The following is a 55,388-nucleotide window of genomic DNA, read 5'->3' as shown; positions in this document are numbered from 1 at the left end:
CCGCCCTCGTCGACCGCCCAGAGCCGGTGCGGGGTCGAGGCAAGGAAGGCGTAGAGGCCGCGGTCGGCCGAGGGGTACACGATCAGCCCGTTGCTGAAGACCGGCCCGGTGCCGACGATGACCGGCCAGATGTACTTGGCGTGCTTGGAGAACGCGATCGCCTCGGGCTCGCCGGCCAGGTCCTCGTACAGACGGGCGACGGGGTTGAGGAAGCCCCACCAGCGCGAGACCAGCTGGGGGTACTTCGCGAGCTGGGTCTCGCGCTCGGTGCGGATCAGCGTGAGCCGGTCGGCGAGGGCGGGGACGGCTTCGAGGTCCGCGAGCGGGACAGCGCCGAGATCGAGCACCTGGCGCGAGGCGGACGAGCGGTGGCGAGTGACCAGGTCCTCCCCGCTCAGGTAGTCCCTGATCCACGTGCCGATCCGCGGGTCCGCGGCACGCAGGTCGTCGGCCTCGGCGGTCGTGAGCACCAGCGAGCGACCGAGCACGATCGTGGCCTGGTGCCCGTGCGGCAGCCAGTCGGGCGCCGGAGTGGTGCCGCGCGCGGACGCGGCGACCCGGCCGAGGTGGGGACCGATCCGCTGGACGACGACGCCGTCCAGCACCGCGCTAGAGCCCGACACCCCTCGTCGCAGCCACAGCAGCGCGATCCGTACGCCGGCCGCGCTCGGCCACGGCCGGGAGGTCTCGGCCCGGAAGATCTCGAAACCCTGATCGATTGCACGGCCGGGCCCGAAGCGGGCGCTGTCACCCTCGGAGACGGCGTCCGGGAGCACGAGCCCGACGACCCCGCGGGACAGGCGCGTCGCGCGGGCCAGGAAGAACACGACCAGGTCGGAACGGCCGGACTCGCCGTCCAGCAGCGTGGCGGCGTACCGGTCGCGGACAACCTGGCCGACCGCTCCGCGGATGTTCTTCACCCCGAGGAAGGGCGGGTTCCCGATCACCGCGTCAAAGCCTCCGGCGCCCATCACCTCCGGCGCGAGCACCGTCCAGTCGACAGCCACCCGACCGGCGACGGGTTCGTCGAGCAGCGAGTCTCCCGCGACGACCCGGCCCTCGAGCACGTTCCACGGCAGGTCCTGGTCGCCGGCGAGCAGCCACAGCGAGAGCCGGCAGACCTCGGCCGTCGTCGCATCGACGTCCGCGCCGTACAGGCAGGTCGTGATCACCTGGCGCAGGCTCGGGCCGCCGTCGACCAGTCCGGTCAGGTACTCCGCGGCCGAGAGCAGGAAGATCCCCGAACCGGTGGCGATGTCGAGGATCCGCAGGTCGAGCAAGTCCTCGGCACGCAGGCCCTCGACCAGCGGCGCCAGAGCGTGCTCGACGACCTCGTCGGCCAAAGCCCGTGGCGTGTAGTGGGCGCCGGCGTTCCTGCGGTCCTCGTCCTGCAGCAGGGCCTCGTAGGCGTGGCCGAGCTGCTCGACCTCGACGCCGTCGAACCTGCTCACCCGGGCGCGCAGCGAGGCCAGCAGGTCAGCAGGGACGGCGCGCCCGACGGCGAGCGCACCGACCGGCAGCACCAGCCCGCGCGCGGCGGCGAGCCGCTCCCCGTGCTCGCGCATCACGACGCGTACGGCGTCGCGGTAGGCAGCGGCTTCGCTCACGACGCTCGACCCTAGCGGCACCGCCGGACTGGTCCGGACGCTGACGTGCGTCGGCACACTCCCCTAGCCTCAGCGCGTGAGCTCCGAGACCCCCGTGCCCCAGCCCCCGTCAGCGCCGCAGTCACCCGACCCGTCCACCGGCCCCTCCTCCTTGGCGTTGCCGACCCCGGCCGCCGTCGGACGCGCGCTGCGCGCTCCCCTGGTCGGTCTCGGGATCACCTTCCTGGTCGCGATCGTGATGGTGGTGCTGATCGCCGTCGCCGCGGGCCTGGACTCCGACGGCGACAGCGGCGTGGACTCGAGCACCATCCACGCGATCGGCGTGCTGCTGGCGATGCCGCTGCAGCTGGTGGCGATGGCCCTGTTCGGCAACCTGCACATCAACGACGACGGGGGCGTCAGCGGTGCCCTTCTGGCGCCTCCCCTCGGCCTGACCGCGGTCTTCCTGTACGTGACGGCACGCGTCGGCCGCACCGCCGCGCCCGCCGCCGACGAGGGCAGCCGGGCCATCCTGGCCGGCGCCGTCGGCCTGCTCGTCGCGGTCGTGATCACCCCCGTCACCTGGGCCGCCGCGATGCGCGACGACGGCACGGTCATGCACGCCGCCTCGGTCAGCCTGTTCTTAGGCGCCTGGTTTCTGACCGGCGCGGCGGTGTACCTCGGCAGCCGCCTGGGCGCCGGCGTACCCCGCCCGGCATGGATCGCGACCGAGTACGCCGAGGCCGCCCGGCTCTGGGTGCAGCAGGTCGTCCTGTGGATCGCCGTCGCACTGCCGATCCTCTGCGTCGCGGCGATCCTCAACGAAGGTGTCTGGCTGGCCCTGCTGGCCCCGCTGTGGGTGATCACCCTGGGCCTGGACACCTACGCGGTGGGCCACCTCGGCGGCATCAGCGTCTTCACCGAGACCGCCCAGGCCTGGGACTTCGACCCGATCTGGGCGGTCCTCATGCTGGTCGGGGCCGTCCTGCTGACCGTGCTCGGAGCGGTCGCCTGGCACCAGCGCCGCGACCAGGCGCCCGCGTGGTTGGACAACCCGACGTCCTGGACCGTGCTGCCCACGATCTTCTTCGGTGGCGCCGTGGTCGTGCTGCTGCTCCCGTCGATCACCCTCGGCGGCGGCTTCGAGGGCATGGGCGCCTCGTTCACCGTCCGTCCCTCGCCCCTGACCCTGGCCGTACTGCCGGTCTTCGGCTTCGTGGTCGAGGTGCTCAGCCGGTTCGTCGCGCCGGGCCTGCTCGCCTCGGCGCCGGCACTCGCCCGGCTGCGCGGCACGCCGCTGCCGGCGCAGACGGTCGTCGGCACCCCGACCGCGGCCGAGGGCGCCCCCGCCGCCCCCCGTCCTCCGCTCACCGACGCCGAGAAGGCGCAGTGGAAGCGGCTGGCCATCATCGGCGGCGTCGTCGTGGTCCTGCTCGGCGCGGGCTCGGCGACCATCTCCGGGATCAACTCCGCGAAGTACAGCGCCGAGGCGACCGCGGAGAAGTACCTGGACGCACTCCAGGACGGCGACGCCGAGAAGGCCCTGGGCCTGGCCGACGTCGAGGACGGGAACACCGACCTGCTGACCGACGAGATCTACGGTGCGGCCGAGAAGACCTTCACCTCCTACGAGATCGAGGACACCTCCGACGGCTTCGGCGGCGTGACCCGCGTGGAGGTCGAGCTCAGAGGGCTCGAGGGCGGCAAGGCCGAGGTCGAGCTGGAGCTGCGCAAGGACGGCAAGACCGGGGTCTTCTTCGACAAGTGGGAGGTCACCGACGGCGGTCTGGCGACCCGGGTCAGCTTCGACCTGCCCGAGGGCGCCGACAGCGTCGCGGTCAACGGGACCGAGGTCGAGATCGGCTCCGGCGAGGACGTCTACCTCTTCCCGGGCACCTACGACATCAACCCGTACGGCGACAACAAGTGGCTGAGCACCGACGGCGCCAAGACCGTCGTCGAGGCCGGGTCCTACTCCGGGTACGCGGAGATCCCCGAGGCCACCGCGTCCGACGCCTTCCGCGAGGAGGTCGACCGCCAGCTGTCCGCCTACCTGGACACCTGCATGGCCGCCACCACCATCGACCCCGACGGCTGCCCGAACAGCGGGTACAACTCCGACGCCGTCAACGTGCGCTGGACGCTGACCACCCCTCCGACCGTCGACTACGACTCCTTCGACGGCGAGTTCCCTGCGCAGCTGTCCACCGACAGCGGCCAGGCCTCGGCGACGTTCGAGTACGACGCCAACTACGGCTTCGGGCCGAAGGACATGGTCACCGAGACCTACGAGGACACCCTCTACCTCTCCGTCACGGTCGAGGAGGTCGACGGCGGGCTGAAGGTCACGGTCGACGAGTAGCCCCCTAGGCTTCGGGCGTGAGCACCGAAGAGCTGCAGGTCAACCGTCGTGACGGCGTCGTCGAGGTCGTGTTCAACCGCCCCGAGCGGCGCAACGCCTTCACCAGCGCCATGTACGCCGCGCTGCGCGACCTCTGCGACGAGCTCGCCGAGGACACGAGCACCCGGGTGCTGGTGCTGCGCGGCGCCGGCGGCAAGGCGTTCGCGGCCGGCAACGAGATCTCGGACTTCCTGGACCGCGACGCGGTCGGCTACGAGGAAAGCATCCGGCAGCTGCTGGTCGCGCTCTTCGAGCTTCCGCAGGTCACCATCGCCGCGGTCGAGGGTGCCTGCGTCGGCGGTGGCCTGGCCGTCGCGACCCACTGCGACCTGCGGATCTGCACGCCGGAGTCCCGATTCGGCTACCCGATCGCCCGCACGCTCGGCAACGCCCTCGCGGCTCCGGTCGTCTACCGCTGCGCCTCGGTCTTCGGGGAGTCGCTGACCCGGGAGATGCTGCTGACCTCGCGCCTGACCACCGCCGAGCGCGCGTACGCCGTCGGCGCGGTGATGTCGGTCGTCGAGGACCTCGACGCCGAGCTCGACACCGTGGTGGCGGGCCTGCTGGCCGCCTCGGGCGTCACGATGCGGGCCACCAAAGCGCAGCTCTTCGCGCGCGCCGAGGTGCTCGAGGCACCGCCGGCCTTCGACGCCGCGATGCTCGGCGAGATCTACACCGGGGACGACTTCAAGGAAGGCGTCCGGGCGTTCCTGGCCAAGGAGAAGCCAGCCTTCCGCTAGGCGCTGGTCGAGCTCCGCCGGTGGTTGAGCCTGTCGAAACCCTCGGTAACAGGCTGTTACCGACGTGTGGAGAACCCGTTCCGTGCTGTGACCGGGACGGGTCTTTGACGTTGCCGGGCTGTGGTCCTGGCCTCCGTAGCGTTCTGGTTGTCGCTGAAAGAGCGGCCCAAGACCGGATCGCAGCTGTCCTGCTGCGGCACACACAGTAGGAGAACTCCCATGAAGCGCACCAAGGTCCTCGTCCCGCTCGCCACCCTCCTCGCCGCCGGCGCCATCGCCGTGGGCTCGGGTGCGACGTTCAACTCCACCACCGGCAACACCATCAGCGCCGTCACCGCCGGCACGCTGACCCACACCAACTCGAAGGCCGACGCGGCCATCTTCAACCTGACCAACATGAAGCCGGGCGACGTGCTCAACGGCACCCTGACGCTGACCAACACCGGCTCCCTGCCGGCCGCGTTCTCGCTGATGGAGACCTCCTCCAGCAACGGCTTCGCCGGCAGCAACCTGACCCTCGACATCGTCGACACCACCACGGGCACCAACGTCTTCTCCGGCACCTTCGGTGCGCTGGCCGACGACGCCAAGCTCGAGCTCGGCACCTGGGCCTCCAACGCGGCGCACACGTTCAAGTTCACCGTGAAGCTCAACCAGGACACCCCGAACACCGACCAGGGCAAGACCGCCGGCGCGACGTACCGCTGGTCCTCGGTCCAGCTCGCGGGCGACACGTTCAACCAGTGATCCCAGCGGGAGGGGCGCGCACAGGGGAGGCGCCCCTCCCGTTGCACCACTTTCCCCTGACCTGATCCACCCCGCAGCACCCACCTTCCACCGATGAGGAGCCAGCGATGAGCCAGCACCGCGCACCCGGGAACCAGGCCGACAAAGCCCCTCTCCCCCGCCGCGTCCTCCGGTGGGTCGCCACGCTGGCACTCGTCGTCGTGATGCTCGGATGCGTCGCCTGGATGGCCCCCGCGCTGTTCGGATACGACCGCTACGTCATCACCGGCGGCTCGATGACCGGGACCTACGACAAGGGCTCGATCGTCTTCGAGAAGAAGGTCCCCGTCTCCGAGCTCGAGGTCGGAGACGTCATCACCTACCTGCCGCCCGCCGACTCCGGCGTCCCGACCCTGGTCACGCACCGGATCCTCAAGATGGAGCCCGCCGAGGGCGGCGGCACCCTGTTCACCACCAAGGGCGACGCGAACGCGAAGCCCGACCCGTGGCACTTCCTGCTCCTGGACCAGAAGCAGCCTGTCGTGGAGTACGGCGTCCCGCACGCCGGATGGATCTTCATTGCCCTGGCCGACCGGAAGGTGCGGATGCTCGTCATCGGCCTTCCCGCAGCACTGATCGCACTCGGTGCGCTGGGCCAGCTTGTTGGGGGGATCCGCGGGCGCCGGCTTTGGGAGGAGCCGACGCCCGCGTCCCCCAGCCACCGTTCCGAGCCCGTCCTGGTGGTCCCGCCGCAGCGGACCCCCGACGAGGCCCCCGACCGCCTGCTCGTCTGAGCCGGCCCACGATCCGCCGCCCTGCGCCTGCCTCCCGGCGACGCAGGGCGGCGCTTCACCATCCGGCCTGAAAGTGCACCTGTTTGCGCTGACCCGGGCTCGCTGTTACCGAGTTGTGGGGTTCGGGGGCCTGTTTGTTGCCGGGCCGTGGTGCACGAATTCGTAGCGTTGAACCCATCAGAGCAAGACCCGCCAGAGCCCGAGGAGGAACCCGATGTCGCGTCACCGCCGCTCCACCGCCTCCCGCTTGGTCGCGGGCGTCCGTGGCCAGAGCCGCTGGACCACGCTGCTCGCCCTCCTCGCCGTCTCGGCTCTGACCGCCTTCGGCATGCCGGCCCTCTCCGGCGCGACCTTCACCGCGATCTCGAAGAACTCCGCCTCGGTCACCGCCGCCAACGACTGGACGCCGCCGACCGTGTCGGTGCGCAACCCGGGCGCAGCGGTCAGCGGCAACGCCACGATCACCGCGGACGCCACCGACGGCCAGAGCGGCATCGCCAACGTCGTCGTCCAGTACCTGGCTCCCGGCGCCTCGTCGTGGACCACGCTGTGCACGGCGACCAGCTCGCCGTACGCGTGCCCCTGGAACACCGCGGCCGGCGCCGACGGCACCTACTCGCTGCGGGCGATCGCCACCGACAACGCGGGCTACTCGACGACCTCGGACGTGGTCAGCACCGCCGTCGCGAACAAGCTGTTCATCGTCCTGGGCGACCCGGGCGACATCCTGCGCGGCACGGTCCCGCTGACCGCGACGCTCTACAACAACGGGATCCTCCCGTACGTCGTCACCATCCAGTACGCCGTCGCCGGCACCACCACCTGGAAGACCTTCTGCACCACCCTGCTGCCGCCGTACACCTGCTCCTGGAACACCACGGGCAACGGCTTCACCCAGGGCGAGAGCTACGACCTCCGCGCCTACGCCACCCTCGGCACCAGCACGGTCACCTCGGCGATCATCGACGACGTGCTGATCGACAACGTCGCCCCGACCGTGACGATGACGGACCCCGGTACGCCGCTGCGCGGCACCACGACCTTCGCCGCCACGGCGACCGACGCGGACGCCGGCGTGAGCAGCGTGCAGCTGCAGTACCAGCGCTCGGGCACCTCGACCTGGACGACCTTCTGCACGATCGCGGTCGACCCGTACAGCTGCCGCTACGCGACCAACCAGCTCACCGACGGCACCTACGCCTTCCGGGCGGTCGCCACCGACGGGGCGGGCAACACCACGACCTCGGCAACCGTCTCCAACCGCGTGGTGGACAACACCGTCACCACGGTGGCTGTGGAGGACCCGGGCGCGTTCCTGTCCGGCACCGTCGCGATCAACGCCTCGGGCAGCTCCTCGGCCGGCATCGCCTCGATCCGGATCGACCGGGCCCCGAGCGGTACGACGACCTGGACGACCCTGTGCACCGACACCACGTCGCCGTACAGCTGCTCGTTCAACACCACGACGGTGGCCGACGGCACCTACGACTTCCGTGCGGTGCTGACCGACAACCAGGCCCGCACGACGACCTCGGCCACGCTGAGCGGCCGCCGTGTCGACAACAGCCCGCTGCGCGGGTACGACGTGCAGGGGGTCAACGGTGGCGCGAGCGTCGGCAAGTTCACCGCCGGCGACACCCTCAAGCTCACCTACACCGACGAGGTGAACCTGGGCTCGATCACCTCCGGCTGGACCGGCTCCTCGCTCCCGGTGACCCTGAGGCTGCGCGACGGCAACCTGCTCGGCCTGGGCGGAACCAACGACACCGTCGACGTGCTCCGCAACGGGTCGGCCGTCAACCTCGGCAGCATCAACACCAAGGGCAACTTCGCCAAGAACCAGAAGACGATCTCCTTCAACGCGACCATGGTGGCCACCACCACCGCGATCAACGGGGAGACCGCGACGGTCGTGACGATCACCCTCGGTTCTGTGGCCAGCGGCTCGGGTCTGCGCACCCAGTCGGCCGCCGCGGCGATGGTCTGGACGCCGTCGGCCACCGCGACCGACCTCCAGGGGCGGGCCTGCTCGACCACGCCGACCACCGAGCTCGGCGCCCTCGACCGGGACTTCTGATGGCCAGGAGCCGGCTGTCGCGCGCGGCCGCCGGGCTGGCCGGTGCGCTCGCCACACTGATGAGTGTCGAGTTGGTCAGCGGGTCGCGGATCGAGGCCTACGAGGTCGTGCTCGTCGGCGCCGTCGTGGTCGGCCTGGTGGGTGTCACGATCCGGCTCTGGCAGCGCAACTCCTTCGAGTCCCGGTTGGCCGCGTCCCTGCTGGCCCTGGTCGCCCTGACAGGCCAGGTGCTGGTCTCGGTGGTCGGCGACCCGAGCCGGGCCGATGGTGCGCACTGGCACCCGGTCGGCCTCGCGGTCTCCGTGGTCGCCGTCGCGTTGCTGGGCGTGCTCGTCTCCGACGCGCGCGCCAGGAGCGAGAGCTCGGGGGCGAGGCATCCGTATGCTCTCTGAGATGACGCACAGACTGCTCGTGGTCGAGGACGACGACGGGATCGCTGCACCCCTGGTGCGCACCCTGGAGCGCGAGGGCTACGAGGTCCACCGGGCCGCGGACGGCAGCACCGGGCTCAAGAACGCCGGCGACGGCGGCTTCGACATGGTGCTGCTCGACCTCGGCCTGCCCGACATGGACGGACTCGACGTCTGCCGCCAGCTGCGGGCCGACGGGTTCGAGGGCGGCGTGCTCATCCTGACCGCGCGCGACGGCGAGCTCGACCGGGTGGTCGGCCTGGACGTGGGCGCCGACGACTACCTCTCCAAGCCCTTCGCGCTCGCCGAGCTGCTCGCACGGACCCGTGCCCTGCTGCGTCGTACGGCCCGGCCGGAGGCGGCTGCTGCGACGCCGGCTCCGAGCGCGCCCACCGGCGGTCTGCGGGTGGACCTGCAGAGCCGACGCGTCTGGGTCGAGGACACCGAGATCTCGCTGACCTCCAAGGAGTTCGACCTGCTCGGGCTGCTGGACTCCGAGCGCGGCACCGTGCTGACCCGGGAGACTTTGATGGACAAGGTCTGGGACGAGAACTGGTTCGGCTCGACCAAGACCCTCGACGTCACCATGGGCCGGCTGCGCCAGAAGCTCGAGGAGGCCGGCGCGCCCGTCCAGATCATCACCGTGCGCGGCGTCGGCTTCCGCCTCGAAGCAGGCTGACCAGTGCGGGACCGCCTGATCGCCGCGTTCGTCGGCCTGACCGTCGTCGTCGTGGCGCTCTACGGCATCCCGCGGGCGTACTTCCTCGCGGACCTGATCCGCACCGACGCCCAGGAGCGCGTCAACCGCAGTGCCGACCTGGTCGCTGCTGCGGTGGATGCCGGTACGGCGACCACGCCGGACGCGCTCGACGCCCTGTCGACGCGGGGCGAGTGGATCGAGATCCGCACGGCCGGCGGTCAGGTGATCTCCTCGACGCACGGCCCGGCCGACGACGGCGACATCTCCGCCACGCACCCGCTGGGCGACGGCGGCACCGTCACCGTGACCCGGGAGGCGGACGAGATCGACGACGCGATCGCCGACGCATTGCTGCCACTGGTGCTCATCGGACTCGGCCTGGTGGTCGTGGCCGGGCTCGCGGGCTCCGTGATCGCGCGGCGTCTCGCCCGCCCGTTCCAGGAGCTGGCGTCCGCGGCGCGCGACCTGGGCACCGGAGCCAGGCGACCCGAGCTGCCGACGTACCGGGTGCCGGAGGCGCAGGCGATCGGTGAGGCGCTGACGGTGAGCGGCGACCGGATCGACCTGCTGCTGCGCCACGAGCGCGAGCTCGCCGTGCACGCCTCGCACGAGCTCCGGACCCCGATCACCGCGCTGCGCATCGACCTGGAGGACCTGGCGCTGTGGCCGGAGACGACTCCGGCCGTGGCCGAAGCGCTCACCCGCAGCACCGGCGAGCTCGACCGGCTCTCTGCCGCGATCGGCGACCTGCTCGACCGGGCCCGCGAGCAGCTGGCCGGTGACGAGATCGACCTCGACCTGGACGCCCTGGTCGCCGACGTCGTCGCCCGGCTCGACGGCCCCGACCTGCGGCTGACGCACGCGGCGTCGGTCCTCGCGCCGACCCGGTTGGACCCCGAGCTCCTGCGGCAGGTCGTCGAGCACCTGCGCGACGAGGCGCTGGACCACGGCGTCCGGACGCTCGAGCTGGGTGTCACCGACCGAGGCACCCACCACGAGGTCCGGCTGACCCCGGACGACGCCGCCACGGCGACCAGCGGACCGTCCTGGCGGGCAGCAGCCGAGCTCGCCGCCGCGCTCGGCGGACAGCTGACCCGCGAACCCGGCTCTGCGGTCGCTGTCCTGCGCGTTCCCAAGCGGGCGTTGTCAAAGGACGCATAACGGGCATGATGTGCCCATGGAAACCATCGGCACCTCACCTGCCGTCGTCGTCGATGCCAAGCTCGCCGAGTACGGCGTCCTCGAACAGCCCGGTGGACGGGATCTGCAGGCCCTCGTCGAGCTGGCCGCGCTGGTGTGCGCCGTGCCCACCGCCGCCATCAACCTGATCACCGGTCGGGAGCAGCGCCAGGTGGCCGCCGCCGGCATCGACCCGTCGGTGTGCGCGCGCGAGGACTCGATGTGCGCCATCGTGATCGGCGAGCCGAAGCCGGTCATCGTCCAGGACGCGAGCCTGGACGAGCGGTTCGCCACGAACCCGTTCGTCACCGGCCAGATCGCGCTCGTGAAGTTCTACGCCAGCGCTCCCCTGATCACGCCCGACGGGGTGACCATCGGGCGGCTGTGCGTGTTCGACGACCAGGCCCGCGAGCTGACCGCTGAGCAGGCCGGCGTGCTCGAGGTCCTCGCAGACCGGATGGTCGACGTGCTCGAACTGCGGCTGCGCACGCGTGAGCTGGAGCAGGCGCGCGACGAGCTGCACCGGTCCAACGAGCTGCTCACGCTCTTCGCCGGTCAGGTCAGCCACGACCTGCGCTCCCCGCTGACCGCGGTGATCGCGAACGCCGAGCTGCTCGCCACCGAGCCGGCCGTCGTCGCCGACCCGGACGCCGCCGCCCTGGCGACGGCGATCCAGAAGGCGGGCGTGCGGATGGCCGGCCTGATCGACACCATCCTGAGATACGCCCGGACCGGATCGTCGCTCGACGTCGTCGAGGTCGACCTCGAACGCCTGGTGAGCACGGTGCGCGAGGACCTCGCTCCGACCCTGGCCGCCCGCCGTGGCACGGTCACGACCGGCTCGCTCCCGGTGGTCCGCGCCGACCTGCAGCAGATCTACGTCGTGCTGCAGAACCTGATCTCGAACGCCGTGAAATTCACCCCGGTCGGTGTCGCCCCGGTCGTGCACGTCGCGGGCGAGGTGACTGACTCCGGCTGGCGCGTGACGGTCACCGACAACGGTTCCGGCATCCCCGCCGACCGCCGCGACAGCGTGTTCACCCTGTACACCCGCGGCGCCGGGAACGTGGAGGGGTTCGGCATCGGGCTCGCGACCTCACGCCGGATCGTCGAGGCCCACGGTGGCGAGATCGGCGTCGAGGACGGCCCCGACGGCGGTTCGACGTTCTGGTTCACCCTGCCCCAGGTCGGTTGAGGTGCGGCCGCGCTCGCGGCCGCCTCGAAACCCGGTGCGGTGCACGGCGCACCAATCCGCGCGGGCTCCCGCCCCGAACCACCCACATGCGCCTCCGCCTCGCACTGCTGTCCGCTGCTGCTCTGCTGACCCTTGCCGCCTGCGGGAGCGACGAGGAGCCGAGCGCGGGCTCATCGCAGACCCAGCCCCCGTCGACGGCCGCTGCGCCGACCCTCACCCCGACTCCTACGCCGACCCCTACGCCGAGCCAGCCTGCGAAGGCGAAGCCCGCGACCGCTGCCCAGATCCAGTCGACCATCGACGACGTGCAGAGCTACGCCCCCGCGATGGAGCAGGTCTACTTCGACCAGGGTTACCCGAAGGACCTCGCCGGCGCGCTCAGGACCGCGAAGCAGTTGACGTTCCTCAAGCTCTCGCAGGGCAACACGATCGCGTCGTACGTGTTCGACCCGAGCGACCAGGAGTTCCAGCTCTGCATCGAGAACACCTCGGGCGCCTGGGCCGTCTACGACACCAGCCCGATGTCGACCACCAGCTCGGGGAAGTCCGGCGGCTGCCCCTAGGCGCGCGAGAGCCCGGACCGTTCTGGCGGACCGGGCTCTCGTGGTGCCGGTTGGATGAGGTCAGCCCTGCGCGATCTCGATCTTCTGACCGGCCGGCTTCGCGTAGGCGTTCGCCACCCGCACCGTCAGGACACCGGCGTCGTACGACGCGGAGACCTGGTCGGCGCCGACCTGTCCGCCGAGGCGGAAGGTGCGCTTGAACGCGCCGTACCGGAACTCGCTGAACCGGCGGCCGGTGGCGTCCTCGCCGCGCGGGTCGCGGCGCTCGCCGTCGATGACCAGGCGTCCGTCGACGACCTCGACGTTGACGTCGGAGGCGATGTCGACACCGGGCAGCTCGAGGCGGAGGACGAGGTCCTCGCCGTCGCGCTCGGACTCGACCGCCGGGGCGTACCCGGCCTTGGACTGACCGGCCACGGCCTGCGGGCCGAAGGCACGGCTCACCAGGGCGTCGAAGGCGGCGGTGTTGCTGCGCACGCGGTACACATTCAAAGCGGGAGTCTTGCTCATGGTGGTGCTCCTTGGTCCCAGGGCCCTTGTCCGGGCCGTTCACCTGGTTCCAACGTTGAGTCGATCCGACTCAATCCTGATTCCTGTTCGCGGGCAGCGAACTCAGCCCGGGTGCGTCCAGCGACCGCGACGCTCGAGCTCGGGAAGCACGCCTTCGCCGAACCAGTACGCCTCCTCGAGGTGCGGGTAGCCCGACAGGACGAACTCGGAGATGCCGACGGCGGCGTACTCCTCGATCAGGTCGGCGATCTGCTGGTAGCTGCCCACCATCGCGGTGCCGGCGCCGCCGCGGATCAGGCCGACGCCGGCCCACAGGTTCGGGTAGACCTCGAGGCCGTCCTTGGTGCCGGCGTTGAGCTCGAGCATCCGCCGCTGCCCCTCGGACTGGCTGCTCTTGAGCCGGTCCTGAACCCGCTTGATCTGGTCCTCGGAGATCCCCGCGATCAGTCGGTCGGCCTCGGCCCACGCCGCCTCAGGGGTCTCCCGCGCGATGGTGTGCAGCCGGATCCCGAACCGGAGCGTGCGCCCGAACCGCTCGGCGTGCTCCTGCACCTTGCGGACCTTCTCCGCCACGGCGGCAGGCGGCTCGCCCCAGGTCAGATAGACGTCCACGTGCTCGGCGGCGACCTCCAGGGCGATCGGCGAAGAGCCGCCGAAGTAGATCTCCGGACGGACGGTCGGCACCGAGTTCAGCTGGGCGGCGTCGAGCTTGAGGTGCTTGCCCTCGTAGGTGACCTCCTCGCCATTCCACAAGCGGTTCACGATGTCGAGGAACTCACCGGTGCGCTCGTAGCGCGAGTCCTTGTCGAGGTAGTCCCCGTAGACGCGCTGCTCGCGGTCCTCGCCCCCGGTGACCACGTTGAGCAGCAGCCGCCCGCCGGACATGTTCTGGAAGGTGACCGCGCTCTGCGCCGCGTAGAACGGGGCCGTCAGACCGGGCCGGAACGCGACCAGGAACTTCAGCTTCTCCGAGACGGCACTGATCATCGCGGTACTGATCCACGCGTCCTCGCACCAAGCGCCTGCCGGCGTGAGCGCTGCGACGAACCCGAGCTGTTCGGCCGACCGTGCGATCTGTCCCAGGTACGGCACGGAGATCGGGCGCTGGTCGCCCGCCTCGATCGCCGCGCCGTGGCCGCCACCGACGATGTTTCGGCCGTCGCCGCCGTTGGTGGGGAGGAACCAGTGGAAGGTCAGATCGGTCATGGAGCATTTCTACATCGGATAACTAGACTTAATCGAACCGGTTCAGACTCTAGGACCGGGCGGTCTCGTGGAAGATACGGCTCGACACCTGCCCCGCTGCCACCAGGTCACCGCCCACGCTCCGCACCGCTACCTCGGACTGCGTCATCGAGCGTGACCTGTGCACCACCGTCGCCACAGCCTCGAGATCACCGAGAGCTGGTGCCAGGTAGGTCACCGAGAGGTGCGAGGTCGCGCCACCGGTAGCCCCATCAGCCGCGGTCAGCCCGGACGCCGACGCAGCCGCGCCCGCGATGTCGATCAGCGTCGAGATCACTCCGCCGTGGATGACGCCGGGGACCGTGGTGAGCTCGTCGTCGAACTTCAGCCCGACCCGGACGCAGTCCACCTCGGCGGCGACGATCTTGATGCCGAGCGCCTTGCCCACCGGCGAGGCGGCGATGACGCCCTCGATCCAGGCGCGTGCACCCGGATCGAGGGCCTGAGTCGTGGCGGTCACGCCGTCACCAGGTCGCGGTCGGCGGCGGGAGCCTCGGCGCGGAGGCCGGCGTACTGGGCGACGGTGAAGCCGGCGACCGCAGCCGCCTGGACCAACACGAAGGCGACGCCGAGTCCGGTCAGATCGGCCCAGTCGGCGACGGCGAAGACGATGCTCGCGACGACGTACACGACGTTGAGGGCGACGACCTCGCGCACCAGGCCGCGGTGCTGGTTCACCGACACGAAGGCCACGAAGGCTGCCCAGCCGAGCAGAACACCGGCCATTGCCAGCGAGAACGGCACCGGGAACCCGAGCTCGCTCTCAACCGGGTCGAACAGCACGAGCACGAGCAAGCCGAGTGCTCCCGAGGCGACGGCGTCGAGGCGGAGAGCGTTGCGAAGGTTGAGCATGAGTACCTCCAGTTGTCGTTGGTGGCACCACCTTCGGCGCAGTCCCGCGTCCCGTCGATTACCTGCCAGGTAATGGCCGCGTCTCGCTCTGCTCTACTACGTTCCCGGTATGACGGCACAGTTCAGCGACACCGACAGTCCCGAGACCTTCGGCGACCTGATCCGAACCTGGCGGCAGCGCCGGCACTTGAGCCAGCTCGAGCTGTCCTCCCAGGTCGACGTGTCCACCCGGCACCTGAGCTTTGTCGAGACCGGCCGGGCCAAGCCCAGTCGCGACATGGTGCTGCACCTGGCCGACCACCTCGACGTGCCACTGCGCGACCGCAACCAGCTGCTGCTCTCGGCAGGCTTCGCTCCGGTCTACCCCGAAGGCTCGCTGCACTCCCCGCAGATGCTCGCCATCCGCGAGGTCATCCGGCAGCTGCTCGCCGGGCACGACCCGTATCCCGCGGTGGTCGTCGACCGCTGGTGGAACCTGGTCGAGGCCAACACCGGGCTCCTGCTCATCGCCTCGCAGGTCTCGCCCGAGCTCCTGACGCCGCCGGTCAACGTGCTGCGCCTGGCGCTGCACCCCGAGGGCCTGGCGCCGAACATCTTGAACCTGGGCGAGTTCCGCGGTCACCTGATCGGGCGGCTGCGCCGGCACGTCGCACTGACTGCTGACTCGGAGCTCGCGGACCTGCTCACCGAGCTCGAGGGTTATCCGTGCGATCAGCCGCTCGAGGAGATGCACGGACCGGGCGAGGTCGTGGTGCCGCTGCGGTTGCGGATGGGTGACGTCGAGCTGACGATGCTGAGCACTGTGACGACGTTCGGGACGCCGCTGGACGTCACCGTGGCGGAACTGGTGATCGAGACGTTCTTCCCTGCTGACGAGGCGACGGCGTCCTGGTTGCGGGACGCCGTCGCCTCACTCTGAGCCTGAGCTGCTGAGTCAGCTGGCGGACTGGGCCGGCGGCGGACCGCCGCGGCCTCCACCACCGAAGCCGCCGCCACCCGGACCGTCGCCGATGACCTTGGCGTCGAACGCCTTGAGCACCGAGGTCTTGTCGGCCTCGGTCAACGTGCCGGCCTTCACCGCAGCGTCGAGCCTGGTGACCAGGTCGGCGCGCGACTCGGTGCGCCGCTCCTCACGAGCGGCCTCGAGCTTCTTCTCCTGAGCAGCGACGGCTGTCTTGACCTTCGCCTCGGAGACATTGAGCTCCTTGGCCAGCGCCGTCACGAACTTCGCCTGCCGTGCGGCACGCTCTGCCTCGGTCGGCGGGGTGGGCTTGGTGCCGTCAGCCGGCTTCTCGGGACGCAGTTCGTCACGGACTGCGTCGAGCGCCTTCTTGACGGTGGCTTCCTTCAGGCCGAGCGCCTTGGCCAGCGCTGCCGCGTCGTAGCCACCGCGCTCTCCGCGGGGACCGCCTGGGTGGGCGCTGGTGGAGCTAGTGTCCGGGGCGTCGTCGGCCGAGGCGATCGCGATGCCGCCGACCGCCAGGCCCAAGCCTGCGACCGCGCCGGCGATGCCGGTGCGGGTCAGTGTGGATCTGTCCATGTCCGTTCCTCCTGATGAGTCGTTGTCTCATCTCAAGGTGGAGCGGGAGTCTGTGGGCGGGCTGTCAGGCGCCGCGGAGGGCGCTGTTGATCGGACAAGACGCCCGCCTGCGACCTGCGAAGCGACAGTTGCGCTCCTCTGTTCAGGAGGCCCGGGCCGGCAATACGAGAAGCGTCCCATCCTCATGCTTCTCAATCTCGATGACGACGTCGCCGGTCGCGCTGCTTCCGTCGCCCGGCTCCAGGGCGCGCAACCGGTAAGAGGCATCGAGAAGGCTGTCGACCTGCTTGCGGGTCATCATCTTGTCGACGAACCTCTTCGGGGTCCTCAACTGGATTGCCGAAATCCTCCGAAGGACGCGCGTAATACGTTCCTCGAGGTCGTTGATGCGCTGCTGATCGTCGCGAAGGCTCCTCGCGAAGTTCTCGAACGCGTTGTCGGCCTCGCTCTGACCCGCCTCGACGCCTTGAAGGACGATGACACGGCGCTTCAACGCGACAGCGAGGGCGGCGATCTCGAGGTGGGCATGAAATTCTCCACCGTCGCTCGTAATGCCTGGAAGCGCGCCCTCGAGCTCGGCTGCGTCAACGTGGCCGTCCTCGAGGATGTCGTCGAGACCGGTTTCCCATTTCAGAACACGAGTATGGGCTCGCTGCGTGGCTGTGCTGATCGCGTGAACCGCCGAGTCAAGACCCAGCGATGCCCCAACCTTGCCGCGATCGAGAAGGAGGGCCGTCGCCTTGTCAATCGCGTCACGACAACCGTCGAGTTCACTGCGCTCGGCCTCAAGCCTGTCGTCGTGGAGCTTCTCGAGTAGATCGGTGATGTTCTCGATGGCCTTCTGGCGTTCATGGTCCGCGTAGGCACTGGCGCCGACCGCCACTGCCATGAGTACCAACGGAGCGGCGACGGTCATCGTTCCGGCCGCTGCGGTACCCGCTGCGGTGCCGACCGCCGTGCCAGTCGCGCCGGCCGCTGCGGCCTCTACAGGAACGAATGTCGCCTTGGCTGCAACGACGTTCTTGCCAGCGCTGTTGACCAAGTCTCCGTAGATTCCGCCAGCGACCGCTTTGGACGCCATCGGCTTCACGAAACCCCTCCCGAGCTGCGATGCCACCTTGGCCGGCACGTGCATCCGATAGAGAATCTCGCCGGACTGAGCTACCTGTGACACCGCGGGAACCTTGGACGAATTGCCCACTAGCCGCGTAAGTTCCTGGGCCAGCGGACTCAACGCATCCAAGGGAAGGCCGCTGAAGCGACCACGCTTTGTCGTCAGGGGGTGGGCCTCGAGCGTCACCATCGGAGCGGAGGCAAATGCCGCCAGCGCCGAGCGCAGCTCGGCCACTCTCTCGGCCGTCAGCGCGCCCTCGTCAGGGAAGACTGGGACCGTGGTCGCACCCTCGGTCGTAGACAGAGTCCACAAAGGCACAACAGTGCCATCGACTTCGCTCATTGATCTCCTCGCTCAGGAGTCCTCACGATATCGACAACGGCCGACAGATGGACTGCCTTCAAAGGTTGGTGAGCCAAGGACTAGATCCCCACAATCTCCGCCGAGCGCTCCCACAACCCATCGATGATCGCCTGGTCTGACGCCTGCTTGTTCTCCTTGCCGTCCACCTTGAAACGGCTGAAGTACTTCCCGTTCAGCTCCGCGTCCGGCCCCCGCTCGGCCAGCATCACCAGCGGCGCTGCGCCATCAGGAACGCTGATCGTGCCGAACCGTTTCAGCGGCGTCCGATACAGCAGGCCGATGAACCAGGAGTCGCGACCGAACGAGCTGCCGACCGGCCCTGGGTGCACCGCGACCGACACGATCCCGTCACCCGTCCACCTCTGCGCTATCCCGCGCGTGAAGACGATGTTCATCAGCTTGCCCGTCCCGTACGCCGGGAACTCGCTCGCGCGACGGTGCTCGTAGTCGAGGTCGTCCAGAACGATCTTGCCCAGCAGGTTGCCGATGCTGGCGGTGTTGATCACCAACGAGGAGCCAGCCGCAGCGAGCTTGGGGCGCAGCAGGTTGGTCAGCAGGAAAGGAACCAGGTGGTTCACCTGGAAGTTCGGCTCGTGCCCGTCCGGTGTCTTCTTCGACGGGACGAACGTGCCGCCGGCGTTGTTGAGCAGGATGTCGATCTTCTCGACACGCTCGCTGACCTCGGCCGCGAGGCGGCGTACGTCGTCGAAGCGGGCGAAGTCCGCGATCAACGGTTCGGTACCGACCGCCTCGGCGACGGGCTTGAGTTTCTCCGCGGAACGGCCGGTCACCAGGACTCTTGCACCCTTCCCGGCCAGGACCTTAGCGGCCTCTGCGCCGATCCCGTCGCTGGCCCCGGTTACCACAACGGTCTTACCCGTCAACGTCTGCTCGCTCATGGCGTGAGCGTAGTGGCGAACCTCAGGAGTTGAGTACGTGCACTCAGGCGCGGACAGGTGAACATTCCTAGCGTTGAAGCATGTTGATCCGACACCGCCTCTTCCTCCCTGCGACCTCCTGCCTGCTGGGTGTGCTCAGCCTGCTCGCGGTGCTCTGCTTTCACTTCCCGCAAGCACTGACCAGCCAGGAGATCCGTGCGCTCTACACGACCGAGTTCGCCCGGTCGCTGCTGATGATCGGCCTGGTGGGCGCGTTCGTCCTCGGCACGGCAGCCTTCCTGCGCGACCAGAACCGGCGGGTGGCGCTGACCGGGCTCGTCGCTGCCACGGCGGCGGTACTGCTCGGTGGCGCTGACGTCCAGGTCGGTGCGGTCGAGGCGACGCCGTACTCGCTGGGCGTGGACTGGTTCATCCTGTCGCTGCTGTTCTCCGCACTGGTCTTCATCCCCCTCGAGCAACACCTCGCTCCCCGTCAGACCCCGGTGCTCCGCGCCGGCTGGCGTACGGATGTCTGCTACTTCTTCCTCAGCCACGTCCTGATCCAGCTGATCCTCATCGTCGTCACGGTGTCGACCTCGGCGGTCGCCGGTGCGATCGCGGTCCCCGGCGTGAAAGATGTCGTGGCGTCGATGCCGGGCTGGGCACAGTTCCTGCTCGCGGTGTTCGTGGCGGACGTCGCCCAGGCGACCCTGCACCGCGCGTACCACCGGATCACCACGCTGTGGCGCTTCCACGCGGTGCACCACTCCAGCCGCGACCTCGACTGGCTCGCCGGATCGCGGGTGCACTTCATCGAGACCGTGATGACCCGCAGCACCGTTCTGCTCCCGCTGCTGGTGCTCGGCTTCTCGACCTCGACGGTCAACGCCTACGTTATTCTGGTCGGCCTGCAGGCAGTGGTGGCCCACGCGAACATCGGTATCCGGTTCGGCTGGCTCGAGTACGTGTTGGTGCTGCCCCGCTACCACCACTGGCACCACGCCCGGCACGTCGACTACTGGGACCGGAACTACGCGATCCACCTGCCGCTGGTCGACATGTTGATGGGCAGCTTCAAGCTGCCACGCGACGGAAGCTGGCCCGAGGAGTACGGCGTACTGAAGCTGGAGACGGTGCCCGAGGGGATCGTCGCGCAGCACCTGATGCCGTTCCGCGGGACGCGGGAGTACGAGGACTACGTGGCTTGACCTTGAAGTCGAGTTTCGGGGAAAGCAACCTGAAAATGGTCCGCAACGAGCCGGGTGGTTTCGCAACCCCAATCGAAGCGCGCGCCCATCGGCACTCCATCGTCCTCACCAGAGTCACATTCACCGTTTCCGGTCCCGCAGTCCCTATGAAGAACCAGGATCCGACGAGCAAGCGGATCGTCGATGGAGTTGAGCCGCCGCATCGCCTCAACCCAGCGAGCAACCGGCGTCGGTCCATCGTCGACCTCGTGGACGACGTCGAAATGCAACTCGTTGCTGGCTTCCTCGTCGTACTCCATGCGACTCATCTGGTGACATTACGATGCACCCGATCCGCTCGGTGGCATTTGGTGTCATTTGTGGGTTTTTGATGGCTCTTCCATGCGCGCGTTCTCGGGAAGGCAGCGCCGCAGATGTTCGTGATGGCAGCGCGCACCGTGTACGGAACGGATACGGCACTGGGTGGGGCGGTCGTCCGCAACGACACCTTCGCCAGACAAGCCGAGAGGCCCCCGCGGGCCCCACGTCAGGGCCGGTTTCGCCCCAGGTCGTCGTGCGCCTGCACCCACTCCTCAGCCACGACTGCAGAACCTAGCGACAGCTCTCCCGCCAGCACCGTCGCCGCAATGATCTCCGCGAGTTTGTAGACCCCGCCCTTGCCGTAGCACCCCATCATCTCGAGGCACTCACGCTGCGTGGCCAGACCGGTGCCACCGCCGTACGTAGCGACGATCAGCGAGGGCAGCGTGATCGAGGCGTAGAAGTCACCGTTCGGCAGCAGCTCGGAGAACCCGTACGCCGCACTCGACTCGGCGACGTTCGCCACGTCCTGGCCGGTGGCGATGAACATCGCCGTGATGCCGTTCGCGGAGTGGTTTCCGTTGTTGTTTGTCACCGACATGATCGAGCCGAGCTGACCGCGGATGCGCGCCGCCCAGAGCTTGTCGGTGCTGACGTGCATCTGCTCCTCGACGAGCTTCGCCGGCAGCGTGATCTCAGCGACGACGCGCTTGCCGCGCGTGTGCAGCATGTTCACCACCGAGGTCTTCTTGTCGGTGGCGAACTGGCCCTCGAGCAGGAAGTGCAGCTCGTGCGGGTAGTTCTGCTTGATCCAGGCGCACGCCGCGAAGGTCGCCTTGCCCGTCATGTTCTGTCCGGCAGCGTCGCCGGTCGTGTAATTGAACCGGGTGTAGAGCAACTTGGAGACCGAGAACTGCTGGATCTCGATGAGCTTGCCCGAGGTGGTCGTCGTCTGCGCTGCGGCCGCGATCTCGTCGAAGTGGTCGGTCAGCCAGGCCGAAAATGCCTTCGCCTCCCGTGCGCTCTCAAAGCTGAAGACCGGCGCGCGCTGCATCTTGTCGTCGAGGACGGTCGTCGTGATGCCGCCGGCCTCGCGGCACAGCTTCATGCCTCGGCTGTACGACGCGACCAGGGTCCCCTCGGTCGTCGCGAGCGGCACGAAGTACTCCCCCTGCGCGTGCTCACCGTTGATGAGCACCGGACCGGCAAGACCGATCGGCACCTGGGCCACGCCGAAGAAGTTCTCGACGTTGCCGGGCAGCGTGCCGGGATCGAGCGAGTAGTGCGCGACGTGCTCGGCAGCCGAGCCGGTGTGCTCGCGGATGAACTCCTGTCGGGCGGCGATGGCAGCGGCGGAGTAGTCGTCGGTCTTGTCGCGCGGGATCTTCCGGGTCATGGCCGGATGCTAGCCGCCGCGAACCTTCTTCGAGGTCAACACGGTCTGCGTCACGATGACGTACCCAACGCGGGCGTAGGTGATCCGGACGCTGACCTTCTTGCCCTTGTCCGCCTTCTTTAGCTTGTACGTCGCCGAGCGTGCGCCGCCGATCGCCTTTCCGGCCCTCAGCCACTGGTAGCTGACGGAGGCCATCGGCGCACAAGCGCGCGGAGTTGCTCGCAGCACCTTGCCGACCTTGAGCTTGCCGGTTACCCGGGCAGTGCCGCTGAGGACGAGCGTGCCCCGCGCGACGGGACCAGTCGCGGCACTGACCTTCGGGACCGAGGTCGATCCAGGACGCGAGGCGATCACCCGCACCGACAACCTGCGACCCAGATCGGCCGAGTTCACGGCGTACGTCGTCCGTGTGGCCCCGGTGATCGCCGTGCCGTTGCGCAGCCACTGGTAGGTGTAGGTGAGGTCGTTCGGGCTCCAGGTGCCGCGGGCTGCGGCGAGGACCTTCCCGACCTTGGGCTGGCCGGAGATCGACGGCAGGGCGGTGTTTTGAATCACGACGGCAGGTGCCGCCGTCACGGGCCCGGTCGCCAGGGAGGTCGCGCTCGCGGAGCTGCCGTTCTTGCTGGCCTCCACCGTCACTGTGATCGTCTTGCCGACGTCGCCGACGACCGGGACGTAGGTGTCGCTGTTGGTTCCGACGTTCGAGCCGGCAACCTTCCACTGAAAGGTGCGGGTCACATCGGTCGGGTTCCAGGTACCACCCGACGCGGTAAGCGCAACTCCCACCTGCGGCGTCCCGCTGATCGCCGGGAGACCGGTGTTCATGACAGTGCCGCCAGCAGCAACCACCGGCAGAGTCGCGCTGGTGGCGACCGTCGTGGCGACGTACCCGGTCTTGGAACCTGTGACCTGCAGCTGGATCGTCTTGCCGATGTCGCCCGAGGTCGGGGTGTAGCTCGGGCTGTTCGCACCTACGTCCGAGCCGCCCGCCTGCCACTGGTAGTCGAGCGTCACGTCACCCGGGTTCCAAATGCCCGGGGACACCGTGATCGGCGTACCGACGACCGGTGCGCCGCTCGGGTGTGACGGAGCGACCGTGTTCATCACGACGTTCGTGACCACTGCCGAGGTCGCCTCCGACGTCGCCGATGCCGAGACCCCGGCCTTGGATGCGGTCGTCGTCACGGTGACGGTCTTGCCGACGTCGCCCGCCACCGGGACGTAGGTGGAGCTGCCGGTACCGACGTTCGAGCCGGCGACCTTCCATTGATAGGCGACCGCGACATCGGCCGGGTCCCAGGTTCCCGGAGTCGCCGTCAGGGTCGCCCCGACCCGCGGGGTCCCCGTGACCGTGGGCAGTCCGGTGTTGGTGACGGCCCCGACAACAGGAGCGACAACGGCAGGCGAAACGGCGGTCACGAGAGTGGTCGCGACGTAGCCGGTCCTACTCGCCGTCACCTGGACGCGAAGAGACTTCTCCAGATCGTTGGCCGTGGGCGTGTAGGTGGCACTGTCCGTGCCGACATTCGCCCCGTCGGCCTGCCACTGGTAGTTGAACGAAACATCAGCGGGGTTCCAGGTGCCTGGGTTCACCGCGATCGGGGACCCGACAACCGGTGCACCGGCCGGGAGGGAAGGCGCGACGACGTTCGCCACGACATTCGTGACCACCGCCGACGTCGCCTGAGACGTTGCTGCTGCCGACGCGCCGTTCTTGCTCGCCGTGACAGTCACGGTCACGGTCTTTCCGAGGTCGCCCTCGACCGGGGTGTAGGTGGGACTGTCGGGGCCGACGTTGGCTCCCGCGACCTTCCACTGGTACACGACCGTGACGTCAGCCGGGTTCCACGTCCCCGCGGTCGTAGTGAGGGGCGCCCCGATCCGCGGCGTCCCAGAGATGACGGGCACCCCGGTGTTGGTGACGGGCGGAGGTGCGGTCGCCAGGATCTGGATGTTCTGACCGGCGACCTCGCCCTCGTAAGTGTCGACCACCACGTCTGTCGCGGCGTTCACGTCGGTCGTGCCGCCGAAGAACGTATCCTGCCCGATCTGCTGGGACGACGCGTTGAAAGCGCGAGCCAGCAGCCGGTAGGTGCCCTTCTCCAACGGCAGCGTGTAGGCGCCGGACGACGTCGCCGCGGAGCTGGTGGTGGGGATCCAGGTGTTCCCGTCCTTCTTGTACGCCGTCACGTCCCCGATCGGGGCGGTGGCACCGGAAGGCGTCGTGACGGTTCCTCTCACCACGGTGAGCTTGTTGAGCTGAATGTTCACGCCGGTCTTGCTGTTGGGGACAGCCATCGTGACGTTGGTCGACGCCGGGCTGTAACCGGCGAGGGTGGCGGTGACGGTGTACCCACCGTTGGACAGGCCGCGGAGCGTGTAGTTACCTCCCGCGCCGGTGGACCCGCTGCGGGAGAGACCCGCAGCATTGGTCGCCTCGATCGAGGCGCCAACGAGCGGGGTCCCTTGCGTGTCCGTCACTTTCCCGGTGAGCTCGGACCCCACGTCCAGCAGGAATTGCACGCCGGTCCTCGACGCTGCCTGCGCGACCACGACGTCCGTCGCGTTGGCGATCGACCGTGCGTTGTCGTAGTACTCGGACTGGTACTCGTGCTCGGGGATCGTCCCGACGCGGTAGGTGCCCGGGTGCAGACCGGCGAACGTGAAGACACCCCCTCCCGTGATCTCCGACATCGTGGTGTCGACGAGCCGGTAGCAAGGAATGGCACAGCCGTCGTCCTGGAACAGGTTGACCTGCGCCACGTACCCGATCCCTGTTCCCCGGGTTACGGTTCCCGAGATCGTCGAGGACTTGATCCGCTTGATGTTTGCTGTCGTCGTCCCGCCTACAGTCACCGCTACCGACCCCGCCGCAGCGACGTCGAGTGTTGTCGGGTGGTACGTCAGCAGGTCGACCGAATCGACGTCGCCTTCTGCGTAGACCCGGTAATTGCCGATCGGCACCCCGGTGAACGTATAGATCCCGGAGTCGTTGCTGAACGCGGTCTCCGAAAACCCGCCCGCCGACTCGAGAACGACCGTTGCGTTGTCAACGAGTGTGTTGCCGGACGTGCGAATCGTTCCAGTCACTGTCCCGGTGTCGATTGCGTGCGCGGACGGCGCGACCAGAGCGAGCAGCCCGACCACCAAGGCACCGCCGGAGACAAGGGTGATGAGGGGACGCCTAAGGGCGTGGAGGGAGGGGGCCACGGGCACACGATACGAAGGTTTCCGAGCAAACGCAGGCGAACCTGCAGAGGGACGCATCGCGATGCTCGGAACCCGCCCGTCACTGTTCCGGCTCAAAGCGACGCATACTGCATCGTCTCGAGGTCCCGAACCCCTGAACTACCTGAATCCACGTGCGCATGTGACACGCCGGCGCGGGCACTGCACGGAAATGAAGAAGCCGCAGGCAGCGGTACTGGAGAGCTCGCGAACGAGAGGGCTCGCTGCTGCCGCGGGCCTCGCGACGATTTCTTTTGTCCTGCTCGCACTCGCTCTGCCCGACACTGCGGCCAGTTCCGCCGGACCGAGCACGTCGGTCAACGACCCCGCGAACCCGTCCGACGAGGCACCCGCGGGCGACCCGGGCACCGGCGAGACCGACCCGTTCGCCAAGACGCCGGACCCGCGTCTGCCGACTCCGACGATTGTCGCGTCTGCGCCGGACGTGGTCGGTCCGAGCGAGGCCGCGACCATCACCGTCACGATCACCGGCGTGGCCGCCGAAGAGGAGATCGTCTCCCTGGAGACTTCTGATGAGGACGTCTGGACGTCTGTCGGGTCGGCCACCGTTGCTGACGGGGAAGCCACGCTTTCGGTCACCCAGGAGGAGCCGGCGTCGTACGCGTACCGGGTCCAGCTGTCCGGGACGACGAAGCACGAGAAGGCGACCAGCGACGTCTTCGCAATCCGCGTCGCCGCGACCCCGGTCGAAGAGCCTTCCGAGACGCCCGCCCCCACGCCCACCGAACCACCGCCTCCACCCGGCCCCGACTGCGGTGGGACCAACCCGGCGAGAGAGGACGGCAGCACCTGGATCTGCACGTACGACGACGAGTTCGACGGCAGCTCGCTGGACCGGCGCTACTGGCTCGTCCAGAAGTCAGCCACCAGCGCGTTCTTCAGCGGCACGACCACCAACCCGGCCTGCTACCTCGACGACCCCCGCACGGTCGACGTGCGCGGCGGACAGCTGGTCCTCGGCGCCGTCCTCCTCGACGAAGCGGTCAGCTGCGGTAAGAAGTCGTCGCGAATGGTCTCGGGGATGGTGTCCCACAAGGGCACGTTCTCCCAGACCTACGGTCGCTACGAGGTGCGCGCGAAGATCCCGAGCTTCGCCGGCAACGGTCTCCAGGAGACGTTCTGGCTGTGGCCCGACGACGTCCTGAAGTACGGGTACCCGCACCCGATGTCCGGCGAGATCGACTTCGGGGAGTACTACAGCAACTACGTGAACCTCAACATCCCCGTGATGCACTACGTCTTCGACTGGTACACGGTGAACTTCCAGACCAACACGAACATCTACACGGCGTGGAACTGCACGATCAACGTCGGTCAGTTCAACACGTACGTGTTGGAGTGGTCGCCGGGGCTGATGAAGATCTACGTCAACGGGAAGGTCTGCATCACCAACAACTACAAGGCGAGCAACGCCCCTGCAGGGAGTCCGTACGCGCCGTTCGACAGTCCGTTCTTCCTGGCGCTGACCCAGGCGTTCGGGACGACGGGGAACGAGTTCGACCCAGCGACCGGTCCGCGCGAGTCGGCGACGGTCGTCGACTACGTGCGGGTGTGGCGGTGAGGCTCAGCAGTAACCGAGCATCTCATTCAACGCCCGCACCTCGCTCGGATCGACGTCCAGGTTCCAGGCGTACTTCACGTTGATCGAGCGCACGGCGTACCGGCACTGGTAGCCCTTGCGTGGGCGCCAAGCCGCAGGGTCGTCGTCGGACTTGCTGGCATTGGTAGGGCCGTCGACGGCAAGCAGTCCGGTGAGCGTGTTGGCATAGGCACGACGACGCTCGTCGGTCCAGGTCCGCGCGCCGGAGACCCACGCCTCGGCCAGCGGGACTACGTGGTCGATCTGGACGGCTTGGGCCTGGCTGAGGTTCTTCATGTCGGTGAGCACGATCGTGCGACCGGCGTACGGGTCGACCCAGGTGCCAGAGAGGACGTCGTGGTCGCAGCGCCCCTGCTGCTGCGTGCGCACCGACCCGGGACGAGCATCGCGCAAGAGGACGTCGTCCCGCTGGTTGCAGCCGTTGCCGTCGATGTCGGACCACGAGGACCCGAAGGCGTCGCGGTCGTAGCCGAGGGTTCCGGACGGACGGGGCTTCACCACCAGGGCGGCGAGCTTCTTGCGGGTGTCCGGCTTCGAGGTGGGGGACTTGCTCGGGGTGGGCGCGCGGGTCGGCGTCACCTTCAGAGTCGGCGCCGAGGTGGGTGTCGGGGTGGGCGTCGGAGCTGACGTCACCACCGGCGCGCCGGGTGCCGCTGTCGGCTCGTCCACCGCGCAGCCGGCGACCACCACGAACGCGAGCGCGCAGAGCGGGAGCCGGGACCGGCCGGGGAGGGAGGGCACCCGGCGAGGTTAGTCAGCACCCCCGACCAATGCTGTCGAACCAGTCGTGTCGGGGGTTCGCGGCACTCTTCTCCCACGCACCACCGAACGACCCTCTCGGGGACCAATTGTGCGTGGCCGCAGTTTATGCGGTACCGTACTTTCTGTGACAACCGAATCCCCCGCTTCCCGAGCGCTGGCACAGGCACGAAGAGCTCTCGACAACATCGACACCGAGAACCCCACCGATGCCCTGCCCCAGCTCCGAGAAGCAGTTGAAAGACTGACCGACGCGATCGACGAGACGATGGCCGCCCTGCTCCTGGAGGAGCAGTCCAGCCTTCGCGCCGCCGGCACCCTCGCCGGCCTGTCGGAGAACGCAGTGGGACCACGGCTGGCACGGACCCAGCTACTCGGGGCGTACGCGACACCAGAAGGGCGAGTGACGGCCCGCGGCGTGGAGCGCGCGTTGTACGACAAGGAGCTCGGACGTAAGCCCGAGCCGAGCCCGCAGCAGACCGAGCAGCAACCTATGCGGTTCAAGCCGCGTCGGAGCAAACCCAGCTGATCCGGAACGTCCGGATCAGCCTCGAAGGCGAAGGAGCCGGACATGACCGACAGCAATCTCACCCACCTCTACTTCCTCCTCGACCGCTCCGGCTCGATGCAGTCGATCCGCACCGACACTCAGGGCGGCTTCGACGCCTTCATCACCGAGCAGCGGCAGTCCGAGGGGTCCTGCAAGGTCACGCTGGCCCAGTTCGACGACTCCTACGAGGAGGTGTACGCCGACCTCGACATCGCAGCGGTGCCGCCTCTCGCGCTGCACCCGCGCGGGTCGACCGCGCTGCTCGACGCCCTCGGCAAGCTGATCATCAGCGCTGGCGAGCGTCTGGCAGCGATGCCGGAGGCGCAGCGCCCGGCTACGGTCATCGTCGGCGTGATGACCGACGGGTACGAGAACGCTTCGGTCGAGTGGACCCACCCGCGCATCAAGCAGCTCATCGAGCAGCAGACCACTCAGTACGACTGGCAGTTCCTCTACCTCGGCGCCGACCAGGACGCGATCGAGGAGGGCATGAAGATGGGCTTCGACGCTCGCAAGTCGATGACCTACGACCGCGGCTCGGCCGGTGCCGCGATGGGCGCCGTCAGCCGCAGCGTGAAGTCGAAGCGGGACGCGATCCGCGTCGGGATGGCTCCGGCCGCGGCGAACCTGCTGATGGACTTCACCGACGAGGAGCGCGAGGCGGCGACCGGCAAGTGAGCGGGCGACGGGGTGCTTCCTCGGAGGCACCCCGTCTCCACAACCTCGGGAAAACCCGTTGGTCGTGTCGGGGGTCTTCCGTACCGTCGTTCCGATGAATTCGCTACAGCAGGAGGTCACCGTCACCGCTCTCGAGAACACCGCAGTACCCGCGAGCGGCGCTGTGCCGCAACCTGAGGCCGACGGCATCGTTGTCCGCGCCGAGCCGCAGCTCGACTCCGCCATGGACTCCGCGCAGGTCCACCAGTTCCTGACCCGCGCACTCCCCGTCGCCGTGAGCGTGACGGTCCCCTACTCGCTGGCGCCGTTGTCCATCGCCCCCGACAACCTGACCGTCACCCACCAGTACTCCGGGCCGCACCGGCGGTTCGCCCGCCTAGAGGAGGATGGTGTCGCCGACGTGCTCGTCACCCAGCAGGGCGGCTTCACCACCGTCAAGGTGCTGGCCCGCGACCACGCCACCGCCTCAGCGTTGTGGGACGTGGTCCGGACCCGGGTCAGCGCCCAGATGAGCGAGAGCGACGTCACCCGATGCCAGCTGTGGACGACCGCGAGCTACGGACCCTCCAGCCGCGACCACAAGGTGAGGTCGTCGCGTTGGACCGACGTACGCCGCAACTACGCCGCCGTGGCCGCGCGCCAGCTCGACGAGCTGATGGCCCTGCAGGACCCGGACGACGACGGTGGTCGCCTCGTCCTGTGGCACGGGCAGCCCGGCACCGGCAAGACCTCGGCCGTGCGCACCCTCATCACCGAGTGGCTGCCGTGGTGCGATGCCCACCTGGTCACCGACCCGGAGCGGTTCTTCACCAGCCCTGACTACCTCCTGGAGGTCGTCGAGGAGCCGGCGCGCCCCGACTTCCGCGAGCCGCTGCGCGGGCTCGACGAGCTGGCCCCGAGCCGGTGGAAGGTCATCATCTGCGAGGACGCCGACGAGTACCTTCGCTCGGACGCGCGGGAGCGCTCCGGTCCGGCTCTGGGTCGCCTGCTCAACCTGACCGACGGCATCCTCGGCGAGGGCGCCAAGACGATGGTCCTGCTGACCACCAACGACGACCTCGGGCGCATCCACACCGCCGTGCAGCGGCCCGGACGGTGCCGCGCGACCGTCGAGTTCCCGGCTTTGTCAGCGGCCGAGGCCGCCGCCTGGTGCCCGCCGGGCATCACGCCTCCGACCTCGCCGGCCACCCTGGCAGAGCTCTTCGGGCTTACCCGCGGGCGCGAGGTTTCCGAGCCGGAGCCGAGCGCGGGGCTCTACCTGTAGGTCTAACTCTCGTCCCAAAGATCGAATTTTCGTTTCGAGAACGGTGCCGCATCGACCTTTCGGCATAGGCCCCACGGCGCGTAGTCGGCCAGAGTCACTTGGGTCCACTCAGACGCACGTGCGAACTTCATCTTGTTCTGGTAGCCCGTGGTGTACGTGCCCAGGGTCAGGATCAGAAGGGCTTCCGCTTCTTTGACTAATGACTCATCGGACAAACTGGAGATTCGTTGTCGAGGAGTGGTCACGGCCCATCCGTCGTGCTTCTTGTCATCCACGACGGTGTCGGTGGAGAACCATGAGAAGCGACTCCAGTCAGCGTCCTTCTTGTCCGTGTGGTCGAGAAGCCGGTTGAAGATGCCCTCGTTCCCGCGAGCCATCCCGACGTAGACCGCACGGTAATCGTTCCAGAGAACGTAGAAACCGGCCGAAGTACGGAAGTCACATACGCGACGCGTCAGCGCGTTCCCCCCGACGTGGCCGAGGAGTTGACGCTTGCCACCCTGGCCCGGCTTCCAATCGACCTCCGCTCGATCCCAGAACGCTCCGTAAGCGCTTATGAGAAAGCCCTTCGAGTCAGCCACGAGGCACCCCTTCGAAATCGGTACTCGTTCTTCGGCAGACCATCACACAGCCTCGAAGTTCAGGACCTACGGTGATGCGCCAGCAGTTCCGCGGCCAGCTTCGGCCCCTCGGCCAGCATTCGCGACGGCTCCAGCACCCGCGAGTACGGCCCGGCCGCGAGCAGCAACAGCCCCACGCGCCGGTCGACCGGGGGCAGCAGGTCGAGGTCGAGGGTGACGGTCTCCTCGTCGTCCGCGACCAGTCGCACCTGCTCGGCGTACACGTCGGCGGCCCAACGCGCGGAGTGCGGGATTTGCACGCGCACGGTGACGGTGACCCGCTGGGCGTCGAGGCGGGCCTCCAGGTCGGCCGGCGGCTCGAAGGTCTCGTCCAGCACCTCGTGGGCGCGCAGGTTCGAGAGCAGGTACGTGCGCATCTTGCCGTCGGCGTCGAGCGGACCGGCGTCGACCTCCCAGCCGCGACGGGTCTGCACCAGGCGGTACGGCTCGACGACCCGGTCGATGATCCCCTCGTTCCAGGACCGGGAGTACTCGATCCGGACCTTGCGGCGGTCGCGGGCGGCGTCCTGGAGCGGGACCAGAGCCTGGTTCCAGCGGGCCGGCGACTCGGGCCGCGGCGCGTTGCTCTCCCCGAACATCGTCTCGGTGAGCACCTGGATCGCTCCGAGCAGGTCGGTGTTGCCCGGCTCGGCCTCGCTGAGCGCCTGGGCTGCGGTGTAGATCAGGCCGAGCTCGCGCGCATCGACGTACTCGACTCCGATCTCGCCGCGCGGCTTGTCCTCGATCAGCCGGACGATCTCGGCCTCGTTCGGGTCGACCTCGGCGCCGTCAGGACCGACGAAGTCGAGGATGGTCGGACGGTTGAGTCCGAGGAAGCCGTTGAGGTCGGCGGTGAAGAACGCGAGCAGGTCCGCTCGCAGGTCCTGAGGACGCGCACCGACCCTTTCGGCGAGGGCGGACAGCGGCAGCCCGTTCGGGTGCGCGGCCAGGATCGTGAACACCTCCGGCAGACGGCCGAAGCGCTGTGCGTACTGGGGAACTGCGGGCATGGTCACTCCCCTGCCATCTCGGCAAGCTCGCTGATGATCTCTTCGCGGATCTCGTCCGGTCCGACGACGGTCACGCGCGGGCCGAGCTCGTAGATCCGCGAGCGCAGGGCGCCGCGGTTGGTCACCGTGTAGGTGAGGTCGACGTCGTCACCGTGGACCTTCTCGTCGTTCGGTGTGCCGAGCCACCGCCGTACGTCGGGGGCGTAGTCCCCGGTCGTGCGCAGCACGACGTCGATCGGCGGGTCGACCTGCCAGCTCATCGGGTGCAGCCCTTGGTGCTCACTGGTCTCGAGGCGGACTGACGGTGTGGTCGGGTCGGCCTCGACGTCGCTCATCCGCGAGACCACGAACGACTTGATCACCTCGAGCCCGTCCTCGTGCCCACGCAGGTACCACTTGCCGTTCTGGGTGCGCACGGACTCGGGATGTACGACCCGGTCGGTCCCGTTGTAGCGGAACCGCAGCAGGCGGCCGGCACGGATCGCCTCGGTCACCGTCGTCAGCGCAGCGTCGTCAGCAACCGGTACGGCGGTGACGACCTCGGCGGGCCGCTCCGACTTCGGCAGTCCCAGCCGCTCGACCAAGTCGTCACGACTGGCCAGGAGGACCGCGCGAAGCAACGCGGCTTGCTGCTCGGTGGTCAGCCGGAGCGCCAGCCGGTTGTCGACCGTCACCATTCGGAAGACTCCCTCGAGGCCTTCGCCGGCGACGTTGTCGATCTGCCATCCGAGCTCACGGAGGTAGCGGAAGTCGCGACCGAGCTGGTCGACCGCCTCGTTGCCCTCGAAACCGGCGATCTCGATCAGGCTGGTGGTGGCCATCCCGTTGCGGCCGGCCTGGTGAAGGGCCGCGACCAGCCGCACCAGACGTTCCATGGGAAGGCGCTGCTTACCGCCGAGAGGTGGAGTCACCGGGCCAGTCTCCCGATTCCGGGCCCGCGAGGGGCAGGAAACGCCGGGGCGGTCTAGAACTTCTCGATCCGGGCGCTGGACAGGCCCCCGGAACTCCGTTTTCAAGGCCCGTATCTGTCGGGGGTTCCCTCTAAATTCGGTGCTGTCGGGAGCCCCCAAAACCCGGCAGGAAGGTGGTTCACATGCACCGTGACGCAGACCTTGCGACGAGCACCGACCAGGCTTGGAAGCGCTTCCGCGCCGACCTGGCCGAGACCATCGCCGAGCGCGAGGAGGACGTCTACGTTCTCTGGGAGCTCGACGTCCCGGAGCGCCACGCGGCCTGCTGTGGCCCGTACGTGCTTGTGACCTGGGAGCCCGACGAGGCCCCGCTGGTCCAGGTGTCGAGCAACAAGGTGCTCGACCACAAGTTCCGCCTCGACAAGGCGGCCCGCCGTGCCCTGAAGGCGGCTGGCTGGAACAAGCCCGACGCGGGACACCTCAACTACTGGCGCGAACTGGCGGACCTTGCGTACGTCGACGAGGTCGCCCACCAGCTGGTGCAGGCGCTGCGCGACGTCCTCGGCGTCGTCCACCCCGCCTTCCTGGTCGACCGGTACGCCGAGGACCTCGAGGCCTCGTTGCCGCCGTCCGAGGACGAGGATGACGAGCCCACCGAACCCGAGACCACCGAACTGCTGCCGTTGGCGGTGATGCCGCGCGACCACGAGCACCTGGTCGAGATGGTCGACCTCGCCCTCGGCTCGGAGTGTGGCAACCACCCGCCGAAGCACGACGACGACGGCGACATTCCGTTCCGCTCGGGTACTGCGGTCGTCTTCGTCCGGGTACTCGACGACGCGCCGGTGATCCGGGTCTTCGCCGAGATCGCCGTCGGGGTCACCAACCCTGACGCCGCCGCGTTCGAAGTGGCCGTCCTCAACCGCGACAACCCGATCGCCAAGTTCGTCCTGCGCGACGACCGGATCATCATGTCGTGCGAGACCGTCGCCCTCCCCTTCGTCCCCGACCTGCTGCGCGGCACCGTCAGCGGTATGTGCGACCTCGCGCCGAAGATCGACGCCGACTTGGCTCATCGCGTCGGCGGGCGTCGGTTCCTGGACCCGGTCGAGGACGACGCCGCGTGAGCGGCGACAGCCGCGAGACCGCGGCGGATCTCAACGAGCTCTGCTCGATGGGCGGTTGGGAGGACGGTGAGGACGAGATCGCCTGGGACTTGTTCACGGACACGCCCTGGCCGGCCTGGTTCCCGGCACAGGTCTCGGTCTTCGAGGACGGCGACGTCCTGATGCTAGGCATCAGCCTGCGGGCGGACGCTCCCGGACGCTGGGAGGGCATCGCCGCGATCGGTGTCGAGTACCCGACGACTCCTGAGGAGGTCGTCGCGACCTTCGCGGAGCACGCCGAGGCGACGGTCGCCCACCACCTGTCCGAGGTCAGTCTCGGCGGCGTGGTCCTCGCCGTCCCGAGCGTGTACGACGGTGAGTTCGAGGACCTCCTCGACTTCGCCGACTCCTACGACGCACGCCGGCAGGTCAGCGATGACTTCGAGATGCTCGAGGCGGTTGCCCTGGCGCCCGTCCTGGCGGCGTATCGCGTCGACGACGCGGGTGCGGTCGGTGTCGACGTCCTCCGCGCAGCCCTGTGGTGTCTCGGCCGCACCGAGCGCGCCAAGCCTGCACCCGAGGCGGTGCACGTCGTCATCGAGGACCTCTCACCGCGCGATCCTGAGCTCGCCGAGCGCAACCGGCTGTGGGACTGGATTCTCGACGCCCTGCGCGAGAAGTCCGGCAACGTGGTCCCGTGGCTTGGTCCCCCGATCGAGCCCTGGAAGGCTGCCTGACTCAGATCCCCAGACGCGCGGCGACGGTGCCGCCGCCGATCTCCCGGACCAGGTCAGGGTCCCCCACCACGATGAGCTGGTCGGTCGCACGGGACATGCCTACGTAGAGCTTCTCGCGGGCCCGGTCCTTCACGGCGCTGTCGTTCACGCACAGCACGACGGCCGGGCGTTCGAGTCCCTTCGAACCGAGGACGTGCCCGTAGAACACGTCGTCCTCCCAGTAGGAACGCCAGTACGCCGCCTGTCCGTCGGCCTCGGTCTGGGCGACCTGCTCCGGGTGACGTGACCCGGTGGTGAGCAGGGCGATGTTCCCCGGGTGCCAGCCTGCTTCCAGCAGCACCTCGACCGCACTGTCGGCGACGTCGATCGGGTCGTCCCCGCCGGGAAGGAAGCTGACATCGAAGGTGCCTTCGCCGCCGCGCGAGGTCATCCGGCTCGGAGCCAGCGGGTCGAAGGCGGTGTGGATCTGTTTGGTGTTGCGCAGGTTGTGGTCGAGCACCAGCGGCACCAGGGGGACGGGCGGCTGCCCGAACCGGGCGAAGATCCGCTGGTTCTCGTCGGAGTAGACGTAGAGCCCGCCCTCCTCGGGATCACGCAGTGCCTTGAGAAGCGGTATCCACCAGGTCTCGGCGAAGTCTTGGGCCTCGTCGACGATGAACGCGTCGAATTTCGCGAGGTCCTGGAGCCTGTCGGCGAGGCCGGCCATCAGGTCCGGCAGCTCCTCCTCCCAGAACGAGCTGTCCTGGCGGTCACCCTTGGGCGCTCCCCAGAGCGCGCCGAGCTCCTCCCAGGTGCCGACGAACGCCGGCCGCTGGTTCTTGGGCCAGGTGTCGGTCTCACGCTTGAGGAACTCCCCCAGACCGATGGAGTAGCAGAGCAGGGCGACCCGTTGCGGGACCTCGCCCGCACGGCCGCGGGTGAGCTCGCGGGCCTGCGCCAGGGCCAGCACGGTCTTGCCGCTGCCGGCGCCGCCGCGGATCTCCACGCGACGCAACAGCCGGGTCACCTTGAGCAGGGTCGCTTGCTCCGCCGTGAGCCGGTCAGAGGTCGCCTGACGGTCCAGCGCCTCGGCGTTGGGGTCACGACGGGTGAAGCTGCGCCCGTGCAGGATCTCGACGATCAGCTCGATGTCGTCGTGGGTCGGCAGCCGCTTGCCGTGCTGGGAGTTGCGCCCGAGCTCCTCCAGTCGCGTGACCAGATCGTCCAGGTCGTTCTTGTCCTGCAGCAGCCACCGGGGGCAATCCGTAGTGGCGAAGTCGGCCGGGAACTCCGAGTACGGCGTCACGACCCCGTGCGCCCAGACGATGCGCTCGCGGTCCCACCGCGGGTCGTCCTCCACGAAGGCACGCACGGCGTACCGGGTGGTCATGGCCTGCTCGACCGGGCTGATCTTGTGGTCGCCGCTGCGTCCCGAGGACCACCACTGGCCGCCGTCGCACCAGACCGATCCGCCCTTGACCTCGAGCACGATCGCGCCGACGTCCGGGAGCAGCACGACGAGGTCGGCCTCGTGGTCCTTGTCCTGGTCGATCAGGCGGAGGTTCGAGACGAGAATCGCGTCGCCGGGCAGGACGTCACGAAGGCGCGTCCACACGTCCAGCTCGGCTGTGGAGGCGAACTTGGGGTCGCCAGGGTAGGTGCGCGCAACCATGCCCGCACGGTAGCGGGCAGATCGTCCTAGACAGGCGTGTTCAGCAACTCACGGAGCTGAGGGATCCTGCCGTCGTACGGGGTGACGAAGGCGTCGAGCTCCTCGGCCGAGAACTTCATCCGGTGCGTGAGCATGGCCGCGACCAGGCTCCCGAACTGCTGCAGCGCGCCGTCGTTCCCCGGCTCGTCTCCGGGCCACCAGCCGGACGCGGTCGTCAGGTTCTCGGCACGGAGGAGACCGATCACCCGCCAGTACTCGTCCTCCTCGGCGGCCTCGTGGCAGTCGTGGATCACGGTCACCCCGACGACTCCGATGTCACTGATGAAGTCGTCGACCGCCGCACGGACCGCATCGGAGGCAAGCCAGTCGCGACCGGGCACGTTGCTGCTCCCGGCGCGGATCGCGAGGACGAATCCGAGGCACTCCAGCCGCTCCTCCTCAGGAAGCAGGTCGGCGATCGCCTCTGCTCCGAGGGTGGTCATCAGGATCCGGCGCACGATCTCGACCAGGAAGTCGACCTCCTCCGGGTCCTCGGGGTCACCGACGTCCCGGAGAACCTCGGACGCCATGCCCGGCACGAAGGCATCGACCAGATCGCCGATGTCGTCGGTCAGAAGCTGCAGTGCCCCCTCCCGACCGGCGCCACGGGCGATGGCCGCGAACGTGGCCCAGCGACGGGTGAGTGTCTTGGCGCTCTGGATGTCGAGGGCAGCGTTCACCACGGCGAGGAGCTCGTCGGGCGCGGCACCCCAGACGTAAGCAGCGAGCGTCGTCACCAGCGGCGTGCGCGGTCCGTACTTCCCTTGCGGAGACCAATCGGGCACCGAGGCCAACTCCCACCCCTCAGGCGCCGGAGGCAGATCGCCGAGCCCAGCCGTGAGCTCGTCCCATCGAGCGGCTGCGGCCGTCTGTGAAGCCGGCTCCATGGGCAGGTTCTCCCCCGCCGGAGCCCGGTGCAGGGACCACCGGACGGGGACCACCGTCGCCTCGGGAGCGATCTGGAAGGCCTCGAGCGCATCACGGTCACCAGGCGGGTCGATCTGGAACCTCACCGTCACCAGGCCGGCGTCGTAGGTCTCCTCGAACGTGTCGCCGACCACCTTCTCGCCGGCGAGCCACTCCCAACTGAGCTTGTTGAGCAGCAGGCCCATGTCGCGGAGGCTGAAGTGCCAGTCGGCGCCCGGGTCGTCGCCGAGTGCGGGCCGCGAAGCCACCCAGAGCTCGGGAACGCCGCGCTCGTGGAGCCCGATCGTGTACGCGAAGTCCTCGGCGGACTCCTCGTCACCGAAGATCGCAGCGACCTTCCAGAACGGGTGCCGGTCATCGGTGTGCGGGTTCGTCACGGGACTCCTCAGGTTTCAGGCGTAGCGGGAGACATAGTCGGCGGAGGTGACGTTCGGGTCCAGGAAGACCCTCGCATCGATGTGGACAAACCTGTCCGCCTCGCGGCGGAGGAAGGTCCAGATCTCGTCGACGGTGTCGCCGAACTCCTTCATCTCCGGCCGCACGATCGATTGTTGGTAGGCCAGGTTCCGTGGGTCCAGCACGTGCAGGACGCGGACCTTGTCCGCCCCTTCGGCCCCGGTCCGCTCGAGCTCGTGCGCCAGCAACTGCTGGCGGAAGAGCTGGTAGAACGGCTCGTCGAAGAAGAACTCGATCGGGACCAGCGCGCGCACCGGCCCGTCCTCGGCAAGGTAGAGGTGCTCGTAGCGGCCGACACGAACGGCATCACGCTGCGGTTCCGGTCGCCGCGCTGAGGGATAGGACTCGGTGTACTTCCACTCGACCAGAGCGAGCTCGACCGTCCCTGTACTGGTGACGTACTTGAAGGCAGCGTCGACGCTCGTGCAGTGCGCGCCACGCACCCGCACTGCCCCACGAGCCTCGCCAAGCAGGTCCTCGGCACCGATGTACTCGAAGGTGAGGAACCGACCGGGCTCGATCTCGAGCACCTCGGCGATGTCGACGACGCCACCGAAAGCGGCCACGATCCGGTCGGGTTCGTTGATCATGGCCGTCAGCGCGTTGGCGCACTGGACCTGCGAGGACAGCAGGTGGTTGCTGGGGCCGTCGTTCACGCCCGCGTGCCACGGGATGCCCAGCGCGGCGAACGTCGCCAGCGCCAGGTCACGGACCTCCGGCAGGAGGTTTGCCTCGGCGTACTCGGCCGGCAGGCAGAACGGGTAAGGCTTGCCCGCAGCACGACCGGACTTGCCGACGTACGGCGCGTCCAGCCGGGCGTCGTCACTGAGGGTGGGGGTGGACTGCTTCCACCGGGAGGCGTTCTCCCGCTGCGTCGTCGTAAAGCTCGTGCTCATGGAAGGACGGTAGGCCGAACCCCCGACACGTCTTCCGCGCACCTGAGCGACCTGCCACGATGACGCCATGGTCGAACGGATGTCATGCCACTTCCACGGTCCGCCGACGTACGACGACATCGCCGGCGTGCGCACTCCCGACGGTCTGTACCTGTTCGAGTGCACCGAGCCCGTTCACCCGGACGGGCATGCCACGTACGAGTGGCTCGCCGACCTCTCACCGGCGGCCGCCGACGGCTTGGGCGGTCTCGCAGACGAGTTGTCGCTCGGCTCGGTCCTGCCGGAGCTCGTCGCTGGTTTCGGCGGCGGGTGGTACGAGTACGGGCTCGTCGAGAAGAGGTACGCCGAGACAGATCCCGACGGTTTCGACGAGATGGTGCGTCGCTGGGGTCACACCGCCCGCGAGTCCAAGCCGTACACGGCATCGTCGTACCTCGCCGGAACACTGGGCCGGCTCGCACGGGAAGGTGCCGTTGCCTTCCGGTACGGGGCTGGGACCGGACGTTGGGACTACAACAGTCAGATCTCCTACTGGGCGGTGACACCGGACGCGGACTGGGACTCCAGAACCACCTGGGTCGCAACGTTCGGCGACGACACCGCCGAGGCGAAGGCTGCGGACGAGATCTGTAAGGCCTACGTGCGCTGATCCAGGTGACCTCGGAGCACCTCGTACATACCTGCGACCTCAGCCGAGTCGAGCGACCAGTCGCAGGCCGCGAGCAGGAGTTCGCGCGCGGGCAGGTACTTCTGGTTCAGCATCGCCGCAGCACGTTCCGGCTCGGTCGCCGCGAGCGCAGGATTGCTCAGAATGTTCCATGAGTTGTCGGCCAGCTTCACCAGCCGCCCGAGCGGGTCGGCGGCCGAACGCGCGATCAGGTCGAGGTAATCCTTTTCGTCCTCGCGCTTGGTCACCGACTCCACCGCCGCGACGACGTGCGCAGGTACGCCGGCGGCGACCAGGTCTACCGCCTCCGCAGGGGTGTCCTCGAGAACGTCGTGCAACCAGCCGGCTGCCTCCGCGTCTTCGCCGAACGGTCTCAGCGCCTCGGCGATCGGACGTAGGTGCCCGTCGTAGTAGTCGCGCCCCTGCTTGTCCTTCTGCGCCCCGTGCTTCTCGCGCGCGAACGCCCGGACCTCGTTGAGATTCATCCGATCTCCTTCGACTCAGACACCCGGATACCGAACTTCCCACCAGGGATCGAGCGGTGGCTCCGGGTCCGGGGCCTCGCTCTTCCAGCCGGCGCCGACCTGGTTCTCGGTCGTCTGACGAGCCAGGTCGCCTCCGAGCTGGTCCATCACCCAACCGAGTTCGAGCCGGTGCACCAGTCGTGTCGGCAACGCCTCGAAGCCGTGGACCGCTCCCAGGATGGCGCCGGCGACTGCCGCCACCGGAGCGGCGTGCGGCGCTTGTCGCGCAAAGGTCAGGGCATCCGTGATCTGGTCTCGGTCAGGGAAGGACCCGGCGACGTACAGTCCGCCGAAGACAGCAGATCGACCGGACCGGTCCGACGCCATCCGCACCAGCGTCTCGGGGTCTCGCGGTTCGCGGAGAGCCGTCAGGACCGCGGCTCTTTCGGGGCCTCCGCGTTCGAACCAATAGTCCTTGGAGACCGCATCGGTGAGCGCAGTGTGCACCGCGACCGGCTCCCTCAAGGCGCGCCCGACCAGGTGCATTGCCAGCGCGACCGACTTCTCCGTTTCCGGGTGGTCGTGCGTGATCGCCGAGACCTGCGACGCATAGTGCGCCGCCTTGGCGATCCCGAGCGGAGAGACTTGGCGGTGCTCGTCGGGGCCGATCAGGGCCGCGAACGGCAACGTCCGGACGGTGCCGTGATATCCCGTGCTGGCCTTCGCCCGGCCATTGATCACGGCGTCGAGGGTGGTCGGCGAGGATCCTCGGACCTCGGCCATCCCCGGAGCATCGATCAGCCATCCGCGGTTCTCGCGGTCGCCGTTGTACAGCGGCAGCCAGCTGACATCCCTCTCCGGCGCAGCCCCCCGAAGCAGTGCCCAGCGCTGGTATGCGTGCCGAATGACATCGTTTGGATTGCCGGCGACGTGACCGCCGTACCGCGTCGCGGCTCGCATGATGCCCTCAGCTGTCCAAGCGGAGAGCTGGGTTGCACAGCCGGCGAGGAGCGGCCCCTCCTCGGGGACCGCGCCCTTGGCCGAACCGATCGCGTCGCCGAGTGCGAGTCCGAGCATCAGGCCGCGCACCTTGCTGTTCCAGGCCGGCGGATTCTGTTCCTCCATCCCCCGATTCAAGCGGTGATCCCTTGCGCTGCCAACCGCTGCAGCGCCGCACGGAAGCCCCGGTTCGGACGAGCTGCCGGCAGCGCCGCACAGACCGCGTCGTACGCCTCGTCGTGCGCGACACCGCGGAGCATCGCGTAGGCGACGCCGACAGTGGGGGTCCGCGAGTGCCCCGCCACGCAGTGCAGCAGCACCGTCTTGCCCTCGTCGCGCAGCGTCGCCACCAGGCGAGCCGCGTCCAGCAGCACGAAGTCAAGGTTGGGGTTCTTCTCCGGGGCCGACTCGTCCATGAGCCGGAAGGTGTGGTGCTCCAGGCCGTCGGGGACCTGGGCGCTGCCGACCAGGCACAGGCTGACGACAGCATCCACGTCCTCGGGGATCACGTCGAGAGCCGTCGCTCCCCCGAGCCAGACGTCGTCGTCGCTCGGGTGCCGCACCAGGGCGTCCTGCCCGAACTGGTACGACGTGTAGTCAATGCGCGCCACCTCGGGCCACCCGTAGTGACCGGGCCGCCCCTGGTGCACCGTCAGGTAGGCGAGGCGCTCCAGCTGCTGGACCCCGAGGTCCGGCCACCCGCGCAGCATCCGCTGCCACCGGGCAGGGATCGCGGTCATGCCCCACCGCGCACCGAGCAACGACCCCGCGATCGCCGCCACCGTGTCGGTGTCACAGCCGATCCGGATGGCAGTGCCGAGGGAGTCGACCAGGTGCCGGCGCGGGTCCTCGGTCGGGACCGCGGTGTTGCAGATCGACGACCACGCCGCCTGCAGGGCACCGACAGCCCAGGCGTTGGTGACGAACGAACCGGGACGACCGAGCTCCGCCTCGCCGAGCAGCCGCTCCCAGCGCTCCGGGTCGGGGACCCAGTCAGCGATGTCGGCGAACTGCGGGAATTCCCCGTGCAGCACGGCGTGCCGGATCATCAGGCACCACACGGCGCAGGCCTGCTGGGCGATCTCCTCGTAGTGGGTCAGGGCGCTGACAGCCATGGCCGCCTCGACCAGTCCCTCAGGGTCGTCGAGGTAGGCGAGCGCGACCGGACCGGTCCGCATCAGCGACCCGTTGCCGGCGCTGCGGCCCACACTGTCGTGCACCGCCTTCGCCGCCGCAGCCATCGAGGCGCCGGACGGATTCCGACCGGCACTGCGGAGCACGCGCGCGGTCTGGTTGCCCACGTCCGGCGGGTGGCCGCCGTACCAGTCTGCGAAGTGCTGGGCGATCTTGTCGAGCGCCTCCTCCGACCGGAGGTCGACGCCGGTCGCGGCGACCAGGGCGATCGCCACCGCCTGCGCGGTGTCGTCGGTCCACTCGCCGGGGGCGCCGTTGCCGAGCCCACCGCCGATCATGTCCGGCACGAGGCCGTCGGAGATCGGCTCGAACTCGTAGCCGGCCCCGAGTGCGTCACCGGTCGCGCAGCCGATCAGGACGCCGCAGGCGCGGTCGGTCTGAGCAGGGGTCAAGGTCATCGTCATCGGGCCTCCAGGATCTCGTCGGCGAGCTTCTTCACCCGCGCCGTGTACGGGGTGGTCGTGTTGCGGCGCTCGCTCATCGGCAGGTCGCGGGCACCACGGATCCACGTCGAGTCGATCGCCAGGTCGCGCTCCTGGATCGCCTTCAGCGCGAAGTAGCGCACCCGGGCACGCCGGGACATCACGTGCTCGAGCACGATCGGCTCCGGGCAGATCGGGTTCCGGAGCATGCCGACGACCTCGCGCTCGTGGTCCTCGACCACGATCCGCAGGTGACCGGCGCCGAACTGTGCGAGCGCGAGGTACATCTCCGCACCGAGCCCTCGCCACCGCGCCCGCTTGAAGCCGTCGTACGCCGCCCGCGAGAGCTCCATCCGGGTCAGGTCGGCCCGGGCCGCACCCAGGCGCCGGATCTCCATCGCCATCGGCTTGTCAGCCAGGATCGCCCGCGCGGTGGTCACCGGCAGCCGCGGGTCGTCGAGGACGTTCGACCGGAAGTCGCTCTCGCGCAGGAACGCCTGCGGGCAGTCGGCGCGGTAGAGCATCGCCAGCTCGACCTGCAGATCTCCTCGGGGCAGGCCGGCATCGACGAGTTCCGCCCAAGTCACGGCGTCACTGGCGACCAGCGCGACCAGCTCGGCGGTGCTGCCGTGCCGCAGGATGCGGTCCTTATCGACGTCGATTAGGACCGCGTCGATCGCCTGGACCGCGTCCAGCTCCGGCGTACTCATGCCGCCACCAGCGCGTGACGCGGGTTGGTGATGACGGCGTGCACCTCGCGCCGGCGCCAGCCGAGGGCCGCCACGTCGGCGTACGGCGTGCGGCCGGTCAGCGTGACACCGACGCCGGCGGGGCCCTGGACACGGGTCTCGACCCGGCAGGCGTGGTCGATGAACCGGCGGGCGCGACGCGACGGCGTCGGCTCGCTCGGCAGCCAGAGGGCGTCGAGCGCTGCGGCCCGGACGATCGACTCGAACTGCAGGGCGAGGGTCCGCGGGCTGTCGAACACCTCGGCCGCCACCGGCTGACCGGCGAGACCGATGACGACACCGACCTGTCCCGGGAAGGCCCGCAAACCGCGGACCAGGTCCTCGACGCTGCGCTCGGCGCGCATCGTGTGCTCGGTGAACGAGCTGGTGGCATTGGCGCCGACCCGGCCGTCGTACTCGGTGATCCGCTGCCAGACGTGGCCCTGCCGGTCCCCGTCGTGGCGCAGTGCCGAGCGGACCCGGGCGCTGCCGCGGCGGTTGAAGGAACGGTGGGCGCGGCCGTCGGCCTCGTTGCCCCACCGGCCCGCTTCGACGCAGACCACGTCGACGGGGGTCTCGGCGCGGGCCGCGACCATCAGCGACCGGGCCAGCATCCGGTTCTGCCAGCCGCCCTCGAGGATCTGGCCCTCGAGCATCAGCAGCGGCTTGTCCTGCGGGTTGGTCACCAGCAGCGTGTCCACCGCCGGGCCGTCGCCGCTCTCTCCGAACGTCGCGTTCGCGACCTCGGCGCTGTATCCCCTCGATCCGGCGTACTCGCCCCAGATCGGGAACACACTCAGGGCACCACGATCGGTGCCGCGTCCTACGTGCAGATTCTGCATGTACTCACCTCTCCATTCCGTTGTCGGTTGTCGTGCGGGTCTTGCGTTCAGCTGCAGCCGTCGCAGACGCCGGTCTTCGGCATCGCGATGAAGTGGACCGGGCAGGTCTCGCCGTAGGTGACGGCCTTGCCGCCGGCGTGCGAGGTCTCGCTGTAGTTGGGCAGCTCCGTCTTGCGGCCGCCCACCCAGACGTAGGACTTGCCGAACGCGGCGACGGCGCGGCCGCCCAGGCCCAGGGCCACGTACGAGCGGCTGTACGGCAGCCAGATCTCGTCGAACGTCACGAACTTCAGCAGGTCGCGGACGATCGGCTCGTTGCCGCTCGGCAGGCCGAGCTCTCGAATCGCGTCCTCCATCGTCGCTGGGTGCGACCGACCGACACCGTCGATCTGGTCCTGGGACCAGTCGCAGATCTCGTACGCCGCCAGCTCGACCTGGTCGCACACGTGCCACGTGCGGTTCACCAGGTGCGGGCAGGTGACCAGGTGCCGGCGGGTCGACGTCGCGGTCCGGCCGAAGGCCAGCGGGTTGAACTCGTTGCTCTGTGCGGTCATCTCGTGTCCCCAATCTTTCGCTCGTTTCCAAGCATATACTATCGCTTCTTTTCGCGCTAATGTGGATGCCATGGCTGCCCCGAAGAAGCTCGAGGACTACCCACGACCCGGCGTTGCCGTCGATCTCGCAGTCTTGACGGTACGAGGAACCCCCGACACACCTGAGTTGTGCGTCCTCCTGCAGCAGCAGGACGGGGGGTCCAAGCTGGTCGTCCCGGGCAGGTTCGTCCACCAGGGGCAGAGCGTCGACCGCGCCATCGAGGTGCTGCTTGAGGAGAAGGTCGGCATCGCCCTGCCGGCCGGCAAGACCCCGCGCCTGCTCGAGGTGTTCAGCGAGCCGGACCGCGACGACCGCAGCTGGGTGATCTCGGTGGCGAAGGTGGTGGTGCTCCACCAGGACCTGGTCGCGTCAGCCCGTGGCGAACTCGTCCCCGTCAGGTCTGACGGGTCGGTGTCTGTCGAGCTCGCCTACGACCACGCCGAGATCGTCAGCGCTGCGGTCGAGGCCGTGCGCGACCAGTACGAGATTCGCAAGAAGTACCTCGACGTGAGCCCGGACCCCGAAGGGCTCCTCACTCCCCCGTGGACGATGGGCCAGCTCCGCAAGCTGCACGAGGCAGTCCTCGGAGCGCCTCTGCAGAAGGACGCGTTCGCGCGCCGGATGGACGGGCTGGTCGAGCCGGTTCTTCAGAAGGACGGCACCCCGGTGATGAACGTCGGGATCGGGCGACCGGCGCAGCTGCAGCGCCCGAAGAAGCGACGCTAGTTACTCCGCCGCACCCAGTTCAGCCAGCCTGTCGGCCAGCGCCTTCCACTTCCCACCGGCGGCGGCCGCCCGCTCGTACAAATCCCCGGCATCGGCGGCCAGGCCGGTGTCGTCGTGGAGCAGGCCCTGGAAGCGCGCGTCGAGGAGCCAGGACGAGTCCCGCGAGGCGTGAGCCGCCACCGCGTCCAGGAACACCTCGAGAGACCGTGCCGACTCCGGCAGGTCGTTGCCGGTCATCGAGAGCCAGTGCAGCTGCCCCGACCAGAGCCTCCGACGCACATCGTCGCTGGTGACGTCGAGCAACGTGCCGACCTTCCCGCGCTGCTCGTGCTCGGTGCGGTAGCTGTTGACCTCGTACGCGAGCCGAACAACGTTGTCGTCGTTCAACGATGCACCGACGAAGAGCACGTGGCGGGTGAGCAGCAACGTCTGGAGCAGGGCACCGGCCGGTCGTGTCTTCGCGTCGAACGCGACGAACTGCTCACGACTGAGCACGATCCTGTTGGGCTGCTTGTAGTCCCCGTGCATCTTCAGGACCCAGGGCCGTGACGCCGACGGCGACTGCCACGGCAAGATGCTGGCGACGTTGCCTTTCCCGCGCTGGATGCTGATCGCCTTCTCGTAGAGGCGGTCGTAGTTGGTGGTCACCGCCTCTCGACAGTCCAGAGCCGCCAGCAGGACGTGCGCCAGGCTGGGGCGCTTCTGCTTCGTGACGATCTCGGCGACGTGGTCACCCAGCTCGGGAAGCTTGCGTTGGATGAACTGCGCCTGGTCGAGCACCGGCAGCCTCAGGAACGCGTCGTCCAGACGTACCGCTGCCTTCCGCGCCAGCGTCTCGATCAGCTGGTCCCAGGTCGGGAGTCCCGCTGGGATGCTCACGCCGGCCCCGAGGAACAGCGCCAGGTCACCGGACTTCGCCAGACCTGCCAGCCGCTGGGCTTGGACGAACTCCTTGTCCGACAACGACCACGCCTCGTTGCCCCGGCTGACCCGGAGGTGCTGTGCAGCGGAATAGACGGCGAGGTCGGGCGTGACGATCGCAATGTCGACGTCGTAGTCGCGGGCGACCTTCTCCATGGCTTCGATGAGCTGTCCGATGACCTCGCCACGCTCGCCGCCCAGACCGCCACCACGGATCCCGAGCACAGGGACCGCGATCAGAGGCTTCGTGCGGTTCCGGCTCGGGACCGGGTTGGTCGCCATGATCTCGGCAACGGCGGCCGTTGCTCGGTCGATGAGAACGGAGACCCCGACCGACCGGGCACCGCCGACGCTGATGAACCACAGGTTCTTGCGCCCCGATGCCTTCCCGACGCCTCCCCCCGGCCAACCCGCCGGCTTGAGCCTCTCGGGACGCTCCCCGGTGATCGGCTTCCAATAGCCGCGGACGTTGAAGGAGTCGGAGGTTGGGATCAGAGCGAAGTCGTGGACTACCGACTCGATCCGGCCGTGAACGACGAACAAGTGGCCACGCTGGTCTGACATGCGTCGAACCTAGTGAGCGGCTGCCTGACCGAGCAACCGCTCGTACTGCTCGACCGGCGTCGTGTGGCAGCCGAGCCGGTTCGGCTTGCGGGTGCCGTGGTAGTCGCTCGACCCGGTCCACACGAGACCGAGGTTGGCGGCGATGGCCTTCAACGCGTCCTGCTGCTTCGGCGTGTGTTCATAGTGGGCCGCCTCGATCCCGGTGAGCCCGACCTCCCGGAGCTCGGCGAACCGCGCCTCGTCGATCCTCGCCCGGCGTCCCCACGGATGCGCGACCACGGTCACCCCGCCGGCCTGGCTGACCGCACGGATCGCGTCCTCGATGTCGATCTTCTCCCGCGCCACGTGGGCGGCACCGCCCAGCAGATCCATCCCGGCGTCGAAGCTGTCGACGTGCCCGCGAGCGTGCAGGGCGGTGGCGAGATGAGGCTTGCCGACCGGTCCCTCGTCGGGCAGGTGCTCGGCGAGATCCTCGTCGCTGAGCGGTTTGCCGATCGCGGCGAGCCGTTCCAGCTGCGCGGTCAGGCGACGTGCACGAGACGCGACTCCGCCGGCCAGGAGCTCCGCGAGCACGGGCGTCGTGGGGTCGAACGCGTAGCCGAGGAGGTGCTGGCTACGACCGAGGTTGCCCGTCGAAAGCTCGACGCCGCGGACGACGTGGATCCCGTGGTGCTCGGCAGCGGCCATCGCCGACGCCCATCCCCCGGTGGTGTCATGGTCGGTGACGGCGACGACGGTCAGCCCTGCGATCGCGGCGTTGGCGACGAGCTCGGCGGGCGTGTCGGTCCCGTCGCTGCAGGTCGAGTGCGTGTGCAGGTCGATCTTCGGTTCAGCGCTCATGCGCACCTCCTTCTCGGCCTCAGACGAAGCCTCTGTCCACGAGCATCGTGCCCTCGCGGGTCACGACGTGAGCCTTGCCCGAGCCGCCCACGACCCGGGACCAACTGGTGACGTACAGGTACTTGTCCCGCAGCTCGATGTTGAATCCGCCGTACATCCCGGGGACCGGGTACCACATCTTCCGCCCGGGGACCTCGGTCAGCACCTCGGTCGTCGGGTGCCGCAGCTCCAGGTCGATCTGCGGCCTGATCCGGCTCTCCACCAGAGCAGCCAGGTGCTCGTCGATCGCAGCGTGGTCGGCGGCTCCCGTGGACTTCACGGCCAGCAGATCGACCAAGCGCTCGTGGCCACCGTCGGCAGCGATGTCGACGGCCCGCTGTCCGCGTGCGGTCCGCAGGGTGCGCCACGAGCCGAGAGCGAGGAGTTCCTCGACGACCTCGACCGGAGCGCCGTGCCAGGCGGCCTGGTGCAGCGGCGTGTAGTAGGACGTCCCACCGGGGCGCCAGTGGTTCGGGCTCAGCTGCCAGCCGTCCCGAAGTGCGCCCAGGACCATCTCCCAGCGCCCTTCCCTGGCGTCATCGGCCAGACGGTTGCAACGATCGACAAGATCGGGGTGAAGCGCCGAGGGATCGAGGACTCCATTCCACTGGGAAGTGTCCGTCACCATCGCGCTCCTTCGTCTCGACCAACGAGGCGAAGGTACGCCTCAGCCCCGACACGTCAACCAGGTCTACCCCGCGCGGGTACAGGAGAGGCGACCCGGACCATCAGCCGTAGTACAGAACGATTGCGCGGGCCAAGTCGCCGAACGCCGGGCCACCGTGATTCTGATCTGCGTACGAGGCCGCATCCTCCTCGTTGTCATTCCAGTAGTCGAAGGTTCGGGCTCCGGTCGAAAGCACCCGAGCAGGGCTCATCTCCCCCTCTACCCGACAGGCATAGCCGCTCCCATCGGCCAGGATGACCTGCGCGTCGCCAGGGAGGTTGGTCAGAAGTTCCTTGAGCTCGTCTACGGTCATGCCAGCGAGCCTAGGGAACGCCCTTGGCAGATCCAGTCTCATTCGAACACCGGTTAGCAATGCGCTAGACCTCTCCCGACTCATGTCGGTACGTGCCGGAGGGTCCCGCTAGGTTCCCGCCCATGACACAAGACCTCGTCTCCTGGGTGACCGACCAGATCATCGAAGCCGGTATCGACAACGACTTCGGCTACCTCGTCCTCGCGGCTCTCGAGGGCGACGCCGAGTTCGACGGTTTCCTCGCCGACGGCAAGCCCACGCGCGAGATCCGTCCCAGCAGCGATAGCGGGACCGCCGGATCCGCTCGCGAGGTCGGCGGCACCTTCCTGAAGTCCATCGAGGTCGAGGGCTTCCGCGGTATCGGCGACAAGGTCACTCTCGACCTGATCCCGGAGCCCGGGCTGACCGTCATCGCCGGCCGCAACGGTTCGGGAAAGTCCAGCCTCGCCGAGGCGCTCGAGCTCGTCCTGACCGGGTCGACGTACCGGTGGAAGAACCGCACGGCTCCCTGGAAGCAGCACTGGCGCAACCTGCACCAGGCCAAGGACGCGGGCATCACCGTGACAGTCACCGAGGAAGGGGTCGAGAAGCTCACGACCATCCGCTCGGAGTGGGCGGCCGACGCCAAGGACGTGGACGACCGCACGGTGTGGTCCCAGGTCCACGGCCAGCAGCGCCAGGGGCTGGAGGAGCTCGGCTGGTCCGGTCCGCTCGAGACGTTCCGCCCCCTGCTCTCCTACGACGAGCTCGGTGGCCTGCTCGTCGAGGGCCAGGCGCCCCTGTACGACGCACTGGCCACCGTCCTCGGCGTGGAGCAGCTGACCGACGCGCTCAAGCGCATCGGTGACAGGCTCAAGGCGCTCAAAGCACCGCAGGCCGCTGCCACCGCGGAGCGCAAGACGCTCCAGGTGCAGGCTGCGGGTTTGGACGACGCGCGCGCCGTCGAGGTCGCGGCCCTGCTCAAGAAGACCGCTCCGGACGTGGACGCGATCCGCGCTGTCGTCACGGGTGCCGCCCAGGTCAACACCGGACCGATCGCGGCCCTGCGCGCACTCGCCGCTCTCACCGCCCCGGACACCGAGCACGCCGAGACGATCAGCGGCGCGCTCCGCAGCGCGGTGCAGAGCATGGCGACCGCCGGCGAGGAGGCTTCGCAGCGCGAGCTCGACCGGATCAAGCTGCGCAAGACCGCGCTCACGGTGCACAAGAAGCACGGGGACATGCCCTGCCCGGTGTGCGCGGGCGCCACCCTGGACGCCGGCTGGGCCGAGACCAGCGCGGCGCTGGTGAAGAAGGCCGAGGAGGAGCTCGCCGGCCTCACCCACGCCCGCGAAGAGCTGGACCGTTCCCGGCAGGCCGTGCTCCAGCTGGTGGCGAAGCGCCCTGCGGCGCTCGACAAGGCACCGTTGCCCGAGCTCGAGGACGTCGTGGCGGCCGCGCGCGCTGCCTGGGACGCCTGGGCGACCCGCCCCGAGGGGGACCTGGATCTCGCCGACCACGTCGTCCGCGAGAGCGCCTCTCTCACGATCCCGATCGCGAACGTGCGCGCGGCAGCGACCGCAGCGATCAACGAGCTGGACGACGCCTGGGCGCCGGTCGCGGCGCGCATCGCCGGCTGGTGCGACACCTGGACCGAGTCGCAGTCGACCAAGCCCCTTGTCGACCAGCTGGCCGCGGCCGAGACCTGGCTCAAGCAGGTCGACGCCCGCGCGAAGAACGAGCGCCTGGTCCCGATCGTCGACGAGGCGCGTGCCGCCTGGACCAAGCTGCGCCAGGAGAGCAACGTCGAGCTCGTCGGTCTCGAGCTGACCGGCAGCAAGAACCAGCGGCGCGTCGCGATCAGCGCGACCGTCGACGGGGAGGAGGCCAGCGCGCTGCCGGTGATGAGCCAGGGCGAGCTGCACGCCCTCGCCCTCGCGCTGTTCCTGCCCCGGGCCAGCATGGTCGACTCGCCGTTCCGGTTCCTCGTCATCGACGACCCCGTCCAGGCGATGGACCCCGCGAAGGTGGACGGCCTCGCCGAGCTGCTCGCCGAGCTGGCCAAGACCCGACAGGTCATCGTGCTCTCCCACGATGACCGGCTCCCCGCCGCGATCCGACGCTCCCGCGTCGGGGCGCACCTGTACGAGGTACGCCGCGGGGCTTCCTCTGCGGTCGAGATCATCAAGGCCGAGGACCCTGCGCAGCGCTACCTGGCCGACGCGTTCGCGCTGATCGGCGACACCGAGCTGCCTTCCGAGACCGTGCTCCGCGCCCTTCCGGGGCTGCTGCGGATGGCTGTCGAGTCGGCCGCGCGCGACCGCTACTTCGGGCAGGCGCTGAACGGTGGCGCCAGGCTCGCGGACGTCGAGAGCGCCTGGTCGGCGGCCCAGCAGACCGCCAAGCGGGTCAGCCTGGCCGTCCACGGTGAGGTCAAGAACCTCGACGCCTGGCTCACGAAGAGCTATCGGAAGGACGGCCTCGGCGTCGTCACGTCCGGCTTCCACGGCGGCATCAGCGAGCGTTCCGACCTGAAGGACCTCACCCGCTGCGTCGAGCGCATGGTCGAGGACCTCCGCAAGGGCACCAAGTGAGCACCGCTGCGGCGCTCCTCGCGCAGGCACGGGACCTTCAAGCCGGCACCGGCTCGTCCCGGATCGCCTCCTGGATCGCCCGGGCCGCTCTGGAGGAGGCAGTCGACGACCTGCTTCGCGCCCAGGACTGTGACCCGGGCACCGACAGCAGCATGCGCTCGCGCCTCAGCTGCGTGCAGTCCCTGTACGCCGACCGGCCCGAGGTGGCCGAGGCGGCGGAGTACGCGTGGTCGGGGTTGTCGCAGGCCAGCCACCAGCACGCGTACTTGCTGGATGCGGTGCCGAGCGAGGTGGCGCATTTGATGGACCTGGTGGGCCGAGTAGTTTCCGAACAGCACTAGGCCGCTCGTTCCAAGCAATGGATCTTCCACCGAAGTTGCACGTCGCATGACGACCTCGAACCAGACTGATGCAATGACCACCGACGAGATGGACGACGCCCTCGTTGCGCTCTGCTCCCTGGCCGCGAAAGGGGGCCAACCTGCTTTGGATGAGGCTTTGCGCCAACTGGACGAGGAACAGTTGGAACGACTGCTTGGGCACGCGGTAAGTGAACTCAGCGCAACCGAGGAGAACGACGCACTCCTTTGGTATTCAGCGGCATTTTGGTCGTCAGTCGATAGGCATTCCGACGCGAGACTCGACGATCGTGAGGTCGAGATGCGCATTCAAACGGCGATCTTGCACGCACAGGCAGAGCAGTTCTTCTTGGGCGTCGAGATTCTGGTGAGCGAGTTTGCAGATGCAGTCGAACCCTCCGATGCCGAACGCTTGGAAGTTGCAGTCGGCATTGCCCAACGAACAGGCTTCAGAAGGTGGACAGAACGATTCTCCTTACTTGAGGGTCTTTCGTTCATGGTGCAGTTGCGCCCCATCCTCGCGGCCGAGGGCGTCAGCAACATCGAAACGCTTGAGGGCGTGTCGGCTGTTCTGTTCAATACGGCCCTTCCACGGCTCACCCAAGCCGGCGTATCTGGCGACCAGGCAAACCTTCTTCCCGACACGGGGAGCGCGCTCGCCGTGGCAAAAACCTGCACTCGATGGATAGCGGCTTTGCGAGCTCACGCATTCGATGTCATGGAACTCTCGTCAGAAGGATGGGTGCTGAAGGACCCGACCTGATCGGGGTTACTGACTCACAAGCGCCCGCGGCCGCTCACATGCGGCTTGCGACCGCATCTGGAGTCCACGAGACCGACGCAACGGCGTCGTGACTATGAATGCTCTCCAGATTCCTGATCGAAACCCGGTGGGAAACGGTCCGACTGCGTAGATCGACACTTAGGTCTCGCGCCATGTCCTCAACGAATGCAGGGTTGTCGAATGCCGCCATGGTGATGAATCGTTCGTCGGGGCGCTTGACCAGAGGGTAGACGGGGCACGATCCCACGGAACGCGCAAGCTCGATCAACTGTCCGACACGAATTGGATATGGATCGTCCGCAAACCCGAAGGTCTCGACAGTGACATCCGAGCGTTGGTTGTGAGCGCCGTAATCGCTAATCGCCTTGCTGCAAGGACACAAGCTGGTCACCTGAGCGGTCACCTTGGTACCGACAGAGACAGCGTCGCCGTTCTTGACTCCCGTGATCTGAACGTCGCTGGTCTGCCAGGCGGACTGGCCAGATGCGGGCGACTCGACGCGTACCGCCACGGGCAAGGCGACCCCCAATCGCATCGCGTCGACTTCGAGTTTGCTCGACGCCTGCTTCAGCACTGTCGGCAGTTGCCGCGGATCGACTGTGCGAAGTAGATCCTCAACGATCTCAACCATCCGACTCATGTGCGTCCCACGTCGCTCCGACGGCAGTGACACGGTGATTGCGAAGTCGCCAATCCCGGCCTGCACCAAGGACCCGTCGTCGAAGATCGTCGGGCAACGAACGCCGTCAATGCCGACCTCGTCGAGCGCAACGCCGCGCTGATCAACCTGGTTCTGGATGTCGGGAAGCGTCATCGTCAGTCCCCTCGGTAGATGCACCCCGAGGTGCAGGTCTCACGGACCTGGACAGCGTTGAGCCGTGGCAGGGACAGCGCCAACCGATCCCAGATCCATTTGGCCAGCACTTCGCTGGTCGGGTTCTCCAGGCCCTCGATGTCATTGAGGTAGTGATGGTCCAACTCGTCCTCGAGCGGCTTGAATGCGGCCTTCAGGTCACCGAAGTCCACGACCCAACCAGTGTCGTCGCCGACCGGGCCACGGACGTGCACCTCTACACGATAGGAGTGGCCGTGCAGGCGGGCGCACTTGTGGCCCTCGGGCACGTTCGGAAGACGGTGTGCCGACTCGAAGGTGAACTCGCGGTAGATCTCGGCGGTATGGGTCACGGAATTCCTAGGTACTTGTGAGTTTGCATGCTGAGGTTCCAATTGGGGTGGTCGAGGCAGAACTTCACTGCCGCCGCAACGTTCTCGTTGATGTCGGGTCCGTCCATCGGCTGCACGCGATAGTGCTCGAAGTCGAGGCCCTCGAACTGCGTCGGGTCGGCGCCCCTTTGCGGGTACACAAACTTCAGTTCGTGCCCCCCGGTGACGACGAGATCAGCGCCGATCTTCGGGCTCACGCAGAGCCAGTCGATGCCGGCAGGAGGAACCTGGGTCCCGTTGGTCTCGACGGCGACGTAGAACCCACGCGACTGGAGAGCAGTCACCGCAGCGTCGTCCAGTTGGAGCAATGGCTCGCCGCCGGTGCACACGACCATCCGGTCTTCCGTCCACCCCGTGGGCCAAGCCGCCTCGACCGCTGCCGCCAAGTCGTCTGCCGTCTCGAACCGACCCCCGCCCTCGCCATCGGTTCCCACGAAATCGGTGTCGCAGAACTGGCAGATCGCCCGGGCGCGATCCTTTTCGCGCCCCGTCCACAGGTTGCAGAGACTGAATCGACAGAACACGGCAGGCCGCCCAGCATGGGCGCCTTCTCCTTGCAGCGTGTAGAAGATCTCCTTGACCTTGTAGGTCATGCCGACTCTTGGTACTCGATCGGGTCAGTGGCCCCCGCCTCTGCAAAGCCCTTGAGGCGAAGCAGGCACGAATCGCAGTGCCCGCACGACCGACCGGCATCATCCGGGTCGTAGCACGACGAAGTGAGGCCGTAGTCGACGCCGAGCGCAAGGCCCATTTCGACGATCTGGGCCTTCGACTTGTCGATGAGCGGCGTGTGGATCTTCAGGCGGGCGCCTTCGACCCCGGCTCGAGTCGCCAGGTTCGCCATGTTTTCGTATGCCTCGATGTACTCCGGACGGCAGTCCGGATAGCCGGAGTAATCGAGAGCGTTGACTCCGATGAAGATGTCCGTCGCTCCAACAACCTCTGCATACGCGAGTGCAAAGGAAAGGAACACCGTGTTACGCGCGGGGACATAGGTAACAGGGATGTTCTCCTCAACGTCCGCAGCGCTCTCGTGCTTGGGAACGTCGATGTCAGCCGTCAATGCCGAACCCCCAAACGCCCGCAAGTCGATGTCGGCCACGATATGGCCGGCAACCCCCTGCGCGTCGGCGACCCTCTGCGCAGCCTCAAGTTCAACGACATGGCGCTGTCCGTAGCGGAAGCTCAGCGCGTAGGGCTCGAACCCCAAGCTCTTCGCGTGCGCCAGCACCGTCGTCGAGTCGAGTCCCCCGCTGAGAAGAACTACTGCCTTCATGCCAACCACCAAACTTCCTCAACCAACACTCTGTGTGTTCACGACGCTACGACTAACTACTGCATAGAGTAACTTCGACACACCGACAGTTATCAAATCCAGAGGCAGATGAGTGACTCAGAAACTGACGATCGTCGTCACGTGCACCGATCGCAAGTCGTTGCCGGTCGACCACGCACTCCAAGTCCGAAACCTTGCCCCTGGGTCGATGGAGCAACGTGCGCAGGCCTGGAGCGACCAGATCAGGCGAGCAGGCGCCCGGCGCGCACTCCGGTCCCTGTATCAAGGCGAGAGTTGGACTCAGGTCCTCCGCCTCGAAGAGACTGCTCGCGCGAACGGTTACGCACCCCAGCTCCTCGTAGCCTCGGCCGGCCTCGGCCTACGCACTGCGCAAGACACAGCTCCGTCGTACAGCGCCACGTTCTCTTCGGGAAGTCCAGACGTCGTCGGACTAAATATTGATCAGTCTCAAGATTGGTGGCAGTTGGTCAACGCCGGCGACTTTCCCCGACTGGACGGGCCGATGCTTTGGGTGCTCTCGAAGAGCTACGCGGACGTGATCGCTCGCGACCTTCTCGAGCGCACAACGGTGGCGCCCTTGGTCTTCGGGGGAACTGACGAGATCCCAACTGATATCAGGGTTCCCTCGAACAGGGCACTGCGACGAACCCTCGGGGGCACCGCGACCAGTCTGAACGTGAGGATGGCTATCCAATGGCTGGGCCTCGCCGCCAAATCCGGGCTGACGTCGACGCAGACACGCGAACGATGGGAGGAGTGGAGCGCCGGCGCCGAGCAAGCGGATGTCTACGACCGAGTTCCGTTGAGCGACACCGCGATCCTGGACTTCATACGGGCGCTGCGACGGGCTGATAATCGGCTTACCAAGACCCGTGCCCTGCGTCAGTTGCGCGACGCCGGGCACGCCTGCGAGCAACGACGGTTCGGGGCACTCTTCAACA

General features: G+C 68.2%; 56 protein-coding genes (2 of these 56 running past the window's edge). 24 read left to right on the top strand and 32 right to left on the bottom strand.

The window, feature by feature from the left end:
• Positions 1–1,607, bottom strand: partial view of an Eco57I restriction-modification methylase domain-containing protein gene (locus tag ABIE44_RS14065; RefSeq protein ID WP_209716407.1) — the 5' portion only. Its footprint begins 364 nt before the window's first position; 1,607 of the gene's 1,971 nt are visible here — the first part of the coding sequence; it begins with the start codon at positions 1,605–1,607; its stop codon lies beyond the left edge, outside the window.
• A gap of 76 nt (positions 1,608–1,683) precedes the next feature.
• Here ABIE44_RS14065 and ABIE44_RS14060 point away from each other — a divergent pair, with 76 nt between their 5' ends.
• From ABIE44_RS14060 to ABIE44_RS14015, 10 genes are all read left to right on the top strand, one after another.
• On the top strand, positions 1,684–3,948 hold the full coding sequence (locus ABIE44_RS14060; protein ID WP_209716410.1) for a hypothetical protein: 2,265 nt from the start codon (positions 1,684–1,686) through the stop codon (positions 3,946–3,948).
• A gap of 17 nt (positions 3,949–3,965) precedes the next feature.
• On the top strand, positions 3,966–4,727 hold the full coding sequence (locus ABIE44_RS14055; RefSeq protein WP_209716413.1) for an enoyl-CoA hydratase-related protein: 762 nt from the start codon (positions 3,966–3,968) through the stop codon (positions 4,725–4,727).
• Between the two features lie 219 nt (positions 4,728–4,946).
• On the top strand, positions 4,947–5,474 hold the full coding sequence (locus ABIE44_RS14050) for a TasA family protein (protein WP_209716415.1): 528 nt from the start codon (positions 4,947–4,949) through the stop codon (positions 5,472–5,474).
• A gap of 107 nt (positions 5,475–5,581) precedes the next feature.
• Complete coding sequence (locus tag ABIE44_RS14045; protein ID WP_209716418.1) at positions 5,582–6,247, top strand: signal peptidase I; 666 nt, start codon at positions 5,582–5,584, stop codon at positions 6,245–6,247.
• Between the two features lie 214 nt (positions 6,248–6,461).
• Positions 6,462–8,324 carry an Ig-like domain-containing protein gene (locus tag ABIE44_RS14040; RefSeq protein WP_209716421.1) on the top strand — a complete coding sequence of 621 codons (1,863 nt, stop codon included), beginning with the start codon at positions 6,462–6,464 and terminating at the stop codon, positions 8,322–8,324.
• Complete coding sequence (locus ABIE44_RS14035; protein ID WP_209716424.1) at positions 8,324–8,716, top strand: hypothetical protein; 393 nt, start codon at positions 8,324–8,326, stop codon at positions 8,714–8,716. Before ABIE44_RS14040 ends, ABIE44_RS14035 begins: the two co-directional genes overlap by 1 nt.
• Before the next feature lies 1 nt (position 8,717).
• A complete protein-coding gene (locus ABIE44_RS14030) occupies positions 8,718–9,413 on the top strand; it encodes a response regulator transcription factor (protein WP_209716426.1) in 696 nt (231 codons plus the stop codon).
• 3 nt (positions 9,414–9,416) lie between these two features.
• Positions 9,417–10,595, top strand: coding sequence for a sensor histidine kinase (locus tag ABIE44_RS14025; RefSeq protein ID WP_209716429.1), 1,179 nt, complete (start codon positions 9,417–9,419; stop codon positions 10,593–10,595).
• A 16-nt stretch (positions 10,596–10,611) separates the two neighbouring features.
• On the top strand, positions 10,612–11,808 hold the full coding sequence (locus ABIE44_RS14020; RefSeq protein ID WP_209716432.1) for a sensor histidine kinase: 1,197 nt from the start codon (positions 10,612–10,614) through the stop codon (positions 11,806–11,808).
• A gap of 86 nt (positions 11,809–11,894) precedes the next feature.
• A complete protein-coding gene (locus ABIE44_RS14015; RefSeq protein ID WP_209716435.1) occupies positions 11,895–12,371 on the top strand; it encodes a hypothetical protein in 477 nt (158 codons plus the stop codon).
• Positions 12,372–12,431: 60 nt separating this feature from the next.
• Here ABIE44_RS14015 and ABIE44_RS14010 read toward each other — a convergent pair whose 3' ends face one another.
• From ABIE44_RS14010 to ABIE44_RS13995, 4 genes are all read right to left on the bottom strand, one after another.
• Positions 12,432–12,881: an Hsp20/alpha crystallin family protein gene (locus ABIE44_RS14010; protein ID WP_209716438.1), complete on the bottom strand. Its 450-nt coding sequence runs from the start codon at positions 12,879–12,881 to the stop codon at positions 12,432–12,434.
• A 102-nt stretch (positions 12,882–12,983) separates the two neighbouring features.
• Complete coding sequence (locus ABIE44_RS14005) at positions 12,984–14,087, bottom strand: LLM class flavin-dependent oxidoreductase (protein ID WP_209716441.1); 1,104 nt, start codon at positions 14,085–14,087, stop codon at positions 12,984–12,986.
• Between the two features lie 49 nt (positions 14,088–14,136).
• The gene (locus ABIE44_RS14000) at positions 14,137–14,586 is read right to left on the bottom strand and encodes a PaaI family thioesterase (protein WP_209716444.1); all 450 of its coding nucleotides are present in this window, start codon (positions 14,584–14,586) and stop codon (positions 14,137–14,139) included.
• Entirely contained in the window at positions 14,583–14,978 is a 396-nt protein-coding gene (locus ABIE44_RS13995) for a hypothetical protein (protein ID WP_209716447.1), read from the bottom strand. Before ABIE44_RS13995 ends, ABIE44_RS14000 begins: the two co-directional genes overlap by 4 nt.
• Before the next feature lie 109 nt (positions 14,979–15,087).
• Here ABIE44_RS13995 and ABIE44_RS13990 point away from each other — a divergent pair, with 109 nt between their 5' ends.
• The gene (locus ABIE44_RS13990; RefSeq protein WP_209716450.1) at positions 15,088–15,897 is read left to right on the top strand and encodes a helix-turn-helix domain-containing protein; all 810 of its coding nucleotides are present in this window, start codon (positions 15,088–15,090) and stop codon (positions 15,895–15,897) included.
• 15 nt (positions 15,898–15,912) lie between these two features.
• Here ABIE44_RS13990 and ABIE44_RS13985 read toward each other — a convergent pair whose 3' ends face one another.
• The 3 genes from ABIE44_RS13985 to ABIE44_RS13975 all read right to left on the bottom strand — a co-directional run bounded on the left by ABIE44_RS13985 (position 15,913) and on the right by ABIE44_RS13975 (position 18,894).
• Complete coding sequence (locus tag ABIE44_RS13985) at positions 15,913–16,518, bottom strand: hypothetical protein (RefSeq protein ID WP_209716453.1); 606 nt, start codon at positions 16,516–16,518, stop codon at positions 15,913–15,915.
• Between the two features lie 142 nt (positions 16,519–16,660).
• On the bottom strand, positions 16,661–17,974 hold the full coding sequence (locus tag ABIE44_RS13980; RefSeq protein ID WP_209716456.1) for a hypothetical protein: 1,314 nt from the start codon (positions 17,972–17,974) through the stop codon (positions 16,661–16,663).
• Between the two features lie 80 nt (positions 17,975–18,054).
• Complete coding sequence (locus ABIE44_RS13975; protein ID WP_209716459.1) at positions 18,055–18,894, bottom strand: SDR family NAD(P)-dependent oxidoreductase; 840 nt, start codon at positions 18,892–18,894, stop codon at positions 18,055–18,057.
• Between the two features lie 80 nt (positions 18,895–18,974).
• Between ABIE44_RS13975 and ABIE44_RS13970 the strand changes: the two genes are divergently transcribed.
• Positions 18,975–20,081 (top strand): sterol desaturase family protein, encoded by a 1,107-nt coding sequence (locus tag ABIE44_RS13970; protein WP_209716461.1) that lies wholly within the window; start codon positions 18,975–18,977, stop codon positions 20,079–20,081.
• Here ABIE44_RS13970 and ABIE44_RS13965 read toward each other — a convergent pair.
• The 3 genes from ABIE44_RS13965 to ABIE44_RS13955 all read right to left on the bottom strand — a co-directional run bounded on the left by ABIE44_RS13965 (position 20,069) and on the right by ABIE44_RS13955 (position 24,741).
• Positions 20,069–20,380, bottom strand: coding sequence for a hypothetical protein (locus ABIE44_RS13965; RefSeq protein WP_209716464.1), 312 nt, complete (start codon positions 20,378–20,380; stop codon positions 20,069–20,071). The genes ABIE44_RS13970 and ABIE44_RS13965 overlap by 13 nt on opposite strands.
• 227 nt (positions 20,381–20,607) lie before the next feature.
• Positions 20,608–21,777 carry a hydroxymethylglutaryl-CoA reductase gene (locus tag ABIE44_RS13960; RefSeq protein WP_209716466.1) on the bottom strand — a complete coding sequence of 390 codons (1,170 nt, stop codon included), beginning with the start codon at positions 21,775–21,777 and terminating at the stop codon, positions 20,608–20,610.
• Between the two features lie 9 nt (positions 21,778–21,786).
• On the bottom strand, positions 21,787–24,741 hold the full coding sequence (locus tag ABIE44_RS13955) for a carboxypeptidase regulatory-like domain-containing protein (protein ID WP_209716470.1): 2,955 nt from the start codon (positions 24,739–24,741) through the stop codon (positions 21,787–21,789).
• A gap of 436 nt (positions 24,742–25,177) precedes the next feature.
• On the opposite strand from ABIE44_RS13955, the gene ABIE44_RS13950 reads away from it, so the two are divergent.
• Positions 25,178–26,587 (top strand): family 16 glycosylhydrolase, encoded by a 1,410-nt coding sequence (locus tag ABIE44_RS13950; RefSeq protein WP_209716473.1) that lies wholly within the window; start codon positions 25,178–25,180, stop codon positions 26,585–26,587.
• Positions 26,588–26,590: 3 nt separating this feature from the next.
• Here the strand turns inward: ABIE44_RS13950 and ABIE44_RS13945 are convergent, their stop codons facing one another.
• On the bottom strand, positions 26,591–27,367 hold the full coding sequence (locus ABIE44_RS13945) for an HNH endonuclease family protein (protein WP_209716476.1): 777 nt from the start codon (positions 27,365–27,367) through the stop codon (positions 26,591–26,593).
• Between the two features lie 145 nt (positions 27,368–27,512).
• Here ABIE44_RS13945 and ABIE44_RS13940 point away from each other — a divergent pair, with 145 nt between their 5' ends.
• From ABIE44_RS13940 to ABIE44_RS13930, 3 genes are all read left to right on the top strand, one after another.
• Positions 27,513–27,914 (top strand): hypothetical protein, encoded by a 402-nt coding sequence (locus tag ABIE44_RS13940; RefSeq protein WP_209716478.1) that lies wholly within the window; start codon positions 27,513–27,515, stop codon positions 27,912–27,914.
• A 42-nt stretch (positions 27,915–27,956) separates the two neighbouring features.
• Entirely contained in the window at positions 27,957–28,613 is a 657-nt protein-coding gene (locus ABIE44_RS13935) for a vWA domain-containing protein (RefSeq protein ID WP_209716481.1), read from the top strand.
• A 94-nt stretch (positions 28,614–28,707) separates the two neighbouring features.
• The gene (locus ABIE44_RS13930) at positions 28,708–29,877 is read left to right on the top strand and encodes an AAA family ATPase (protein ID WP_209716485.1); all 1,170 of its coding nucleotides are present in this window, start codon (positions 28,708–28,710) and stop codon (positions 29,875–29,877) included.
• A gap of 2 nt (positions 29,878–29,879) precedes the next feature.
• On the opposite strand, the gene ABIE44_RS13925 is transcribed toward ABIE44_RS13930, so the two are convergent.
• From ABIE44_RS13925 to ABIE44_RS13915, 3 genes are read right to left on the bottom strand one after another with little or no spacing between them, the layout of a single operon-like run.
• Positions 29,880–30,458, bottom strand: coding sequence for a hypothetical protein (locus ABIE44_RS13925; RefSeq protein ID WP_209716488.1), 579 nt, complete (start codon positions 30,456–30,458; stop codon positions 29,880–29,882).
• 59 nt (positions 30,459–30,517) lie between these two features.
• Positions 30,518–31,507 carry a WYL domain-containing protein gene (locus ABIE44_RS13920; protein WP_209716491.1) on the bottom strand — a complete coding sequence of 330 codons (990 nt, stop codon included), beginning with the start codon at positions 31,505–31,507 and terminating at the stop codon, positions 30,518–30,520.
• Between the two features lie 2 nt (positions 31,508–31,509).
• Positions 31,510–32,418, bottom strand: coding sequence for a WYL domain-containing protein (locus ABIE44_RS13915; protein WP_209716495.1), 909 nt, complete (start codon positions 32,416–32,418; stop codon positions 31,510–31,512).
• A 182-nt stretch (positions 32,419–32,600) separates the two neighbouring features.
• On the opposite strand from ABIE44_RS13915, the gene ABIE44_RS13910 reads away from it, so the two are divergent.
• Positions 32,601–33,545 carry a T3SS (YopN, CesT) and YbjN peptide-binding chaperone 1 gene (locus tag ABIE44_RS13910; RefSeq protein ID WP_209716498.1) on the top strand — a complete coding sequence of 315 codons (945 nt, stop codon included), beginning with the start codon at positions 32,601–32,603 and terminating at the stop codon, positions 33,543–33,545.
• Complete coding sequence (locus ABIE44_RS13905; protein WP_209716500.1) at positions 33,542–34,261, top strand: hypothetical protein; 720 nt, start codon at positions 33,542–33,544, stop codon at positions 34,259–34,261. Before ABIE44_RS13910 ends, ABIE44_RS13905 begins: the two co-directional genes overlap by 4 nt.
• 1 nt (position 34,262) lies before the next feature.
• Here ABIE44_RS13905 and ABIE44_RS13900 read toward each other — a convergent pair whose 3' ends face one another.
• From ABIE44_RS13900 to ABIE44_RS13890, 3 genes are read right to left on the bottom strand one after another with little or no spacing between them, the layout of a single operon-like run.
• Positions 34,263–35,912 carry a nuclease-related domain-containing DEAD/DEAH box helicase gene (locus ABIE44_RS13900; protein ID WP_209716503.1) on the bottom strand — a complete coding sequence of 550 codons (1,650 nt, stop codon included), beginning with the start codon at positions 35,910–35,912 and terminating at the stop codon, positions 34,263–34,265.
• Between the two features lie 26 nt (positions 35,913–35,938).
• Positions 35,939–37,255 carry a hypothetical protein gene (locus ABIE44_RS13895; protein ID WP_209716506.1) on the bottom strand — a complete coding sequence of 439 codons (1,317 nt, stop codon included), beginning with the start codon at positions 37,253–37,255 and terminating at the stop codon, positions 35,939–35,941.
• A 15-nt stretch (positions 37,256–37,270) separates the two neighbouring features.
• Positions 37,271–38,230 carry a PGN_0703 family putative restriction endonuclease gene (locus ABIE44_RS13890; RefSeq protein ID WP_209716509.1) on the bottom strand — a complete coding sequence of 320 codons (960 nt, stop codon included), beginning with the start codon at positions 38,228–38,230 and terminating at the stop codon, positions 37,271–37,273.
• A gap of 79 nt (positions 38,231–38,309) precedes the next feature.
• Between ABIE44_RS13890 and ABIE44_RS13885 the strand changes: the two genes are divergently transcribed.
• A complete protein-coding gene (locus tag ABIE44_RS13885; RefSeq protein WP_209716512.1) occupies positions 38,310–38,879 on the top strand; it encodes a hypothetical protein in 570 nt (189 codons plus the stop codon).
• Here the strand turns inward: ABIE44_RS13885 and ABIE44_RS13880 are convergent.
• The 6 genes from ABIE44_RS13880 to ABIE44_RS13855 are packed head-to-tail and all read right to left on the bottom strand — an operon-like array spanning position 38,867 to position 44,100.
• A complete protein-coding gene (locus ABIE44_RS13880) occupies positions 38,867–39,382 on the bottom strand; it encodes a phosphohydrolase (protein ID WP_209716516.1) in 516 nt (171 codons plus the stop codon). The genes ABIE44_RS13885 and ABIE44_RS13880 overlap by 13 nt on opposite strands.
• Before the next feature lie 15 nt (positions 39,383–39,397).
• Positions 39,398–40,486 (bottom strand): ADP-ribosylglycohydrolase family protein, encoded by a 1,089-nt coding sequence (locus tag ABIE44_RS13875; protein WP_502912740.1) that lies wholly within the window; start codon positions 40,484–40,486, stop codon positions 39,398–39,400.
• Positions 40,487–40,494: 8 nt separating this feature from the next.
• A complete protein-coding gene (locus ABIE44_RS13870) occupies positions 40,495–41,958 on the bottom strand; it encodes an ADP-ribosylglycohydrolase family protein (protein ID WP_209716523.1) in 1,464 nt (487 codons plus the stop codon).
• Positions 41,955–42,686: a hypothetical protein gene (locus ABIE44_RS13865; protein ID WP_209716525.1), complete on the bottom strand. Its 732-nt coding sequence runs from the start codon at positions 42,684–42,686 to the stop codon at positions 41,955–41,957. Before ABIE44_RS13865 ends, ABIE44_RS13870 begins: the two co-directional genes overlap by 4 nt.
• Complete coding sequence (locus tag ABIE44_RS13860; protein WP_209716528.1) at positions 42,683–43,546, bottom strand: ARPP-1 family domain-containing protein; 864 nt, start codon at positions 43,544–43,546, stop codon at positions 42,683–42,685. Before ABIE44_RS13860 ends, ABIE44_RS13865 begins: the two co-directional genes overlap by 4 nt.
• Positions 43,547–43,593: 47 nt before the next feature.
• Positions 43,594–44,100: a hypothetical protein gene (locus ABIE44_RS13855; RefSeq protein ID WP_209716531.1), complete on the bottom strand. Its 507-nt coding sequence runs from the start codon at positions 44,098–44,100 to the stop codon at positions 43,594–43,596.
• A 166-nt stretch (positions 44,101–44,266) separates the two neighbouring features.
• Here ABIE44_RS13855 and ABIE44_RS13850 point away from each other — a divergent pair, with 166 nt between their 5' ends.
• Positions 44,267–44,866 (top strand): NrtR DNA-binding winged helix domain-containing protein, encoded by a 600-nt coding sequence (locus tag ABIE44_RS13850; RefSeq protein WP_209716535.1) that lies wholly within the window; start codon positions 44,267–44,269, stop codon positions 44,864–44,866.
• Here ABIE44_RS13850 and ABIE44_RS13845 read toward each other — a convergent pair whose 3' ends face one another.
• From ABIE44_RS13845 to ABIE44_RS13830, 4 genes are all read right to left on the bottom strand, one after another.
• Positions 44,867–46,351 carry an SIR2 family protein gene (locus tag ABIE44_RS13845; protein ID WP_209716538.1) on the bottom strand — a complete coding sequence of 495 codons (1,485 nt, stop codon included), beginning with the start codon at positions 46,349–46,351 and terminating at the stop codon, positions 44,867–44,869.
• A 9-nt stretch (positions 46,352–46,360) separates the two neighbouring features.
• Positions 46,361–47,191, bottom strand: coding sequence for a PHP domain-containing protein (locus tag ABIE44_RS13840; protein ID WP_209716541.1), 831 nt, complete (start codon positions 47,189–47,191; stop codon positions 46,361–46,363).
• A gap of 19 nt (positions 47,192–47,210) precedes the next feature.
• A complete protein-coding gene (locus ABIE44_RS13835; RefSeq protein WP_209716544.1) occupies positions 47,211–47,744 on the bottom strand; it encodes an ankyrin repeat domain-containing protein in 534 nt (177 codons plus the stop codon).
• A gap of 214 nt (positions 47,745–47,958) precedes the next feature.
• Positions 47,959–48,210 carry a hypothetical protein gene (locus ABIE44_RS13830; RefSeq protein ID WP_209716549.1) on the bottom strand — a complete coding sequence of 84 codons (252 nt, stop codon included), beginning with the start codon at positions 48,208–48,210 and terminating at the stop codon, positions 47,959–47,961.
• Positions 48,211–48,332: 122 nt separating this feature from the next.
• Between ABIE44_RS13830 and ABIE44_RS13825 the strand changes: the two genes are divergently transcribed.
• From ABIE44_RS13825 to ABIE44_RS13815, 3 genes are all read left to right on the top strand, one after another.
• On the top strand, positions 48,333–50,783 hold the full coding sequence (locus ABIE44_RS13825) for an AAA family ATPase (protein ID WP_209716551.1): 2,451 nt from the start codon (positions 48,333–48,335) through the stop codon (positions 50,781–50,783).
• Entirely contained in the window at positions 50,780–51,124 is a 345-nt protein-coding gene (locus tag ABIE44_RS13820; RefSeq protein WP_209716554.1) for a hypothetical protein, read from the top strand. Before ABIE44_RS13825 ends, ABIE44_RS13820 begins: the two co-directional genes overlap by 4 nt.
• Positions 51,125–51,197: 73 nt before the next feature.
• Positions 51,198–51,905 (top strand): hypothetical protein, encoded by a 708-nt coding sequence (locus ABIE44_RS13815; RefSeq protein WP_209716557.1) that lies wholly within the window; start codon positions 51,198–51,200, stop codon positions 51,903–51,905.
• A gap of 34 nt (positions 51,906–51,939) precedes the next feature.
• On the opposite strand, the gene folE2 is transcribed toward ABIE44_RS13815, so the two are convergent.
• From folE2 to queC, 4 genes are read right to left on the bottom strand one after another with little or no spacing between them, the layout of a single operon-like run.
• Positions 51,940–52,740, bottom strand: a complete 801-nt coding sequence (gene folE2 / locus ABIE44_RS13810) for a GTP cyclohydrolase FolE2 (RefSeq protein WP_209716560.1) — start codon at positions 52,738–52,740, stop codon at positions 51,940–51,942.
• 2 nt (positions 52,741–52,742) lie between these two features.
• A complete protein-coding gene (queD, locus tag ABIE44_RS13805; RefSeq protein WP_209716563.1) occupies positions 52,743–53,111 on the bottom strand; it encodes a 6-carboxytetrahydropterin synthase QueD in 369 nt (122 codons plus the stop codon).
• Positions 53,108–53,743: a 7-carboxy-7-deazaguanine synthase gene (gene queE, locus ABIE44_RS13800; RefSeq protein WP_209716566.1), complete on the bottom strand. Its 636-nt coding sequence runs from the start codon at positions 53,741–53,743 to the stop codon at positions 53,108–53,110. Before queE ends, queD begins: the two co-directional genes overlap by 4 nt.
• Positions 53,740–54,426, bottom strand: coding sequence for a 7-cyano-7-deazaguanine synthase QueC (queC, locus tag ABIE44_RS13795; protein ID WP_209723243.1), 687 nt, complete (start codon positions 54,424–54,426; stop codon positions 53,740–53,742). Before queC ends, queE begins: the two co-directional genes overlap by 4 nt.
• Positions 54,427–54,910: 484 nt before the next feature.
• Here queC and ABIE44_RS13790 point away from each other — a divergent pair, with 484 nt between their 5' ends.
• A protein-coding gene (locus ABIE44_RS13790; RefSeq protein ID WP_209716569.1) for a hypothetical protein crosses the window boundary here: on the top strand, positions 54,911–55,388 show its 5' portion. Its footprint extends 20 nt past the window's final position; the window shows 478 of its 498 coding nt (coding positions 1–478); its start codon is at positions 54,911–54,913; its stop codon lies beyond the right edge, outside the window.

It is taken from the genome of Marmoricola sp. OAE513 (assembly GCF_040546585.1).
Taxonomy (GTDB): domain Bacteria; phylum Actinomycetota; class Actinomycetes; order Propionibacteriales; family Nocardioidaceae; genus Marmoricola.
The sequence above is the reverse complement of the archived record's forward strand: the minus strand, read 5'-3'. Positions and strand labels throughout refer to the sequence as shown.

Excerpts from the sequence above, each read along its gene's own strand:
- ABIE44_RS13845 (WP_209716538.1), bottom strand. The coding sequence starts at position 46,351 with ATGTCAGACCAGCGTGGCCACTTGTTCGTCGTTCACGGCCGGATCGAG.
- ABIE44_RS14015 (WP_209716435.1), top strand. The coding sequence starts at position 11,895 with ATGCGCCTCCGCCTCGCACTGCTGTCCGCTGCTGCTCTGCTGACCCTT.
- ABIE44_RS13875 (WP_502912740.1), bottom strand. The coding sequence starts at position 40,486 with ATGGAGGAACAGAATCCGCCGGCCTGGAACAGCAAGGTGCGCGGCCTG.
- ABIE44_RS14045 (WP_209716418.1), top strand. The coding sequence starts at position 5,582 with ATGAGCCAGCACCGCGCACCCGGGAACCAGGCCGACAAAGCCCCTCTC.
- ABIE44_RS13920 (WP_209716491.1), bottom strand. The coding sequence starts at position 31,507 with ATGCCCGCAGTTCCCCAGTACGCACAGCGCTTCGGCCGTCTGCCGGAG.
- ABIE44_RS13965 (WP_209716464.1), bottom strand. The coding sequence starts at position 20,380 with ATGGAGTACGACGAGGAAGCCAGCAACGAGTTGCATTTCGACGTCGTC.
- ABIE44_RS13960 (WP_209716466.1), bottom strand. The coding sequence starts at position 21,777 with ATGACCCGGAAGATCCCGCGCGACAAGACCGACGACTACTCCGCCGCT.
- ABIE44_RS13825 (WP_209716551.1), top strand. The coding sequence starts at position 48,333 with ATGACACAAGACCTCGTCTCCTGGGTGACCGACCAGATCATCGAAGCC.
- ABIE44_RS13830 (WP_209716549.1), bottom strand. The coding sequence starts at position 48,210 with ATGACCGTAGACGAGCTCAAGGAACTTCTGACCAACCTCCCTGGCGAC.
- ABIE44_RS13980 (WP_209716456.1), bottom strand. The coding sequence starts at position 17,974 with ATGAGCGAAGTCGATGGCACTGTTGTGCCTTTGTGGACTCTGTCTACG.
- ABIE44_RS13855 (WP_209716531.1), bottom strand. The coding sequence starts at position 44,100 with ATGACCGCACAGAGCAACGAGTTCAACCCGCTGGCCTTCGGCCGGACC.
- ABIE44_RS14050 (WP_209716415.1), top strand. The coding sequence starts at position 4,947 with ATGAAGCGCACCAAGGTCCTCGTCCCGCTCGCCACCCTCCTCGCCGCC.
- ABIE44_RS13910 (WP_209716498.1), top strand. The coding sequence starts at position 32,601 with ATGCACCGTGACGCAGACCTTGCGACGAGCACCGACCAGGCTTGGAAG.
- ABIE44_RS13950 (WP_209716473.1), top strand. The coding sequence starts at position 25,178 with ATGAAGAAGCCGCAGGCAGCGGTACTGGAGAGCTCGCGAACGAGAGGG.
- ABIE44_RS14035 (WP_209716424.1), top strand. The coding sequence starts at position 8,324 with ATGGCCAGGAGCCGGCTGTCGCGCGCGGCCGCCGGGCTGGCCGGTGCG.
- ABIE44_RS13835 (WP_209716544.1), bottom strand. The coding sequence starts at position 47,744 with ATGGTCCTGGGCGCACTTCGGGACGGCTGGCAGCTGAGCCCGAACCAC.
- ABIE44_RS13815 (WP_209716557.1), top strand. The coding sequence starts at position 51,198 with ATGACCACCGACGAGATGGACGACGCCCTCGTTGCGCTCTGCTCCCTG.
- ABIE44_RS13840 (WP_209716541.1), bottom strand. The coding sequence starts at position 47,191 with ATGAGCGCTGAACCGAAGATCGACCTGCACACGCACTCGACCTGCAGC.
- folE2 (WP_209716560.1), bottom strand. The coding sequence starts at position 52,740 with ATGACGCTTCCCGACATCCAGAACCAGGTTGATCAGCGCGGCGTTGCG.
- ABIE44_RS13970 (WP_209716461.1), top strand. The coding sequence starts at position 18,975 with ATGTTGATCCGACACCGCCTCTTCCTCCCTGCGACCTCCTGCCTGCTG.
- ABIE44_RS13995 (WP_209716447.1), bottom strand. The coding sequence starts at position 14,978 with ATGCTCAACCTTCGCAACGCTCTCCGCCTCGACGCCGTCGCCTCGGGA.
- ABIE44_RS13930 (WP_209716485.1), top strand. The coding sequence starts at position 28,708 with ATGAATTCGCTACAGCAGGAGGTCACCGTCACCGCTCTCGAGAACACC.
- ABIE44_RS13985 (WP_209716453.1), bottom strand. The coding sequence starts at position 16,518 with ATGGACAGATCCACACTGACCCGCACCGGCATCGCCGGCGCGGTCGCA.
- ABIE44_RS13890 (WP_209716509.1), bottom strand. The coding sequence starts at position 38,230 with ATGAGCACGAGCTTTACGACGACGCAGCGGGAGAACGCCTCCCGGTGG.
- ABIE44_RS14010 (WP_209716438.1), bottom strand. The coding sequence starts at position 12,881 with ATGAGCAAGACTCCCGCTTTGAATGTGTACCGCGTGCGCAGCAACACC.
- ABIE44_RS14040 (WP_209716421.1), top strand. The coding sequence starts at position 6,462 with ATGTCGCGTCACCGCCGCTCCACCGCCTCCCGCTTGGTCGCGGGCGTC.
- ABIE44_RS14030 (WP_209716426.1), top strand. The coding sequence starts at position 8,718 with ATGACGCACAGACTGCTCGTGGTCGAGGACGACGACGGGATCGCTGCA.
- ABIE44_RS13860 (WP_209716528.1), bottom strand. The coding sequence starts at position 43,546 with ATGCAGAATCTGCACGTAGGACGCGGCACCGATCGTGGTGCCCTGAGT.
- ABIE44_RS13865 (WP_209716525.1), bottom strand. The coding sequence starts at position 42,686 with ATGAGTACGCCGGAGCTGGACGCGGTCCAGGCGATCGACGCGGTCCTA.
- ABIE44_RS13975 (WP_209716459.1), bottom strand. The coding sequence starts at position 18,894 with ATGAGCGAGCAGACGTTGACGGGTAAGACCGTTGTGGTAACCGGGGCC.
- queC (WP_209723243.1), bottom strand. The coding sequence starts at position 54,426 with ATGAAGGCAGTAGTTCTTCTCAGCGGGGGACTCGACTCGACGACGGTG.
- ABIE44_RS13885 (WP_209716512.1), top strand. The coding sequence starts at position 38,310 with ATGTCATGCCACTTCCACGGTCCGCCGACGTACGACGACATCGCCGGC.
- ABIE44_RS13880 (WP_209716516.1), bottom strand. The coding sequence starts at position 39,382 with ATGAATCTCAACGAGGTCCGGGCGTTCGCGCGCGAGAAGCACGGGGCG.
- ABIE44_RS13900 (WP_209716503.1), bottom strand. The coding sequence starts at position 35,912 with ATGGTTGCGCGCACCTACCCTGGCGACCCCAAGTTCGCCTCCACAGCC.
- ABIE44_RS13870 (WP_209716523.1), bottom strand. The coding sequence starts at position 41,958 with ATGACGATGACCTTGACCCCTGCTCAGACCGACCGCGCCTGCGGCGTC.
- ABIE44_RS13990 (WP_209716450.1), top strand. The coding sequence starts at position 15,088 with ATGACGGCACAGTTCAGCGACACCGACAGTCCCGAGACCTTCGGCGAC.
- ABIE44_RS14020 (WP_209716432.1), top strand. The coding sequence starts at position 10,612 with ATGGAAACCATCGGCACCTCACCTGCCGTCGTCGTCGATGCCAAGCTC.
- ABIE44_RS14005 (WP_209716441.1), bottom strand. The coding sequence starts at position 14,087 with ATGACCGATCTGACCTTCCACTGGTTCCTCCCCACCAACGGCGGCGAC.
- queE (WP_209716566.1), bottom strand. The coding sequence starts at position 53,743 with ATGACCTACAAGGTCAAGGAGATCTTCTACACGCTGCAAGGAGAAGGC.
- ABIE44_RS13935 (WP_209716481.1), top strand. The coding sequence starts at position 27,957 with ATGACCGACAGCAATCTCACCCACCTCTACTTCCTCCTCGACCGCTCC.